Below are 57,671 nucleotides of genomic sequence, written 5' to 3'. Positions count from 1 at the left end.
AACTCCAATTAGAGCACCCATAGCAATAATAACTCCGTACCAGTGAATCTCTAGGCCACCTAGATTTAAAGCAATTGGGTTTAATGCTAGCAAATCAAAATTCATTACTTACCTTCTCCATCTTTTTCATTCTTTGTTTTTTCTTCATTCTCTTTGATCAACAATCCTAAATTATCTTCAAATTTCTTTGTAGCGTCATACCCCATCTTCTTAGCACGGTAGTTCATAGCAGCTACTTCGATAATGATGGAAATATTACGACCAACTTTAACAGGGACGGTAATTTGTGGTACGTCAACGTCAAAGAAAGTACGTCTATCTTCCAAAGTACCGATACGGTCATAATTCTTATCGGCAGACCAGTTTTCCAGATTAATAATCAATTGAATCTCACTTTGTGAACGAACGGCACCGGCTCCAAAGAGATTCATCACATCAATAATTCCAATACCACGAATTTCTAATAAGTGATTCAAGATCTTAGGTGCTTCACCAACAATAGTTTTTTCATCACGTTGATAAACATCAACACGATCATCAGCAATCAAACGATGACCGCGCTTAATTAATTCCAAAGCCGTTTCACTTTTACCAATCCCTGAATGACCTGTTAATAAGATTCCAATACCATAAACATCCACTAAAACACCATGAATTGATTCTCTAGGAGCTAACTTCTCATCCAAATATTCAGTAATCATACTTGATAGTCTGGTTGTTGGTAATTCTGATCCAATAACTGGAACATGATGTTCTTTAGCAGCTCTCAATAATTCCTTACTTGGTTGAATATTTCTTGAAATCAAAAGAACTGGTGTATCTTCGCGACACAATTCAAGCATCACTTTGTAACGATTATTGGAAGTCATTGAGCGAGAATATGAAGTTTCCGTTTGACCAAATAATTGAATTCGTTCACTTGGATAATAATCAAAATAACCCGTCAATTCGATTCCAGGACGAGAAATATCGGTTGTTATGACTTTTTTATCTTTTAATAACTCTTCTCCAGCATAAACCTTCAATTCATTATCCTTTACCATTTGAGATACTGTAACAAAATTTGTCATTGCTAACCCCCACAGATTCTTTATTTATAATAATTTTATCATTTTAGAAACAAAAAAACGCGTTCTAGACGCGTCTTTGAAAATTATTCATTGTATAACTATTAATGATCGAATTACAAATCGCCAGAATAACTGCAACGACTAATGCTGAACCAAATCCACTGAAATAAAAACTATTCGATCCAACTAGTGCCGAAGTCAATTCTAAAGTAATCGCATTTATTACAAATGAAAAAAGTCCAAATGTAATAAACGTAATTGGTAAAGAAATAATATGTAGAAGTGGTTTGATTGTCCAGTTCAAAATAGCTAGTACCAAGCTAGCGATAATTGCTGTGGCTAAAGTATCCACTCGAAACATACTGGGCAATAATCTAGCAATTGCTAGAAACAATAGAGTCTGTATTGCCACTTTTATAAGTAACTTCATTTCATACCCTCATTCTTTTTGAATCAGTAATATTTTTTGGCAGCTTTAGTGCCACGCTTTCTCTTATTAAAGTCCGTCTCCTGGATATTTCGTTTTTCTGGCAAAGAAAAGGCCAGAATTACATAAACCAAGGCTGGCAGAAAATAAGTAAGAGGCAACAGAAAGATAAAAACTAAACGTATCCAAGTCGAATCAATGCCAAAGTAAGCACCTAAACCACCGCATACACCTGCTAACATTCGATCTGTACTAGATCTTGTGATTCTTTCTTTCATATAAATTCACCTCAACTTGTCCAAAAAATATACTACATATCCATGAAAATATCAATTTTACTCATCAACATCAGGAATATGCTTCCGATTCAGTTCTACCACATGTCCAGTGTTTAAGTAAACAACCCATTCACAAATATTGGTTGCATAATCACCGACACGTTCCAAGTAACTGGCTACAAGCATATAAGACGAACCACTTAAAACATTTTCTACAGTTTTTTGCATATCTTTGATACATAATTCATTGATCAAAGTACTTTTAGCATCGATTTCCACATCACGATGAGCTACTTCTTCAGCCATCTTGCTATCCTTTTTCAAGTAAGCTTCTAGTGAATCTTCAACGATACTTGTACTCATCTCACCCATTTCCGCAATTAGTTTTTCAATTTCAGGAATTCTTGTTTCGCCCTTAACTCTAATTGTTTCCTGAGCAATACTTACCGCATGATCGCCCATTCTTTCTAAATCAGAACTAGCCTTTAAAACCGTTACAATCATTCTCAAATCAGATGTAACTGGTTGTTGTAAAGCAATCATTTCAAAGGATTCCTTTTCCAAGTCCATCTCTCGTTTATTGATCACATGATCATTACGAATAACTTCTTTGGCTAAAGATTTATCATGATCAATGTATGCTTTAACGGATTTCATAATGGCCTCACTAGCCATCATACCCATTTCTGAGAATCGTAAATGTAAGTTATTTAATTGTTCTTCGAAAGTAGTGCGCATCGTTTTTTCTCCTAACCGAATTTTCCTGAAATATAATCTTCAGTCTGTTTCTCTTTTGGATTTAAGAAAATATTCTTTGTTTTATCTGCTTCAATTAATTCTCCATTTAGGAAGAAGGCGGTTTGATCGGATATTCTCGAAGCCTGTTGCATATTGTGTGTAACAGTAATGATCGTATAGTCCTCACGTAGTGCCAACATTGTATCTTCAACCTTAGCCGATGAAATAGGGTCCAAAGCTGAAGTTGGTTCGTCTAATAAAATAATATCAGGTTTCACCGCTAAAACTCTAGCAATACATACTCTCTGTTGTTGACCACCTGAAAGTGACAATGCACTCTGATGCAATTTATCCTTCACATCGTCCCAAACAGCAGCATTCTTCAAACTAGTTTCAACAGCTTCATCCAAAATCGACTTATCTTTAACGCCAGCTAATCTCAGTCCATACACTACATTATCATAAATTGAGAACGGAAATGGATTAGGTTGTTGAAACACCATTCCAACTTGTTTTCTCAAAGCCACAGTATCGACATTAGGAGAATAGATATTCTTACCATCCAATGAGATGGTTCCTGTGATCGTTACATCGGGAATCAAATCATTCATTCGATTCAAACATCTTAAATACGTTGATTTACCACAACCAGAAGGACCAATTAAAGCTGTGATCTCATTCTTATTAAAATCTAAATTAATACCTTTTAATGCTTCTTTTTTTCCATAAAATAAATGTACATCGGAAGATGTCAAAATTTTCTCTGCCAAATCTAACGCTCCTATCCAAAGTGTCCCGAAACATAATCTTCTGTTATTTTGATCTTTGGACGAGTAAATATCTTTCTCGTCTCATTAAATTCCACAGCATGACCTAAATGGAAAAATGCCGTATAATCGCTTATTCTAGCGGCTTGTTGCATATTATGTGTAACGATGATAATCGTATAATTATCTTTTAAATTCATCATAGTCTCTTCAACATTTGAAGTTGAAATTGGATCTAGAGCACTAGCCGGTTCGTCCATTAAAAGAATATCAGGTTTCATTGCAATTGCTCTAGCAATACAGAGACGCTGCTGTTGACCACCTGAAAGGGCCAAAGCACTCTTGTTAAGATCATCTTTTACCTGATCCCACAATGAAGCTTGCTTCAACGTTGTCTCAACTATTTCATCCAATTTTTTCTTGTCATGTAATCCATGACGTTTTAATGCAAAGGTGATATTATCATAAATCGATTTAGAAAAAGGATTAGGACGTTGAAACACCATTCCAATATGTTTTCTTACTTCATAAATATCAACATTATTCTTATTGATATCCAATCCACGATACATAATCTTGCCTTTAACGCTTGCACCTTCAACGTTATCATTCATTCGATTCAATGATCTCAAGAAGGTTGACTTACCAGAACCAGAGGCTCCAATTAAAGACGTTATCTTATATCTTTCAAATTGCAAAGAAGCTTTATGCATCGCCTCTTTTTCACCATAAAACACTTGTAGATCTTCAGTCTTCATGGCGATTTCATGTTTATCCTCATCCAAATGAAGGATGTATTGTTGATCATTTTGTTCAATCATATCTTATTTACCCGTCATCTTTTTGTAAACTAAATTGCCAATATATCTAGATAGAAGATTAAAAATTAATACGGCAATAATCAAAACAGCCGAAGCACCTGCAGAAACTTGAACAGCATCTGGAATCAAACCTTCAGAGTTGACCTTCCAAATATGAACAGCTAAAGTTTCAGCTGGTCTCATTAAGTTTAGAGGACTAGTTATACTGAAAATATTGAAATTAGTAAAATCTAGTGGTGGCGCACTCTGTCCAGCAGTATAAATCAAGGCAGCAGCTTCACCAAAAACTCTACCAGCACCAATAATCATTCCGGTAATAATACCAGGTAGTCCATCAGGAATAATAACATGGATAACAGTCTCCCACTTTGATAAACCTAAAGCTAATCCTGCTTCACGTTGTGACTGTGAAACTGATTTTAATGAATCTTCAACATTTCTAGTCAAAATTGGTAGATTAAAAACTGTTAATGTCAAAGCACCAGACAAAATTGAAAATCCAAATTTGAAACTGATAACAAAAATCAAGAATCCAAACAAGCCAACAACAATCGATGGCAGAGAACTTAAAACTTCAATTGAAACTCTGATTAATTCAACAAATTTATTTTTTCCCGCATATTCTGATAAATAAATACCAGCCGAAATAGAAATGGGAATAGAAATTAACATTGATAAAATCAGTAAGAAGAAGGAATTAAATAGTTGAACTCCTACACCACTACCGGCTTGAAATGCTTTAGAGCCAGAAGTTAAGAAATGCCAATTAACATAACGTAATCCACTGCCCAAAATATAAACTAATAAACCTATCAGAATCAAAACAATAATACCGGACATAAAATAAATTACGCCAGTAGCAATCTTATCTTTAGTTTTTTCGTTAAACATTAGAATTCACCTCGCTTGGCGATTGTTCTAATAACAAAATTAAAGAGTAAGGACATCAAGAGAAGCAACAAGGCCAATGACCATAGAGCATTATTGGATGTTGATCCCATAATAGTATTTCCCATATTCATGGTTAGAACACTAGTTAAAGTTGATGATGGCGAAACCAAATTCTGTGGTAATAACATTGCATTACCAATAACCATTTGAACAGCCAATGCTTCACCGAAAGCACGAGCCATTCCGAAAACAACAGCTGTCAAAAGTCCTGGTGTTGCCGCTCTTAAAACCACTTTATGGATGGTTTGCCATCTAGTAGCACCTAAAGCAAGCGATGCTTCACGATAATAGCGTGGAACCGCCTTTAAAGCATCAACTGACATTGACGTGATAGTTGGTAATATCATAACAAATAAAACAAATGATCCCGCTAAAATACCAAAACCACTACCACCAGCAATTGTTCTTACAGCAGGTACCACAATTGTTAAACCGATGAATCCATAAACAACTGAAGGAATACCAACAAGTAATTCAATTACAGGTTGTAAAACTTTGCGGCCCCAACTTGGTGAAATCTCAGTCATAAAAATTGCTGCAGCAATAGCAAAAGGTGTCCCTATCAAAGCTGCAATCAAAGTAACTGAAAATGAACCAATAATCATCGGTGCAGCACCAACGATTGGATGTCCAGCACTGTCTAATTTATTTGGAGCCCAAACAGAATGAGTCAAGAAATCAATCGGATTGACACCATCTTTAATAAAAATAATGACACCTCTTGAAGCAATAAATCCGATAATCGTGACAACTAATAAAACAATGATGGCAGTAAAACTGAAAGAAATAATCTTACCCCGAGTTTCCCTTTTGGCAGATACCGATTTTCTAGTTAAACTTTCTCTAATTGGATCTTTCAATTATTTTACCCCCTTTGAAACGGGCGTAACATTGCCCTTATAATCCTTTTCATACTTCATTTCGTTCATGGGAACATAATTCATTTTCTTAACTACGTTCTGTTGAACATGTTTGGTCATAATAAAATCCAAAAAGTCTTTAGTCATACCGGTAGGTTTACCATTGGTATACAAGTGCTCATAAGACCAAATCTTCCATGTATTATTCTCAATATTTTCAATAGTTGGTTCTACGTTATTAACCGCAATTGTTTTTACGGTGTCATTTAAGTATGGCATAGCCAAATAACTAATTGCACCATCCGTATTGTAGACAATTTGTCTGACCATTCCACTGGAATCTTGTTCTTGCGAACGAACAAATGGTGTTCCATTCATAACATCACTCTCAAATGATGCACGTGTACCACTTCCATCGGCACGATTAATGATTGTGATTGGTAAATCTTGTCCGCCAACTTGCTTCCAATTCTTTACCTGACCAGAAAAAATTTGTCTTAATTGCTTAATTGTCAGGGATTTAACTTTTACATCTTTGTTAACTACTGGAACCATACCTACTGCAGCTATTCGATGATCAACAAGTTTACTAGCATCAATATCTTTTTTCTGTTCTGCATATAAATCAGAATTACCGATATTGACCGCACCTTGCTGAATCTGGCTCAGTCCTGTACCAGTTCCACCACCTTGTACATTTACGTACTGATTAGGGTTACTCTTTGTAAACTCTTCCCCGGCAAGTTCAACTAATGGTTGGGCAGCTGAAGATCCAACCGCCGTAATAGTTTCTTGGCTTCCGCTGCCTTTGCAACCACTCAAAACGAGTATGCTGGAAAACATAATTGCAAATAATGCGACAAGTCTTTTTTTCAATGTTCTCACCTCTATCCAACTAGGATAGTACAACATTGTATATTTTTTGTATAAAAAAAAGTCATGATAAAATAAATTATTTTATCATGACAATTTTTTCTATTTTATAAAGGAATATTTACCGTAAAGGTTGTTCCCAATCCCTTGTGAGATTCCATACGAATATCTCCATCTAGAGTATCAAGAGTTTCTTTAACAATTGCCAAACCTAGACCAGTACCACCTGTTTCCAAGCTTCTAGAACGATCGACACGATAGAATCTTTCAAAGATTCGCCCCTGATCCGCCTCAGAAATTCCAATACCAGTATCTTTAATAATAAATTTGAGACGATTTTCAATCTCATCGTGATGTACTTCTATGTCAATTTCACCATTCTCTTTATTATATGAAATAGCATTTTTTATCAAGTTTCGAATAACTAAGTTAAGTTTCTCCTTGTTGATAGTCACATCTTCATTACCAAAGAATTGCTTCTTGATTGTTAAATTATGCTTCTTAATTGCTGGATCTTGACGTTCCAAAATACTATCAAGATCTTCGCGTAAGTTGACCATTTCGGCCTTATAATTTCCCTTTTTAACCCGCGAAAGTGACAAGATATCCTGAATCAATTCTGTCAAACGTATACTTTCACTATGAATTATCTTTAAGAAATGATCCAGTTTTTCAGGATCATCTTTAGCACCGTTCAACAAGGTCTCTGAGAACCCTTCAATTGAAGTTACAGGTGTCTTCAACTCATGACTGACATTATTAACGAAGTCTACTTGCATTCTTTCAATTTGACGACTTTCTGTTAAATCATACAAAATAACTAAGACTTGCTGGTCAAAATCTTCACGCGTATGTACCAAACGAATAACATTCGCATCGACAAACTTTTGTGAGTTACCAACTAATTGAATTTCACGATGATGATTCTTATTTTTGCGCAAAGTATGCTCAATCATCCTACTCAAGCTATAAGTCTTAATATCTTCAATGAATGGATGAATATCATTAGAGATGTTCACGTCTAAAAGACCAGCCATTGCTTGATTATGCATCAAAACATCCCCTTGAGAATTCAGTAACATTACACCAATTGGTAAATGTCCAACTAAACCTCTGAATCGTCTCTCACGTAAACGAACATCATCTCGTAAGTCATTAATATCCATACTAATTTTGTTAGTTTGTTCAACTAAGCCATATAATTCATCATCCGGTGACAAAATAAGCGAAGCCATTTCCTTATTTTTACGTACACGTCTCAAATTTTCAGTCACACTCTTAATATCATTGCTGAGAATTTGACGCTTACGATAGTAGAACAAAATAACAGAATCAGTGATAACAAAATACATCAAAGCAACTAATATAAATGTTAATGGGGCCTGACTCCAAAGACGATTATATCTTTTAGCAACTACGTACCGACTAGATCCTGGTAAATAATACATAATTCTTTCGCCAAAGTTAACATCGGTAACATAATTTTTACCTGGAGCTATCCGACCACGATGGAACATGTCATAAGCCTTTTTCTGTAAATAAGTATTCTCTTTACTGGAATCAACATAATCCAAACCAGCAATCCTTGCTGCTTCTGATGGATCATGATTTTTCTTTAATTCTTGATACGAAACGGTCTCTTCAGTAAACATATCCTTTTGTGAATCGCCCAAAATAGTATCGGAAAAAATCACCAACACAACAAAGATAACTACTGAAATCAAAATAGCAATTATAGGTCCTATTCTTCTTTTCATCGTTATACCTCTAAAATATAACCGAATCCATGCACGGTTTTTATTATTTGTGGATCTTTGGTGTCCTTTTCAATTTTATCACGGAGGTGGCTAATTTGGATATCAACCATCCTCATTTGTGAATTGGAATTAATTCCCCAAACATTATCAAAAATTTGTTCACGTGAGACGACAATCCCTTTGTTTCTAATCAAAAACTCCAGTAATTCATATTCTTTTTTTGTCAAACTAATTTCTTGGCCATCAATAATCAAACTTTTAACATCGGTATTAAGTTGAAAACTGTTTTTTTTCTGTTCATGAGATGTTCTTCTCAAAACAACTTCAATTCTCGCTAAGAGTTCCTTAATACTAAATGGTTTTGTTACGTAATCATCAGCACCACTAATCAAGCCTTTAATTTTAGTATCTTCTGAATCCACTGCAGTTAAAAAAATAACGGGAGTAAGATTACCAGATTCACGCATCTTTTTCAGAACTTCCATACCGTTCATTTTAGGCAACATTTGATCAAGCAACATCAAATCGAAATCCCCATTACTTATTTTTTCAAATGCCATTGCACCATCAGTTGCCGTTGAAACCTGATAGTCATTACTTTCCAAATTGTATTCAATTAACTCTAAAATTGCAGGTTCATCGTCAACAACTAAGATTTTACTTTTCATTTATCTTGGCCCCTTGTAGTTTCCACTGAAGATAAGCATATATAAACGGATCCAGATCCCCATCCATTACCGCTTGTCCATTTCCTGATTCATAGTTGGAACGATGATCCTTAACCATAGTATATGGATGGAATACATATGAACGAATTTGTGAGCCCCAGCCGATATCCTTTTGTTCACCTTGAATTTCGGCATGTTTCTTGGCACGTTCTTCTTCCTCTCTTTGGAAAAGCTTAGCCTTCAACATATTCATTGCTGTTTGTCTATTTTGTAATTGTGAACGTTGAGCTTGTGAACTAACAACGATTCCTGTAGGTAGATGAGTAATTCGTACTGCTGAAGAAGTCTTGTTAATATGTTGACCACCGGCACCAGAGGATCTAAAAACATCGACTCTCAAATCATCATCATTAATTTCAACATGAATACTGTCATCTAATTCAGGCATCACATCAACCGAAGCAAAAGAAGTATGGCGTCGACCAGCCGAATCGAATGGTGAGATTCTAACTAATCGATGGACTCCTCTTTCGGAACGTAACAAACCATATGCATTTTTTCCACGAATCATCATCGAAACACTCTTGATTCCAGCTTCATCACCAGGCTGGTAATCTTCAATCTCAATGGAAAAATTATGTTGATCAGCCCATCTTTGATACATTCTCAACAACATAGAACCCCAGTCTTGAGATTCAGTACCACCGGCACCAGGATGGATTTCCATAATAGCATTGTGAGAATCATATGGTTCTGATAACAACATCATTAACTCATACGAACGTAATTTTTGGGACAAATCAGACGAATCGTCTACCATCTGTTCCATCAATTCATCTTCTGGATCTTCTTGATATAACTCTGCTGAAACTTTAATGTCATCTAACCCTTGGCTTAATTCTTTGAAGTTATCATATTTATCCTTCATGGCTTTTGTATCATCAATCACCTTTTGAGCTTTATCGTGATCATCCCAAAAACCAGTCTCAGCCATCCGACCTTCATTCTCAGCAATGCTTTCTTCTAGGGCATCTAAGTCAAAGAGACCCCCTGAATTGACTTATTTTGTTTTCCATCTCTGAAATTTTATTTTTAATTTCACCAAATTCCATATAATCACCCTTATAAAAAAAGCAGGCCCAAGGCCCGCTTTTTATCTTTCCATATTTTGTCTGATTTCGGCCTTCATGAATAATCTAGTTACATCATATTCAATATCAGAAACCATTTCTTCAAACATACGGTATCCTTCTTCTTGGTACTCAACTAAAGGATTTAATTGACCGTATCCACGTAATCCAATTGATTGACGTAATTGATCCATAGCATCGATATGATCTGTCCAGTGTTCATCAACAACTCTCAAAATAACAACCTTTTCAAATTCTAGCATTTGAGCAGGATCTCCAAGTTGTTCTTTCTTTTCTTCATAGTTCTTATTAACAATGTCCATCAAATATTTAACAATATCATCGGCACTCTTTAATTGTAAGTCAACGGCTGAAATTTGATTTTCATTAACTAAGGCAGACTTAGCAAAGTCAACGATTGCTTCCAATTCCCAATCTTCTTGTTTACCTTGAGTATGGACGTTAACTTGAGCTTGAATTGTTCGTTTAAGCATTGGAAGTAATACACGATCAAGATCTTTATCTTCAGTAATAACTTCCATTCTTTCTTTATAAATGACTTCACGTTGTTCACGCATAACATCATCATATTGAAGAGTATTCTTACGTGTATCATAGTTATTACCTTCAACACGTTTTTGAGCAGATTCAACTTGACGTGTCATCATCTTACTCTGAATAACAGCATCATCATCTTCGATCTTCAAAGTCTTAAGCACACGCTTAATACGTTCAGAACCGAAACGCTTCATCAAGTCATCTTCTAGAGACATGTAGAATTGTGTAACACCAGGATCACCTTGACGACCAGAACGTCCACGAAGCTGATTATCAATACGACGTGATTCATGACGTTCAGTACCGAGAACAGCCAAACCACCTATTTCTCTCACACCAGGTCCAAGCTTGATATCAGTACCACGACCAGCCATATTAGTAGCAATGGTTACAGCGCCACGTTGACCAGCGTTCATGATAATTTCAGCTTCCTTAGCATGGTTCTTAGCATTCAAGACAGCATGAGGAATACCTTCACTGTCAAGTAATTTAGATAGATATTCAGAAGATTCAACCGCAACAGTACCAACCAAGATAGGTTGTCCCTTTGCATGACGTCTCTTGATATCCTCAACAACAGCAGCAAACTTACTCTTCAATGTTGGATAAAGAAGATCATCTTTATCATCACGAATAACTGGTTTGTTAGTTGGAATAGAAATTACTTCCATGTTGTAGATTTCTCTAAATTCTTCAGCTTCAGTCTTTGCAGTACCAGTCATACCAGACAACTTATCATACATACGGAAGAAGTTTTGGTAAGTGATGTTAGCCATAGTCTTAGTTTCATCTTGAATTTCTACACCTTCCTTAGCTTCAATAGCTTGGTGTAGTCCATCAGAATAACGACGACCATCCATAACACGACCAGTAAACTGATCAACAATCTTTACTTCGCCCTCTTGAACCACATAATCGATATCAAGACTCATGATGAAGTTAGCACGTAAAGCCTGATCCAAATGGTGATTCAAAACTGTGTTGTCAATATCATAAAGGTTATCAAGGCCAAAGTAATCTTCGGCTTTTCTAATTCCTGTTTCTGTTAAACTAATTGATTTTGTAGGCCAATCGATCTTGTAATCATCTTTTTCAAGAGTCTTAGCAAAACGATCTGCACGAACATACATAGCAGTTGATTTTTCGGCTGCACCAGAAATGATCAAAGGTGTTCTGGCCTCATCGATTAAGATAGAGTCAACCTCATCGACAATTGCAAAGTGAAGTGGACGTTGTACCATTTGTTCCTTGTAAACGACCATGTTATCACGCAAATAATCAAAACCTAGTTCACTATTTGTTGAATATGTAACGTCACAATTATAAGCAGCACGTTTTTCCTCAGAATCCATACTATTCAAATTCAAACCAACGGTTAAGCCAAGCCATTTATATAGCTCACCCATTTCCTTGGCATCACGACCGGATAGATACTCATTAACGGTAACAACATGGACACCTTTACCAGCTAAAGCATTCAAATAAACTGGTAATGTAGCTGTCAAAGTCTTACCTTCACCAGTTTTCATTTCAGCAATATTACCTTCATGCAAAGTAATACCACCAATTAATTGAACCTTAAATGGATAAAGTCCAAGGACTCTTTTAGCTCCTTCACGAGCAGTAGCAAAGGCTTCTGGCAAAATATCATCTAGTGTTTCACCCTTTGCTAGTCTTTCTTTAAATTCAGGAGTCTTAGCTTGAAGTTCTTCATCAGAAAGCTTGCTATAAGCATCAGCATAACTTTCAATCTTATCGGCAATTTTGCCCATACGTTTGACTTCTCTTTTGTCGCTTTCGACCCATCTTCTTAGCGGATTTGCCATATTTATATATCTCTCCTAAGTGTAAATGAACATACTCTTAATAGTAGCATTTTTTTTTAAACTTTTAAACTTAATATCGTCAAATAGACTTTTCAGGTCTACAATGATACACCATTTTACGCCTCAGTAGTGTTAAGAATACTTTACAAAGCTCTACAGACAACAAAAAAGCCTGAAGCATAAGCTCCAGACCAATTGTTATTCATTTTAAATTATTAATTATTCATTAGTTTCAATTAAGCCATATCTGCCATCGTTACGTTTATAAACGATACTTGCACCATTTGTTTCTGAATCTTCAAAGATGAAGAATTCATGTCCAAGCATTTCCATTTGTAGAACAGCTTCTTCTGCATTCATTGGTTTCAATGAAAGACGCTTTGTTCTTACGATATCTGACTTATCTTCTTCAGTTTCTTCAGGTGTTACATCATCCAAAGGAATATCCTTTAGACTGCCGCCCTCACGGCTCTTACGATTTACACGTGTCTTGAACTTCTTGATTTGTCTTTCAAGCTTATCAATTACTAGATCGATTCCAGCGTACAAATCATCATTGACTTCTTCAGCTCTCAATGTGATATATGACAGAGGAATTGTAACCTCGACTTTTGTACCCTTTGATGGATATGTTTTCAAATTTACATGTGCAATAGGATTACTGTCATCGCTAAAGTATTTTTCCATTTTGGAAATTCTTTTTTCAACGTATTCACGAATTGATGAAGTTACCTCAATATTTTCACCACGTACATTAATAGTTAACATAATAATCTCTCCTTCCGACGAGTAGGAAATTAAAGAGCATCTTTACATCTCTTTAATGCAATTATAATATTCTTAAGCCCATATGACAACGTTTTCACTACCTTGATAATGAAAACGTGCAAATATTTTTAAATCCGTAGCTTAAAAATATATCATGAGCGTACATCAAAGTCCGTCCTGTCGTATAAATGTCATCTAATATCAAAATTCTTTGATTCTTTTGAAAATTATTAATTTCGGGCAAAGCGGAGAATGTTTGTGGAGTCTGCATTCTCTCCAAACGATTTTTTTGAGCTTGGGGTTTGTCGGCATCAATTTTAAACAAAAGTTTCTTTAGATCAAAGATATCAGCATACAATTCATAAACGGGATCAAAGCCACGTTTTTCAAAATGGCTTTGACTTGCGGGAACATAAGTAACTACATCAAAGTGATTTTTTAAAGACCAACTCTTTATATCTTGATAAAATAATTTTGCTAACAAGACATCTCCATATCGTTTATACAGCTTGAAATAGCTGTGTATGAACTGATTATACTCAAACAAAGCCTGATGGCAATTGGTTTTACCATATTTTTGCTCCCAAATGAGACAATCTGAGCAGATTCCCTCACTATCTGGCTTAAAACATCGCGGACAATTATGCCGATTCTTCAAGGGTGCCAATTGTTGACGACATAAATTGCAGATATAATTCGGTATAATTTCTTTTAAAGAAAATATTTCTGATATTTTTAAATTATTATTTATTTCAGCCCCACAATTTAAACATTTCATTTCTTCACCTGTTGATTCAAATACCGGATTTCCCTACAAGCTTGGTGGATTTGAAGATTGTAATAGCGATAGTAATAATGTACTTCATCATCGAAATACTTTTTATCCCGACCTGCGCGGCCAGCAATCTGTATCAACGAAGTCCTTGAAAACTCTTTAGCATCAGCATTCAGTACTAAGACTATTACTCGTTTAAAAGTAACACCTCGTTCTAAGATTGTTGTTGTTAAAATGGCCTGAACTTGATGTTCACGAAATTGTTGCACCTTTTCTAAACGCTTTTTATCAAGAGAACTAACACTCACAAATGATAACGTTGGATAATATTTTCCTAATTTTTGGGCAAACTTCTCCATAACAGAAATTGATGGAAAAAATATCATCAAACGCTGATGATTATTTACAATCTGATTGAGTTTTAAACGTAGTCTAGGATTGATACCTAGAAAGTTTATTTCTTTGAATAATAAATGACAGTGTGGTTCTGGCAATGGGTGACCGTGAAATCTTTGATATAATTTAGTAAGTGTTATTTGTCCTTTCTCTACCTTTTGTAGAAGTTTTTTAGGTGGCGTAGCTGACAAGTAAATCGTCATCCCCATATCCTTTTTGGATTTCTTAATCGCTTGATGTAACATTTGGTTACCCGCTAAAGGATAAGAATCCACTTCATCAATAATCAATACATCAAAAGCTTTCTCAAATCGGATCAATTGATGAATGGTCATGACGGCTATTTTTGTAAGATGATACCTTTCCAAACTTTTACCATGGAAAAGACCTATCGTCGTTTTTGGAAAAACCTTTTGTAATCTAGGAAAGAGTTCAATACAAACGTCTACACGTGGGGAACAAATAGCGACTCGTTGTTGCTTGATTAATGCCTGCTCAATTAATGGAAAAATCATCTCCGTTTTTCCCGCACCAGTGACGGCCCAGACCAAGTGATCTTTATGACTGTTAAAGGCATTTAAAAGCTCATGGACGCCTCTTTGCTGATTACTGGTCAATACACCATTCCAGCTCAAATACTCCTCTTGCACTGGAAATACAACATCTGAGCTAGTTATTAATAGAGCGTCCCTTGAACTAATCTTTCCTAAATTGATACAATGACGACAATAACTATATTTACCTGATTTTTGAGGTAACCTCATCAAACAGCGTCGACAGTATCTTTCACCTTTAATTTGATAAGTCGCATCTGTTTGCATTGCTCCCTGATCAAGTAAGATCTTTTTCAAATCAGGGGTTAATTCTTTGGCATTAAAAATTTTGCCACCGAGATACTCATTTAAATTAGTCATAATTAAAATTACGTAAAGGAGCGATTTTTTTGCAAAATTATAAAACCATTGCCAAAACTGGCAGTCATGAAAAGGTTATTAAAAAATCACGTTTTATTGCCCATATCGCTCAAACTTTCTCTGAAGATGAGGCTAAGGCTTTCATTCAAAAAATTCGAGAACAAGAATCTGGAGCAACTCATAACTGCACCGCTTTTATCGTTATGGAAAATGTTAAGATTGAGCGCATGTCCGATGATGGTGAACCTAGTGGAACAGCCGGATCACCAATTCTCAATGTACTTCAACAACAAGATCTCTTGAATGTAACTGTCGTTGTGACCCGTTACTTTGGTGGTATCAAATTAGGTGCTGGTGGTTTGATTAGAGCTTACTCATCAACCACCGCCGAGGCTGTTAAAGAAATTGGCTTAGTCGAAAACCGAATTCAACAAGGATATGAATTAGCAATTCCCTATCATATGTTTGATAAATTTGATAACTATGCCCAAAAGGAAAAAATAAATTTAGAAGATAAACAATTCTCAACTGATGTTAAATGCCAAATTTTCTTAGATTTAGATAGTGCCAAACAAACCGTTCAAAATATTAAAGATTTCTTCCAAAACCAAATTACATTAAAAGAAACTGAAAAAACTTATAAACAGGTTCCTATTGAAACAAATTAAAAACTCTCAACCAATTCCAAAACGAATTGGTTGAGAGTTTTTTTATTCATAGTTCCCGCTTCTCAAACCAAAGTGCTTGTCAGACCCTGGAGCCCCTCCATCATCATACTTTTTCATAAATTTGACACTTTTGGCCATTTCATCATAATCCTTGTACATATAATTTCTGTAGATCTTAGGAATTACATTCCGGGATATAAAGCTGATTCTAGAGACATATAACCCTTTATGCTGCACCATCGCATAATCTTTGTCTTTTGGATGTAAGCCACCATAAAAATCTAATAGAGTTGAATTACCCCACTCGTCGTCAACTACAACGATATCTTTATATGGAGCGCCTGCCTTTAAAGTTTTATTTTCCGGTAATGGAGCATAACCGACTTCCGTTTTGATCAAAGGATTGAATCGATCTATCCATTGATTCTCATATTGATAATTTGAAAGAAAGTTTCCTAATCCAATCACAGCTAAAAATGTTATCAGGACTCCTATCAACCAATATTTATAAACATTTTTCATTTTTAAATCTTTATCAATTTTTTCCACCGTTGTTACATCTCCCTTTAAAAATTCGTCCAAGGATATCTGTAAAATGGAACTTAAATTAATCAATAAAGAAATATCAGGATAAGTTCTTCCTGTTTCCCAGCTTGAAATTGTTTTATCAGAAACATTCAATTTCCGTGCTAATTCTTTTTGCGTTAAATTCTCTGCTTTTCGATACTTCTTCAATTGCTCGCTTAACTTCATTTTTCATCTCTCCTTGAAATCTATTAAAAGAGGTGTCATCTATTTATACTACCTACATACTGTTGAATTCAGTCTACTGGTGTCTAGCAATTATAGAATTATTGTCAGACACAAAAAAACAGGCGCTATAACGGCGTCTGTTAATCCTTCTTTTCTAATCGTTTTATAAATTTTTGAATTGCATGTAGTAATGGCTGACGATTGTCTCCCAGTAAACCAATTGATTCAATAAATAATTCCAAACCAATCAGAACTCCAATCGTTAATAGTACGCTACCCCACAAAGTTGATAGTGGATAAAGCATTGAAATAAAGGCAAAAACCAGAGACAAACCATATATTACTAAAACAGTTTGACGATGGGACAAGCCTAATTGCATCAATCTATGATGTAAGTGATGCTTATCAGCTTGCATAATTGGTTTCTTATTCAAAAGCCTTCTAAGAATTGCATAAACAGTATCAGTGATAGGAACGCCCATGATTACCACTGGCATTAACAAAGTAATGAATGTAACATTTTTCAATCCCTTAAGTGAGAACACTGCCATCATGAATCCAATAAATAGTGAACCCGTATCACCTAAGAAAATACTTGCTGGATGGAAATTATGCGGTAAGAAACCTACCAAAGCAAATACTAAGGCAAAAATCCAAATAGCCACATAGACATTAGTTAGATTTAAGAAGAAGTAAGCCATGACTCCCATTGTGAACAACGCGATAATTGAAACACCAGTGGCTAATCCATCAAGTCCATCAATTAAATTCACCGCATTAGTAATGGCGATAATCCAGATGATCGTTATTGGCAAACTCCACCAACCAAGTTCGAATGAACCGATAATTGGCAATGTAACCTCGTTCATTCTGATACCAGCCAAGAAGTAAATAACTAAAGAGGCTGCAAAAATACCTGCTAACTTAGCTTTAGGCGATAATTCACGAATATCATCAATAATACCCGTTAAAACAATAATACATTCTGCTAGAAAAACACTGAATAACTCATGTGTTGGGAATTGTTCTCGCAACAGAGCAAACGTAGCAAAATTAAAGGCGATAAAGATGGCCAGTCCACCCATCGTAGGCATTGGCTTTATATTTACACGCCGTGCATTTGGTTTATCGACAGCACCCAAAATATAGGCTAATTTCACTACGAAAGGAGTTATTATAGCCGACAGAATCATCGTTAAAAATAATTTTACTATTACACTAAACATACCCGACATTTTTGAAAAACTCACTTTCCATTAATAGAACAATTATACAATACCTATGGCATAAACAAAAAGTAAATTAAAAAAGAGCGTATCCAACGATACACCCCCATTTATTTAGCCAATTCTACTTTTCTAACTTCACGTACCACAGTAACTTTAATGTGGCCTGGATATTCAAGGTTTTGCTCAATCTCGCCTTTAACATCACGAGCTAGAATTGCTGCTTGATCATCAGAAATTTCTTCTGGTTTAACCATAACTCTAATTTCATGACCAGCTTGAATTGCATAACAATGATCAACACCATCATGCTTATTAGCAATTTCTTCCAACTTCTCAAGACGATGAATATAGTTCTCCATCGATTCTGATCTAGCACCAGGACGTGCTGCAGAAATTGCATCAGCTGTTGCAACAATTGTTGCAATAAATGATGTTGGTTCAACATCCCCATGATGTGAAGCAATTGTATTAATAACTACTTCTGGTTCTTTGTACTTAGTTGCGATATCAACACCTATTTCTACGTGTGATCCATCAACTTCGCGGTCGATGGCCTTACCGATATCGTGTAATAAACCTGCTCGTTTTGCTAACATAACATCTTCACCCATTTCAGCAGCCATCACAGCGGATAACTTGGCTACCTCAATTGAGTGACTCAAAACATTTTGACCGTAACTTGTACGATATTGCATACGTCCAATGATCTTAATCAAGTCTGGATTAATAGAACTGATACCCAAACTATAAATCGTTTGTTCACCAAGTTCACGAATGTGATCATCCATTTCTTTTCTAGCCTTATCGACCATTTCTTCGATACGAGCTGGATGAATTCGACCATCTTCAATTAATTTTTCCAAAGCCATTCGAGCAATTTCTCTTCTGACCGGATCATAAGCACTTAAAGCAACCGCTTCAGGTGTATCGTCGATAATTAAATCGACACCAGTTAGAGATTCAATTGTACGAATATTTCTACCTTCACGTCCAATGATTCTTCCCTTCATGTCCTCATTAGGCAAAGTAACGGTAGTAACAGTTGATTCAGAAACTGTATCAGCTGCACTTCTTTGGATAGCGGCAATGATCAAAGCTTTAGCATCTTTATCAATATGCTGTTTAGCTTGTTCATCACTTTCCTTAATCATCTTGGCACGTTCATGTACCAACTCTTTGTTCAACTTACCAAGGATAATTTTTCTACCTTGTTCACGTGTTAAGTTACTTACTCTTACCAGCTCCGCTTGCTGTTCATTAAGAGTTTCAGTCAATTGTTTATCTTTTTCACTAAGTTTCTGTTGTCGTGCCGAAATATCGTTCTCGTTATTTTCGATGTTTTCCTCACGTTTTTCAAGCGATTGGTCTTTTTTATCCAAAATGTCTTGTCGTTCGAGAATACGATTTTCTTGTCTCTGAACATCTTTACGACGTTCCTTCAATTCATCTTCTTGTTTCTCACGATATTGATGAATCTCATCTTTAGCTTCGAGGAGCTTTTCCTTTTGCAAGGACTTAGCAGCTTTCTTTGCATCTGAAACAATATCTTCAGCAGTTTGTTTAGCTTGTGAAAGTTTCTTTTCGTAGGCATCCTTACAGAGAGCATATCCGAAGAGTATACCCACGATCAATGTTACTAGAGCGAAAGAGAAGGTTATGATAGCTGGATACATGCTATCACCTCCATATTTGCTTTTTTAAAAGATTTGTTTGTAAAATTTATTGTTACAAATTATTTACATACAACTTAATATTATAGAATAAATATAGCCTGTCAACCAAATAAAAAGAAAAAAAGAGACTTATTCAGTCTCTTTTTTATTAGAATCAGGAATTAAATCAATATTCTCATTCTTTTTTTCGGAATCTTTAGCATCTTTTTTAACTTTAGAATCAGTTTTTCCCTCTTCAGGTTCAGCTTCTTCTTTAGTTCCATCCATGCCATAAGCTGTACGAACTTTTTGTTTAATTTCGTCCATCTTTTCAGGATTTTCGGATAGATAAGTCTTAGCGTTCTCGCGACCTTGACCAATTCTTTCATCACCATATGAGTACCATGAACCACTTTTATCGATAATATCCTTATCAACAGCCATGTCGACTAACTCACCAGTTTGAGAAATTCCCTTACCATACATGATATCAACTAGAGCAACCTTAAATGGTGGAGCAACCTTATTCTTAACAACTTTGATTTTTGTTCGATTACCAATTACATCTGAACCATCTTTGATTTGTTCCGCACGACGAACTTCCAATCTAATAGTTGAATAGAATTTCAAAGCACGACCACCAGGTGTAGTTTCTGGATTACCGAACATAATTCCAACTTTTTCACGAATTTGATTAATGAAAAGTGCAATCGTCTTAGTTTTATTGATAGAACCAGATAGTTTACGTAATGCTTGTGACATCAGTCTTGCTTGTAAACCAACGTGAGCATCACCCATCTCACCTTCAATTTCGGCACGTGGTACCAATGCAGCAACAGAATCGACAACAACAATGTCGACCGCACCACTACTTACCAAAGCATCAGCAATTTCTAGTCCTTGTTCACCAGTATCAGGTTGGGATAGCAATAAATCATCAATATTAACACCTAATGCTTTGGCATATTCTGGATCCATAGCATTTTCAGCATCAATATAAGCGGCTGTTCCGCCTTGCTTTTGTACTTCAGCAACGGCATGTAAAGCTACGGTTGTTTTACCAGAACTTTCAGGTCCATAAATTTCAACGATTCTACCTCTTGGAAATCCACCAACACCTAAAGCATTGTCTAGAGCCAAAGAGCCCGTAGAAACTGTGGAGATTTGAGTATTAAGGTCGTCACCCATTCTCATAATGGCACCTTTACCAAAATCCTTTTCAATCTTTTTCAAGGCTACGTCTAAAGCCTTTTGTCGTTCATCTTTAGCCAAATTGCTTTCCTCCTAATGCATTCATCACTAAGTATATTATTAGTAATCCATCAAAAAAGCAAGAAAAAAGCGAACAAATGTTTGTTCGTTATATTATTTCTTGAATGAGAGCAAATCCACACAAAACTGATTTTAATCGAATAGCTTGTCTTGTACCTTCAAAGTGAAATTCTTTAATAATTTCTTGATGGTTCTGACGGTTACAAGCACCAATAAAGACCGTACCCACAGGGTTACCTTCCAATGGATCTGGACCAGCCACTCCAGTAAAACCAAGTCCAATATCAGCATCTACTTTTTCAGCTGACAATTCAGCCATAGCCTTAGCTACCGGATTACTGACTACTGTGTACTGTTCAATCAATCTAGGGTCCATTCCTAATAATTTAACCTTGACTTCATCAGCATAAGTAACAAATCCACCATCAAAAATATTCGATGCTCCAGGTACTGAAGCTACGGTTGCTTGAAAAAGACCTGCCGTTAAACTTTCAGCTGCTGTAACCCTTAAATTTTTTTGTTTAAGTTTTTCAACTGTTTCTGTAGTAAAGTCAGACCATTTTTGAGGCAATCCATTTTCAAAATTGGCCTGTTCAGCTTCTTTTAAAATTTCAATTGATTTATTCATTGCTCTCTCTTTCAAATTACGTATTATTTCTTGAAGATATCTCTTGCTTGATAGAAATAATCAGCACCAGAGTAAATAGTGAAAATTAAACAGATATATAAGAAAATTTGTCCAATTGGAATATTGATTGCGGAGAAGAAAATATTATTCATCAACAAGAAAATAATTGCAATCATTTGTGTAGTAGTTTTGATCTTACCAGGCATTTGAGCAGCCATGACCTTGCCACCCTCTTCAAGAACAATCGTTCTAAGACCAGTAACAGCTAATTCACGGCAAACAATAATTGCAACAACCCAAGCCGGTGCCATTTTGAAACTCACTAAGAAAATTAATGCTGTCATAACCAACATCTTATCTGCCAAAGTATCGGCAAACTTACCAAAGTTAGTTACTAAATGGTTCTTACGAGCAATCTTACCATCGGCTAAATCCGTTAATGAGGCTATGATAAAGACAACTGTTGCTAAAACATGATTCATTGGAATCAAATTGTTTAGAACGTAAATCTCCCCCAAATCTGACCAACCAAAAGCCAATAGAATAATAAATACTGGAATCAAAATAATTCGAAGCATTGTTAATTTGTTAGGTAAATTCCATACCATTTAAAACGTCCTCCAATAATAACTCTTTTTTACAAAATAATGGTGTCCACTCTTATTAGATTAGACACCATTACTTTATTTTTCAACATTAAATGTAAGTGTTTTGACAATTGAACTGCTACTGTCAGTAGTTCCTAAGTCAAGCTTCTTACCATCAATTGTAATTTCTGTATTGTTAACATTACCAGTTTGAATCTTAAAACTAGTAGTATCAGCAGGAACAGTTGTTTCCTTCTTTTCTCCTGAACTCAAAGCTTGTTGCCAAGTTGTATTTGAACCTTCAGTAAATTGAATCCAAGCCTGACCGTTATTACCGGCTACAACAACTTTTAAACCATCTGTAGGCATGTTAGTAACAGTATATGTGTTATCTCCTGAAGATTTAACACTAACAGTCTTAGTTGCCGTTTTCTTTTTAGCAGTAGCCTTTTTAGTCGTCTTAGTTGACTTTTTGGCTGTCTTTTTCTTAGTTGTTTGAGTTGTATTATCCTTTGGGATAGTTACGCTAGATGCATTTTGATTACGATGAACCATTCCAAAAGCAATTACAGCAATAATAACAATAACAACGATTCCCACAACGATTTGAGGAATGTAATTTCCTAAATTAGAGAAGAAAGAATTTGATTCTTCCTTGATAGAACGTGTCTTTGTCTCTTGTTGAGCTGCTTCTTGTGATGGTTGGGAGTTAGGAATATCAGCTTTATATTCCTCTAACAAATCATCACTAGAGATACCAACGGCATCAGAATATTGTTTGATAAATGCTCTCACGTAAAAATCACCGGGAAGATGATCAAATTGACCTTCTTCAATAGCAATTAAATAACGTTTTTGAATTTTGGTGATTTGTTGCAAATCATCAATTGTGTAGCCTTTTTTGATACGTGCATTTCTTAATTTTTGGCCAATTTCGTCCATTTTTTACCACCGATTAACTAATTTTTCTAAGTATAACATAAATTATTATCTAACTACTAACGACCTTATAACAACCAGCCGCCGGCAAAATAAATTGTTTGTCCAGTTAAATAATTTGATTTGATATTGACAAGATAACTGACTAAATCAGCTATCTCATCAGGATTTGCCAACCTATCAGCTGGAATCTCTTCTTTAACATTTTCCAGATCTTCACTTGAAAATTCTTGCGTATTCATTTTGGTATTAACTGCCCCAGGAGCTACCACATTCACTGAGATACCTAATGAAGCTACCTCCTTGGCGTAAGCATCAGCAAACGAGGACATTGCACCTTTAACGGTACTATAGACAACTTCCATTGCTGAACCAACTTTTCCGTAAATGGAACCAATGAAGACGATTCTACCATGATGAGTTTTAGCCAACTTATCTTGAAGTTGCTTCAAGATTAAGATTGGCAATTTGACGTGAATATTCCACAATGAATCAATCTCTGATTCGGAAATATCAACTAATAACTTATAGTACGTATTTCCTTGTGCAAAAACGACTGCATCTAATCCGAAAATTTGTTTCGTCAAATCTTCAACGTTGTCATGCTCCATATCAAACTTGATTGGTATGAAATCTTGTTTTGGATACTTTTCAACGAGCTGTGCTCGTAATTTTTCGATACGTTCAGAATTTTTATTGTAATGCAGATAAAGAGACCATCCCTTAGCGGCCAAGTTCTTAGCACTGCTTGTTCCAATATCTCCCGAACTACCCATGATCAATGCATACATAGCTTACTTCCTATTTGGTAATAGATTATAGTAGGTGCAATTTTCATCTTTCAAAAATTGTTCAGAAACTTCTAGTAAGTCATCACGATGAATTGAATTGATCATATGAATTAATTCTAAGTAATCCACATTGTAGAAATACAATTCTGCCATCTGATTAGCGATCGCTTCTGGTGAATTTTGTGCGAATAAGTAAGCACCAATTGCATCACGTTTGATACGTTCGAATTTTGTATCCGTTAAAACGGCTTTTAAACTCTCATATGACAAATGCTTTTGAAGATATTCCTGAAATTCTTCAGAATTATTAGTTGACCCACTAATAATGATAAAACAATAGTTGTTTTCTGCAACCACATTATAAGAAAAACTATCATCAATTATTCCTAATCGGTTCATTTCCTGGTAATTACTGGAAGATTCACCAATCAAAGTCTCCATTACCATATTCATTTCATATTGTTTCTTAACTAAATCATAGCCAGACATATCAATATCTATCCTTATACCGTAGGCGGATCTTGCCTGACTAATATCCATTTGTTCTTGTCCACCAGGACCAATTGGAGTTAATTTGTTAAAAGTCTTTTCCAAAGGTTGTCCCAAAGTTTGAAAATTAGAATTTTCGACAATATTTTCAATTCTTTCAGAATCAACATCCCCAACAATAACCAAATCCATATTACTTGGACGATAGTTATCCTGATAAGCTTGCAATAAATTCTTCTGATTGATCAATTGTAATGTGTCACTAGTACCAGCGATGTCTTCAGCGATTGGATCATTAGGATAAAGTTGTTCCAAAATTCTTTGTTCTAATACAAATTCCGGCATATCCAAGTACATTTGAATTTCTTGATTAATAATTCCACGTTCGGAAGCAACATTTTCTTCAGTAAAATAAGGATTTTGTACCAAGTCCAAAAGAATCTTCAAATTATCATAAGGATTTTCTAGTGTCTGAAATAAATAGGCCGTCTTCGTATAGCTAGTATAAGCATTAGAGTTTGCACCATACTTAGCGAACTTCTCTGAAACATCATAGCCTGGTTTAGCAAACAATTTATGCTCAATAAAGTGAGCAATTCCAGCTGGTAAAGTCTTAACACCTTGTTTGGTGTCAACTGACCCAAAATTAGCCATAACGACGCTATAGACCTGATTAAACCCTGGCAAAGGCACAATTTCAATTTCAAACCCATTTGCCAATTTCTTAGTATATTTCTGTAATCTCTCAGTCATTATTAATCTCCAATCAATTGATACTGTGCGATTGCATGCATATGTGCGGCTACACTTGCTACATGTTTTTTATCTAGATTGTTTAATTCATCTTCAAATTGTTGATTACTCAACAGTGTTTGAGGATAAATTGTTTCCCAAATACTACGCATAATATAATACTGAATTGAGTCGGTAGATATCTTACGACGTGTGAGCATCACCTTTTGAGCATGTTTGATTTGATCATCTGTAACTTTTCCATTTTTAATATAAGCAATCTGATCATCAATCAGTGTTAACGCCTCTTCAATTGAATCAGCATCTAAACCAGCCTGAATAGTCACTAAATGACTGATTGGTTGATAAGTACTAGAAACAGAATAAGCTAAACTATTTTTTTCTCGTACTTGTAAAAATAGTTGTGACTGATCATCACCACCTAAAATCAAATTCATTACTTGCGGTGCCATACGATTGAAATCCTTAGAAACCCCTTTGGTTGCATATGCCAAACCAATACGGCTTTGATTCAAATGTTTGTGTTCTATTTGATTAGCCGGATTCTTAATTAAATCATCAAAGTTGCTAAAGGAAATAGTTAAATCACTACGGTCATTCTTTAATTTTTCAGCAAAAATACTTTCATTCAAATATTTTGAAAATTCCGTTTCATCAATATTACCGACTACGTTAATAATTACCAAATCGTTAGCAATAATGTCTTGATAAGCCTTGAAAAGCTCATCATTGTTCAACTTCTCTAATTGTTCCACGCTACCAAAAATTGGAACCTGACGATTAGGATCATCACGATAAATCAATTTAATCAATCCAAGTGAACTGACTAAATCCTGATTGTCTTGAATCGACAATAGATTAGACATCAAATTACGCTTTTCAGTTGAAAAAGCTTCATTATCAAAAACTGAGCCATTCAAATTAGGCTTGAAAATAACCTCTCCAAGCAAATCTAAATTATCCTTGATTTGAGTTTTTCCATCGATCAAGAATGCGGGATCGGCGAATTCTACACTAAAAGCTAAATCATTAAAGTTCAACAAGTTACGTGTATAAACACTTATCTCTGATCCATAGAGATCCATCTCACGATCATTTATCGCTTGAAAACTAGGATAATCCTTTGTCGAATTGGACAAAACATTTGCCAATAAACGACGACTAGTCATTTCATCCTTATTTAGTGGACGTAAGAAATCTATTTGAATCTTAATGGTACGGAATTTTTTTATTGGATTAATATTCAAAAAAATATTTTTTGCTAATCTTTTTTTCAATTTTTCACCTGATTTTTCCTAATTGTTTCTAACTGTTCTTCAGTAATTAAAACCTTCCTTGGTTTACTACCCTCTGAAGGTCCAACAATACCTTTATCTTCCATCTCATCAACCATTCGAGCAGCACGATTATAACCAATTTGGAATCTTCTTTGTAACATTGAAACACTAGCAGATTGCTGTTTAACAATCATTTCAACTGCATCATCCCAATATTCGTCATTTGGTTTATCATCGCTTGTTGAACCACCCTCGTCAACATCAGTTGGAATCATATCTTCATCATAATCAGCGGCCTGTTGACTACTTACAAAGTTAACTACGTTTTCAACCTCTGATTCGGATATATAAGCTCCCTGCAGACGAACTGGCTTACTCTTCCCAATTGGTTGGAATAACATATCACCACGTCCTAAAAGCTTCTCAGCCCCAACAGAATCCAAAATAGTTCTTGAATCAACACCACTGGAAACGGCAAAAGCAATACGTGATGGAATATTAGCTTTGATCAATCCGGTAATAACATCAACAGATGGACGTTGTGTAGCGATAATAATGTGTAATCCAGCTGCACGAGCCATTTGAGCTAAACGAACAATCGCAGCTTCAACTTCATGACCAGCAACCATCATTAAGTCAGATAACTCATCAACTATAACGACGATATAGGGCAAATGTTCCATCTTATCTTCATCAGCAGCTGTTTTATTGAATTTATCAACATCTGCGTTGTATTCACCAATATTACGATGACTGGTTTCCGCAAATAATTTATAACGGCGTTCCATTTCTTTAACAGCCTTCTGTAACGCACCAGCAGCTCGTCTAGCATCAGTTACAACCGGGATCAAAAGATGCGGTATCCCATTATAAACATTCAATTCAACCATCTTAGGATCAATTAAAATTAATTTAACTTCACTTGGCTTTGCTTTCATTAAGATACCAGTAATAATCGTATTGATAGCTACAGACTTACCACTACCAGTTGAACCAGCAATCAACAAATGGGGCATCTTGGTGATGTTAGCTTCGATAATGTTACCTGAAACTTCTTTACCTAGCGGAACAACTAATGGATGCGTCTTATCCTTCTGATTCTCGGTTATATCCCGAAATGAGACTGTTGAAATGGTTTGATTAGGTACTTCAATACCGACAAAAGATTTACCCGGAATTGGAGCCTCAATACGAATATCTTTAGCAGCAAGTGCCAAAGCCAAGTCATCAGCTAAATTGACAATTTTACTTACCTTTACACCGACTGCGGGTTGAACTTCATACTTAGTAATAGTTGGTCCTAAACTAGCTTTTTTAACCTCAACATCGACACCAAAACTCTTAAAGGTTTTCTTTAATTTGTCTTTATTATCATCAATCAATTTCACTTCTGCACTTTGATCAGTCTGCGGAATTTGTTTAAGTAAGTCTGGACCTGGTAGTTTATAGTCACTATCGTCTGTTTCAACTGTTTTAGAACTAATTGGATCAGGTAAATCCTTGTCTTTAGTTCCATCAATACCATAAGGCTTTGAAACAACTTCAGCTGTGCTATTAGAAGTTGAATCTGCCAGATCTGGTTTCAAATCCGGCGCCTTAGGCATATCGATATGAAAATCAGAATCATCAGCCGAAGTTTCCGGTTCTTTCTTAGCAAAACTATTAACATCTTTAAACTTACTGTCATCACGTTCAACTACAGGTTCTGGTTTAACTCGTGATGCTTTTTCTTTTTCAACTGCCCTTTGATCAACATAATCACCGTACTTACCAGTAACAGCATCCTTAGTTTTGATGGCCAAATGCTTAAAGTAAACTAACACATTAGTCGTTACAACTGAAACTTGCTTCATCGTTACATTAAATAACATCAATATTCCAATGAAAATAATTAAGGCTGTTACAAAGTAAGTTCCAATAGTTGAAAACATTGGCATGAAAAAACTATATAAATATGAGCCAATCATACCGCCACCAACTGAATTATCGACCGACACTTGAGTCATATCGGCCGCTAACGTATTCCAAGTCACTAAATTATAATTATGGTATAACGACATACTGGAGAAAAATATGCCATGTAAAATAATTAGTGAACCTAAATATACAAACAATAAACCAAAATTTCTCTTTGGCGTCATGATGGGAATTCTTCCCGTAGCTATAACGAACGCCGCAACAAAAATGCTGATAATTAATAAAACTGGATAACTATCTCCCACCAACATTCGATAAAGATTATCAAATGTTTTACCGACAATTCCAAATTTAAATAAACCTAAAATTGACAATATTATCCATACCAAACTAACTAACGATCTAATTAGCCGTGAATTGTTTGTAGTTGTTTTTCTCTTTCTAGGCTTTGAAGTTGCCTTTTTTCTTGCCATAAATACCTCACACGATTCTATAAATAATCAATTAAAATTATACCTGTTTTGATACTCAAAAAAAACAGCCCGCATGGACTGTTTTTTATTTATTAGACTCTTTATTCTTTAAATCCTTTAATGCTTGATTAGGTTCAATTTCGATATCCTTGTTAAAGTTCAGGGAGAATCCACGATTCAATGAAACGCTTGTTACTTGATAAGTCAACGTTTCAATGTATTCAACTACTGGACGTGATAATTGTTGAACATCTTTAGCTTCTAGATCTTGAATTTCACCATGGAAACCAATTGGCTGAACAACTTGACCAATCAAGCCAGATACTTTAAACGGTGCATTTTCTGGATGAATTTCAAATGGCACAACTACTTGTAAAATTTTACCTTCATCTTCATTTAATGGTTCGCCATTTTCATCTTTAAATTCTGGATGTTCAATATTGATGTTCAATTCTGTCTTCACATCAGCACTGGGTGACTCCACATCATAATGGAACGATTGAACGTTAACTTCGCCTTTATTTATCTTCATATTAATTTACCCCTTGTATTCAAAATAATAATGAGTTCCTTAATAGCTTATTTCTAATCCAGTTTATCATTTTCATAGTGATGACTTAACTCTAATCCCGCAAAATGTTGTTGACGAACAGCTTCATAAATTACTAAAGCAGCACTATTTGATAAATTAAGTGCTCTAATATTGTCACTCATTGGTATTCTCAAACATTTTTCAGGATTACGACGCATGAAGTCTTCAGGAAGACCGGTTGTTTCCTTACCGAATAAGAAATAATGATCCTTTGAAGTGTCAGAGAAATCTTGATCACTATAGACTTTATCTGAAAACTTCGTAATCAAGTATAAATACTTATCGTCAGGAATGGAATCTAAAAAGTCATTCAAATTGTCATGATAAGTAATATCGACTTTATCCCAATAATCTAATCCGGCACGTTTCATATGTGCATCATCTGTGCTAAATCCTAGTGGACGAATTAAATGTAGCTTAGTGTCAGTACCGGCACAAGTTCTAGCAATATTACCAGTATTAGCTGGCATTAGTGGTTCATATAAAGCAATGTGATTAGTCATTTATTTTTTCCCCTTCTTTAAACAAAAAAGCGCATACCCTCGGTGAACACCACAGCAAGGACATGCGCTAGTAAAGCCTTATGTTTACTTGCTTTTGTCAAAATCTCTTCTGAGAAAAACAAATAACCGCAAACTCATAGTGTATTATATACGACATGTACGGTCTAGACAACAGAAAAGTGAATTATTTGTGATTTTCTTGAGATTTTTTTTCATTATCTGTACTTGTTTCCGGTTCTGTATCCAAATTTTCAATATCTTCATCGTCATACCAACTGGAATTACGTTTAAACCAATTAAAGAATCTTGTGAAGATGATTTTCAAGATAGCAAAAATTGGAATACCAGCAACCATACCTACTAAACCATACATCCCTGCTGAAACTAACAAGACCAAAATAGTTGTAACTGGATGCATCTGCATTTTATTACCAACAATTATTGGAGAGATAACTCGTGTCTCAATTGTTTGTTCAACAACAAAGACAATTAAAACTTTTAATACCATTGATGGCGCAATAAAAGCTGCAATAACTAGTGAAGGCACTAGAGCCAAAGTTGAACCGATATAAGGAATTAAATTCAATATTCCAGCTACAATACCTAAAACTAAAGCGTATCTTTGTCCAATAATCAGATAGCCCACAAAGAACATCACAGCAACCCAAAATGCCACCGTCAATTGACCAGTTATATAAGAACTTAATGATTGACTGATCTCAGAAAGCATATCGCCCACTGACTTCTTAATACGATTAGGCATCACCTTAACAATTGATTCCTTAAATTTACGATCATCTTTTAACATAAAGAACAGAATAAATGGTGCTGTCATAATAATAACAACGACATTAGTTAAGACACTAACAGCGGAACTAATATTATTAACCGTCTGTGGTAGAATCTGATCCATTGATTTTTCAAAACTCTTTGTGATACTAGTGTTCGTTTGTACCAAGCGCTCACGCACCATATGTAACTTAGGATCAGAAAACATATTTTGCAAACTCTTATTCAAAGAGTTCCAATATTGTGGCCAATTTTTAACCAATGAATCAATCTGATCTTGAACAAACGGGATCAAAGACATAACACCCCAAATTAATAGTGCCAAAATAATAATAAAGACAAATATAATTGAGATAATTCGATTAACATGAAATTTGTTTTCCAACACATTGATCAACGGATTAATCAGATAATATAGTATCAAAGCCAAAATAACCGGTGGCATGGTTATTCCTAAAATCTGATTAAGCGGATCAAAAACAAATTTTATCTTTGAAAAAAGATAAATTATCAAAAATACTAAGAAAACATTAATCAAAATCACCGTCAATTGATTATTCAAGAACCATTGATAAAACCAACTTTTTCTTTTTTCCGGCGTTTCTTTCATAAAGTACTCCCCAAAAATTTTCTATTAAGAATATACTATATACTATACAATGTTTGGAGGTTTTTGTAATGTTTGAAAAGGTTCTCTTTAGTGGTTACACAAAAAAAGCTGGTAAAGGTGTTTATTCAGCTGAATTCAATTCCGATAATGGTGAATTATCCACACCTAAAGTCCTAGTTGAATTAAATGGTCCTACATATATTGACGTAACAAATAATCTAAAATTGATTGCCCTAGCTAAAAAAGGCGATCGTGGTGGTATCGTTGTTTACGATATTAAGAATGATGAACCAAAATTATTGGATGAAGATTTCTCAGAAGAAACTTCACCATCATACGTTAAATTCGATGCTAGTCGTAATCTAATCTTTAGTGCCTATTTCCATTTGAGCAAAGTTAAAATTGATCATTTAACTGACGACGGCAAGATCGAACACTATTCTGAGGTTAAATTTGAAGGTCACGGTCCTCGTGTTGAACAAGACCAATCTAAGCCTCACTTCAGTAGCCTTACGCCAGATGGCAAATTAATCATTTGTGATTACGGTGCTGATCGTATTTATATTTACGATATATCTGATGCTAAGAATCCTAAATTGATGAATAACTATATTGCACCCGCTGGTTATGCACCAAGACACTTGGTATTTAATCCAACAAAACCATACGTCTATGTTGCCTGCGAATTATCATCTAAGGTTCTAGTTATGGAATACAATGCTGAAACAGCTGGATTAACATTAGTTGATGAAGTTGAAGCTGCTAAAGATGAACAGAAGAACACTACTGCAGCTATCCGTATCACAAAAGATGGTAAGTTCCTTTATGCCTCAACTCGTGGAGCTGATACAATTGCCCTCTTTGGTGTTAACGAAAAAGGTGACCGTCTCAAGAAAATCAATACTACTTCATCAGATGGTAAAGGCCCTCGTGACTTTGACTTAGACCCTTCTGAAAAGTACTTGATTGCAGCTAACCAAGATTCAGATAACATCACTATCTTTAAGAGAAATATGAAAAAAGGAATTTTGACTAGTTTGGAAAATAATATTTCCATTCCTGAGTGTGTATGTGTACACTTTATTTAGTTCCAAATTTAGTCAGGAGAATAATTAATTATTATGTTCATTGAAATCATTAAAACCATTATCCTTGGTATTATCGAAGGTTTCACTGAATTCCTACCTATCAGTTCAACTGGACATTTGTATTTAGCTGATGAATTCGTTAAATTAAACGAACCTACCGCTTTTATCAACATGTTCATGGTAGTTATTCAGTTTGGGGCGATCTTAGCCGTTATCCTCATCTACTTCCACAAATTGAATCCTTTCTCACCCAAGAAAAACAACGTAGAAAAGAAACAAACTTGGAGTATTTGGTTTAAAGTTATTGTTGCTATCTTACCTTCCGTAATTATCGGACTTCCACTAAACGATTGGATGGATAAACATCTTACTAGTTGGCAAGTAATTTCGGCCACACTATTAATTTATGGTATTTTATTCATCGTCGTTGAAAATTGGCTCAAGAATAAGGATCCTCAAACAGCTGATCTGGACAGTCTTTCATACAAAACTGCCTTTCAAATTGGACTTTTCCAAGTCCTCTCACTAGTTCCTGGTACATCACGTTCCGGTGCAACTATTTTAGGTGGTATGACCGTTGGTACATCTAGATTCGTAGCTACTGAATTTTCTTTCTTCTTAGCTATTCCAACAATGTTTGGTGCTAGTCTTTTGAAAATATTTAAATATTTCAAACATGGTAATACTTTTACTGGTGATCAAACGATAATTCTTCTTGTTGGTACTTTGGTATCATTTATCGTTGCTTATGCTTCAATCAAATTCTTGCTTGATTACATTAAACGTAATGACTTCAAGGCTTTTGGTTGGTACAGAATCATTTTAGCTATTATCGTAATTGCTTACTTTGGTTCTAAAGCATTGATGGCTTAATCTCATATGCTAGTTAAATCTCGATCGATTGTATTATAATTGGTCGGGATTTTATTTTTAATAATATAAATATAAGAGGGGTTGATTATTATTTTTAAAGAAGTTGCTGTTGAAAACTTTACTAATATTCCTACTGCTGTACTGAAAGGTGCTAATAGAATTGAGCTAAACGACAATCTTGCCGTTGGTGGTACTACTCCTAGCCTAGGAGTACTTCAAGAAAGCACAAAATATCTACAAGAAAAGTCGATTCCTGTTGTTGAAATGATTCGTCCCCGTGGTGGAAATTTTGTTTATAACGATTTAGAGATCAAAATGATGGAAGCCGACCTCTTCCAAGCTCAAAAATTAGGTGTTGACGGGGTTGCTTTCGGTGCTTTAACTGCCGATGGTGATCTAGATGAAGATGCAATGGAACAACTAATTGCCGCTTCAGCCGGTATGCAAATTGTTTTCCACATGGCATTTGATGCTTTAGCCGAAGACAATAAAAAATCAGCAATTGATTGGTTAGTCGACCATGATGTTGATCGTATCCTTACTCATGGTGGTCCATTGACTACTTCCATTGATCAAACCGTCGATAAAATTAAAGGATACGTTGATTATGCTGCTGGTAGAATTACAATTCTGCCTGGTGGTGGTGTTAACTATCAAAACTGTGACACTATTGCTGAAAAGTTAGGTGTCAAAGAAGTCCACGGTACTAAAGTTATCGATGGCGTTAATAACTAGATAATAAAAAAAGCTCAGTGTAACAATCATCCTTGATGGTCGTTATACTGAGCTTTTTTATTAACTATTTTTATAGTGGAAAGCATCCCATATTCCACTTTTTCAAGCTTTAACGAAATATTGCATAAATACGCCAGCGATACTAAAGTAAATCAAAACACTGGTTAAATCACTTAACGTCGAAATAAATGGTCCACTGGCCACAGCAGGATCAAATCCAAAACTAGACATTAACATTGGAATTAAACTACCGGCTAAGTTGGCGACCGTTATAGCGGCACACATAGCTAAACCAATAACCATACCCAAAACAAAGTTATGTTTCCAAATACCAACTAATAGAAAGACCGAAACGCCAGTAACTAACCCAGTTACAAAACCAGTAATCAATTCCTTACCTATTAGTTTTAAAAACTCATGGCGATTGATTTCTTCAACTGCTAGACGCCTAACAGCAACAGCCAAACTCTGTGTACCCGCGTTACCAGCCGTACCTGTAATTGTAGAAATAAAAACCGCCAAAATACTAGCCTCAGCTAATAAACTTTCATAATGATTGATTAAAGTTGCCGTAATCATACTCAGTAATAACAAAGTTATCAACCAAGGTAATCGCTTTGAGGCAGCTTTGAATGGTCCATCATTATTAGCTTCATCCATACTAACACCGGCCAAACCAGAATAGTCTTGTTGAGCCTCATCATCAATAACTTCAATAACATCATCAACCGTAACGATACCAACCATCTTATTTGAATGATCGACTACTGGAACAGCTAAGAACTCATAATCTCTGAAGACTTGGGCTACCTCAGCTTGTTCAGCATCAACATTAACCGTTATAACGTCGCTATTCATATGATCACCTAAAATGTCATTATCATCCAACATGATCAAATCACGTAATGACATCACTCCGACTAAATCATCATGACTATCTAAAATGTATAGGTAATAAATTGTTTCAGCCGTTTCGGCAAACTTTTTCAAAGCCCTAATGGCTACTGACGATGTCTCTTCTTCATGAAACTGAACATAGTCAGTAGTCATAATACCACCGGCTGTTTCAGTATCATAATGTAACAAGCCTCTTAAATTATTAGCATCATTTTTAGGCATTTGCTCCAAAAAACGGTCAACATCCACTTTATCCAGATGTTCCAAAACATCAGCAGCATTATCGTCATACATATCATTCAACATCTTTGAAGCATAATCCAAATCCATTTCCTTCAACAAATCAGGAATTGCTGGATTGTCATCTTCAATAGTATCGAACATATCGCCCATTTCATCCGGTTCCAAGATGGAATAAAGCGTAACTCGTTCTTCTTTATTTAAAGTGAGATAGAACGTACTTTGATCGTAAAAATGCATATCAAGATAGGTTTTTCGAAACCTTTTCTTGTCATCACTATCGAGGTACCGTTTTAACTGTTCAAATTTTTCTTGCAGTCTCTTTTCATTTTCATCCATTTCTCTCACCCCTTAACACACTCTTTAAGATTACCATATCCTGAGGTAAAGGCGCCTTTAAATTTAACAACTCTTTTGTTACCGGATGAACGATTTGTAGATTATAACAGTGTAACGCTTGTCGATGAATTCGAGGATCAATTTTTTGGCTGTACATATCATCCCCGATAATAGGATGACCAACAGCCGATAAATGTACCCTTATTTGATGGGTTCGTCCTGTTAATAATTTAAGTTCCAACAGACTACCATTATCATAATTTTCCACCGTTTTATAAACCGTTTGTGATTTCTTACCCACTTGATGGTCAATTGCTCGTTTATAAAAAGCATCCGGATCAATACCAATTGGTAAATCAATTAATCCACTGGCTGGTTCCATATGTCCATAGATCATTGCTAAATAAAACTTTTGAAAGTCTTCTGTGTGAAGGATTTGATCTAACAATGAATGTGCATACGACGTCTTTGCAAATACCATTAAACCTGAAGTATCTCGATCCAAACGGGTAACCAAATGGATCGTACTGTTCTCTTTTTTAGAGATTAAGTATGCCTTAACTAAGTTAGCCATCGTTTTACTATCACGAGCTTTAGCGGGTAAACTGGCTATCCCTGGTGGCTTGTTAACAACTAATAGATAATCATCTTCAAAGATTACATCTACTGATCCTGTCATTGGTTTAATCAAATCCGATGGTTCCTCAGCGTTAAGGACAATCAACATCTCATCTCCATCATGTAACTGAAAATTGAAATGTCGTTGTTTATGATTGACAAAAATACGTCCACCTTTATTTTTCATGTTGTGCAATTGACTAGAGGAAAATTTATGCTGCACGAGAAATTTACGGATAGTTTTCTTGTCATTAGGACTGATCACAAATTTTAAGAAACGATTATTTTTTTTCATTTTGTGCTAAGAAAGCTGTTTCTACTCTAGTCCAGAAATGTCTATGACGATATTGGGCAAATTGGGCTCGTTGATAATTAAGCTTAATCGTAATCTTCTTAACATTCTTGAGCTTTGTAGTAATTCCATCACAACTAATAACATAATCATCAGCTGTCTGTGGATAAAGATCGACTTGTTGATTGTGAGGGATAATGATTGGTGAAGAAATTGTTCGGTAAACACGATTGTTAATCGAAGCAATTTCAATCATTTGAAAGACACTAATTTTTGGATGAATCAAGGCTCCACCAACTGACTTAGAGTAAGCCGTTGAACCGGTTGGTGTTGAAAAACAGAGTCCATCCCCACGAAAACTTTCAAAGAATTCTTTATCTAAATCAACACGTGTCTTCATGGTTAAAGAAGATAATCGTCTAACAACCGTTTCATTAATTGCTATTCCGTGGAAAAGTGAACCCTCTTTATTCTCAACAACAATATCTAGAACAGGGTAACTAGTCGAAGGAATATTATCTTGACATTCAATGATTCGCTTAGCCAATTCATCAATTTCCGTATCTGTCCAATCTGAATAGAAGCCTAAATGACCAGTATGCAGAGCTAAAAATCTTACACGGTCCAGATGTGCTGCATAGGCATGAAAAGTACTCAAAAGTGTTCCGTCGCCACCTACACTAATAACTAATTGGGGATTACGACGATCCAATATTAACCCAGCATTTAACAATTTACTGCGTAATTTATTTGCCGCTTCAACCGACTGTTCTTTGTTGTTATTATTAATCCATAATTTCATTTTTTATCCTGCTCCGTTGGGCCATTTAAATCCCGTTTTCGATCTGTGAAGTATTGCTGAGCATCCTGAATCTCTTCCCGTATTTTGGACATCTCTTCGTCCAACATGAATGAGGCTTCAGCAGCTCGTTTTAATCGTTCATTGATCTCTTCAGGAAAATCACCTTTATATTTGTAATTTAACGAATGCTCTATTGTTGACCAGAAATTCATTGCTAAAGTTCTGATTTGGATCTCAGCAAGAATATTTATCTGTCCATTAGATGTTTGAATTGGATACTCGATTACGACGTGATATGAACGATAACCACTTGGCTTACTGTTAGCAATGTAGTCACGTTCCTCAATAACACGCATATCTTCACGGATATGCAATAATTTGGCCACTTCGTAAATATCCTCCACAAACTGACACTGGATTCTTATTCCTGCGATATCTTGCATATCTTGTTCCAATAATTCCTTAGAAATAAATCGGCGACGCATCTTTTCCTTAATACTATCGACCGTTTTAACACGTCCTGTCACAAATTCAATAGGTGAATGTTCATTTTTTTCGAGGAATTCTTTTCGTAAATTTCTAAATTTAATTTTTAGCTCATCAACTGCCTGTGAATAAGGTATCAAAAATTCATTCCATTTGATTTCTGACATAATAACCTCGCTTTAATATAAATATATCGTAGTTTTGTAAAAGATTCATCTAAATATAAATATTACCAATCTTTGAGTTTAAAATTTTACCTTTTTTAAAAATGTTGGTAGAATGACATTGCAATAGAGATGGAGGGAAACATAATGTGGGAAGTATTTTTATATATTAATCCATTATGTTCGTATTGTTTAAAAGTGGAACAAGCAATTATTGATTTCACTAGAAAACACGATATTGATACACAATATCATTTTGTGACGAACTATAATATGGCAACAATTAACGATTATGTTCAATTAAAAGGTTTCAAGATTACCGACATTAAGGAACGTACCTGTGCATCTCAAGATGTAATTGAAGCTGCAAAACTTTATAAAGCAGCATCCTGTCAGGGTAACAAAAAAGCACGTAACTTTTTAATGAATCTTCAAGAACAAGTAAATATTTTGAATAATCCCTTTGATGATAACACTATCAGGCGCGTAATTAACAATAGTGGGCTTGATTACAAGTCCATCATGACTGATAAAGAAAGCCAATGTGTCAGCCAAGGTTTAAAGCGTGACCAACAATTATCAATGGAAATGCATATTCAAAAGGCACCAACGGCTGTAATTTTTGATTGTGAAGACGATGAAAAACCAGGCATGATGATCAATAATTTTGGAGAATCTACTTCTCAAGAAGATATTACCAATAACATTAACATCCTGTTAGAACGAGAACTTCCACAAGATGTTGCCAGTAATGTTTCTACTTCTGGAACAGTTATCAGTTTAGATAGATTTAGAAAATAGTTTTACAAACAAATATAGCTACTAGATCCCAACAATAGGGTTTCTAGTAGCTATTTTTTTAACAATGGCTGCTTCAACCGCTTAGGCATTTGACCACAACGTCTTTGCCAAGCTGGATTAGCAAATATAGGAAATTCCGCATCAAATTTATCTTCTTTGAGATACTCTTCCACCGTCATTTTGTGTACTGTATAAAAGTTTAATTTGAACCTTTGCGATACTAAGTCGTTCTTTTTTCTGATTTTCTTTAACCAGCGTTTATCAGTATATATTCTCAATTTTTGAATTAATTTTGGTCGAAATATAAACAATTTATAAAATTTTGTTCTTGAAAAAATTCTTTTTTGATAAATCATTTTATTAAATGGACCGATGAATTCAATGTTATAAAAAAGTGTCATTATCCCTTGCTGTGAATCTAAGGTTAATAGGTAAAACTGCCAAGTTTTATTATAGGAAATAAATTTTAAATGCTCGCGTCCCAATTTGTTTTTTAAATAATGACCACCCAAGATCCAAATATTTTTTATTCCCACACTACGATACCCATTAACTCTCTTAGTTAAAATATCAGCATTAATTTGCGCACACTGATACTCAACCGCAAAATTCCCATTAACTAAAATATCCGGTCGCTGTTTAATTTTTGATAAATAAACCTCACTTGCTAAAGACCGCGGATTCAATTTACTCAGTTCATTCATCAACATCTTCTTACCTTTTTGATGAATCAAACGCTCGTTTATTTCGTTATTACATTTATTTCTGTGTCGAAAATAAATTCGTGATTCTGTAACGATCAATTTCACTCTTTGTTTACAGTGACAACAATAATAATTATTTTCTTTTTTCGCTTGCAGTGCATCAACTAATAATCCCATTTCATTTAAAGCGGCATACACTTCCATCACCTCTAGATAAAATTACGCAAAAAAAAACCAACCCTAATTGAGTTGGTTTTATTTTTTATCAAAATAATATCTAGTAAGTTCCAAAGCTGTCTTAGACATGATTTCCTTACCATACTCTGATAGGACAGCTGCTGTGACCTTTGTTTTAAAGCTATACTCACTAAGTAAAGCCAAAACATCACTATAAGTCATTTCATGCATCTCATCTGTAAACAGAATCAACTGCAAGTAATATTTATTGTCATATTCCCAAAGATTTGAAATTCCACTTTCTAAGTGTAATAAATCAGCCAATTGGACATAGTCCTCAAAGTCTTTAAATTCAACAATAACCGTCTTCGTAGGTGTATCTGGGTCATTCAAATATGGTGCTGTATCACTATCATATTCCTCAGTACCCATTTTTGCCTCGTTAGTATCATCATTATTATTAACGACTGAACCTTGTAGCCCATTTAATGGCAATGAATCTGTATCTTCAGAATCATCACTCTTACTGATTAACAGCTCCAAACCTGCTTTGTTTGGCATTATTTGGAAAGTAACTGGTTCATTATTCGTAAAGACATGATCCTTATCAACTTCATCCAAAATACTGTAAAAGAACGATTCGATTTGCTTCTTGTTACCTAACAAATCTAAAACAGTTACGCCACGTTCTTGTAAATCTTCCGTACTAAGAATGACTCTGATTGTATTCTCATTAAGTCGATCCATCTCCATCATAGTCACCTCAATTCTGTATCTACATTCTAACAGTCTTATAAACTATTTCAACTATCATATACCGATAACTCGAGTCATTCAAATAATATACTAAAACTCGAAAAGCTAGTCAAAAATAACGATTTCTATAGACTGTTGACCATAGTCCAATTTAAGGTGGTTGAATAGTTATCGCTCTTGGCATAAGACTCATTGTTCATATCCAAAAGGATTCCATCATCGTCATCCCAATTAATAGAACTAACTCCATCAGGAATTTCATCTTCGTAAATTGTCGTTGGAGTACCTGACAGAATTTGACTACTCTTTTTCTTTTCACGATAGACCAAAGCATTTTCTAGAGTATTTTGTCCATCTGCTGTAGTTAAGGGTTCAGATAAGGACACTGTGATCTTTGATACAACTTTATCAGCCGGATAATTATTATTATTAATCGTTATAGCAAAATCTTTATTTTTCCGATGAAAAATCTGTGGTGCATTATTGATCTTACCAAAATCAATATCTGGTACTTGCATTTTTATATTAATAATTGGATGTTGCTGCCAAACATACGTAGTAATTGGATTACCTGCGTTGGAAAATTGATCAACAATTTCTTGTGCTGAAAAGAGATTTCCCACTGGTTGATGGTCAGAACCTCCATTTGCATAATCAACCTCTTGCCATTTATCGCTAATTGCACTATAAGATTCAGAAGTTGATGAATCATTAATTTTTTTACCTACGACAGGAGTTGGAAATTGAACTCCAGTCGTATTTGGCTGTCCTTGAAGATTTTTCATAACTGATTTAGGACCAAGAGTAATTTTCCACAAATTATGTTCTAAGCCAAAGAAGTAACTCATATCGGTTGCATTAGTAGTATCCAATCCTGAGAGATCGACTGTTTCTAAACCAGAGGTACTATTCAGCATTGCATAAAAACTTTTCACATTAGGAGTATTCCATTTAGAAAAATCTAATTTTTTCAAAGAAGATGCACTCCAAAACATTCCATACATTGTTGTGGCGCTAGTAACATTCCAGTTTTCAATGGGCAGACTCTCCAATGCACTAGAGCCATTAAAGGTCAAATAAAAGCTTCCAACTTTAGACACATCCCAATTGACCAACGGTATCGTCTTAGCCTTAGTATTTTTTGAAAATGTCGAATTTAAATCAGTCAGAGATGAAGTATCCCAATCTTTCAAAAAATCAAAATTCGATATCGATGTTGCTAGAAACATACGGGACATCTTTTCAACTTTTGAAGTATCCCAATCAGCAATATTTAACCCATCAAAGTCAGTAATAGCTGAGCCATTGAATAATGCTGTCATATCAACTACCGAACTAGTGTCAAACGTACCAATTATCTTTTGTAATTTAGTAGTTCCCATAAATACGCTGCTTAAGTCCTCTACATTGGAAGTATCATACTGTGATAGATCAATCGTTTTAAATCCCGTTCCTGAAAACATAGAACCCATACGCAAAGTTTTATCAGTAACTAAAGTTTCATATCCTTTCAACGTATCTTCACTGAGTAATTTGTCATTGCTAAACATACTCCCCGTATGGTTTAACTTTGGAGTATTCCAATTAGATAAATCTAATTCTGCTAAATTAGAACAATCGCCGAACATCGAATACATTGACGTGACATTTGAGACATTCCAATCATTCACCATCGAAAGATCACTATCAGTCACTCCTGCAAACATTGAAGACATATTTTCTACATTTGATGTATCCCACTCTCTGATTCCCTTAACTTGTGAAACGTTACTATCACCGTTAAACATTGAGGACATATCTGTAACCTTGCCTATATCCCATTTGCTTAAATCCAACTCATTAAATTTGCTTTTATTAAACAAACTTGACATATCCGTGACCCTAGAAACATCCCAATCTTTGATGTCATCAGGATCATTTTTAATAAAATTCACATTCTGAAATGTTGACCTCATACTAGTTACATTTGATGTATCAAAACCTTTTAACCCAACTATTTCACCAGGAACCCCCAGAAAAAGAAGATTTAAACTGTCAGCTTCAGAAGTATCGAATCCCGATATATTAAGATACTCTAACGAATAACAGTTCATAAACATACCAAAAAAATTATTTACATGACTAGTATCAAAGTTCGATAAATCCAAACTCTTTAAAGAATTGTTATCGTAAAACATACTACCGAGCCACGTAACCTTGGATGTCTTCCAGGCTTCAAGACCAATTATTTCTGTTAATTTTTTATCCCCACTAAACATGTATCCCAATGTTGAAGCTGCCGATACATCTAAATTGGTTACATCAATTGTCGTAACATTTTCTAAATTTGAAAAAACTCCATTATTACCATTTGATGTAACAAAGTCATTATTTACTTTTACCCCATCTTCTACATAAACACTTTTAATTGAACTAGCGTAATTCTTCCAATTGCCCATGCCATAGGCTAATTGACCTGCGTGAACCGTCAACTTTCCAGTGCTGTCAATGTCCCAATTAGCCGTACCATTGACACCACTATATGTGATTGTCGCTGCTGTAGGTAACATGTCGTCAGTCTGTGCAAGGGATTCATTATTCATCAAATTAGCGGCATTCTGATTTAACAATTGTTGCACATCATTTGTCGTAGCCGCCTGTATCTCATTTGTCTCAAAAACGGTCATACACAAGATTCCCAAAAGTAGTATCACCGACAATATGACAAAGTTGTTTCTATTCGAAATAGGCCTTCTGAATACATGCATAGCGTCCACCTTGAAATCGTTTTCTTAAGGTGAATTATATCAAACATCATGAATATACTTTTTCATTTAATATAAATATATTTGTTCTATTGTGAATAAATTCTTTAATTGATTGTTCAAAATGTTCTTACCAATTTTGGCAACAAAAAAAGAGCACTTCCGTTAGGAAATGCTCTGTTTATATTCTTATAATCCAGCCATTAATTGAGCCTTTTGAAGTTCCATAGTTCTAACACTTCTAGGCAAGAATCTTCTGATTTCATCTTCGTTAAAACCAACTTGAAGACGTTTATCATCCATAATAATAGGACGTTTTAACAAACCAGGGTTTGTTTGAACTAAATCCAACAATTGATCAATTGTTAAATCGTCCAAATTAACTTTAAGGTTTTGGAATGCCTTTGAACGTGTAGAAATAATTTCTTCTGTACCGTTCTCAGTCATTTGTAAAACTTGTTTAATTTCTTGCTTATTTAAAGGTTCAGAGTAAATGTTTCTTTCTTTGTAAGGAATGTCATGATCCTCGAGCCAAGCCTTGGCTTTACGACATGATGTGCAACTTGGAGATGTATAAATGGTTACCATATATAATCTCTCCTTTCCTGTGTAGTATCAAACTCTTTAAACACAATAATATTGTAACCCATTGCATTAATAAAATCTATAGTTTTTCAATAAAAAGTTACGAATATTTGTTCGAAAATTGTTTAATTGTGAAAACATGTACCCACTAAATAGCCCTTTATGTATTTTTTTCACAAAAAACATAAATTTGGATTAATTTATTGTATTAGTTATTATTTATAGTACTTTCATTGAAAATATAATCCTATCACTCTGCGATTAAACTTCGATTTCTAAACCTTGGAAAGCATTCACGACTGGAATTTCTCTCGCATATTTTTGTGATTGGCTTAACATTGTCTCAACATCAACTGTTTGAGGTAAATGACTTATCATAAGACGTTTGACGTTGGCATCCTTAGCTAAGGTACCAGCTTCTTTTGTATTTAAGTGCCATTTACGACCAGTTACGTCTTCTGGAAAATTAGTATCAGCAATTAATAAATCTGCATCTTTACTAAAGTCGACTAAACCGTCAAAATATGTGGTGTCAGCTGTATAAACGATTACCTTACCTTTACTATCGGTAATTCTCATCGCATAAGCTGGAACTGGGTGAACTGTTCTGAGAAATTCGAACTTTAATGTTCCAATCTCAGTTGGTTCATAGTCGTTATAGGCGATTCCTTTAGTTGCATTTGGTTCTGTCAATTGAGCAAAGTTGACAAAATCTTGTGTATGACCATAAATAGGTAGTGGATTTTCTTTTTTAGCAGCGAGCCAATTGTACTGCAAAACACCCACATCTGCTGTATGATCATGGTGATAATGGGATAAAACAACAGCATCTAAATCAGTTGGTTGCATGTAGTTAGATAGTGAATTTAAAACACCACTACCACAATCGATCAACAAATTCTTACCGTCGTTTTGTAATAAGTATCCAGAAGTACCGATTCCTTTATAAGGATACCCTCCGTAAAAACCTAATACTGTAACTAACATAGAAACCTCCAAAAAATTTAAATTGAAAGGATTTCAATAATTATGAACATAACATTAAAGCTAGGCACATATAATTTTTTAAAGAGTCAGCAAACTTCTGCTGATACTTTATTAAAACCCTTATTTAGTATTAACGCAGACCATCTTTTAATAAAAAAGTTATCCACTTTTGCGCAATACCGTAGTATCAATGGAGAGTATGAAGAATTCAATAGGTTATATTCCTTGACATATCTGAAGTTTAATCCTGATCAGGCCAAGTTATTTGAAAATAAATTATTCAGTCTCCACAAATACTCCTTTAATTCTACCGCAACAGCTGTCTTTCAAAAAAGAGATAGTCCAAGAGAATATTTAATTCTTAAAACTTTTACACAAACTCATCAAATAAAACAATGGAACAAAAATTTACAACTAGAGGTTCAATCACAAATTCAGGGTACTAACGAAGAAGATTTTGGATTCTTTACCAAAAGTTACTCAATCGTCACAGACTAAATTTATGTTTGATCCCATGCCAAGAGACCTTATAACTCACCAAACCAAAAATACCATATAAAACAACATAACCAGCGTATATCAAAATAATATTTTTTGAGATATGCCGTCCAGTATTCGACATCGCAATCGCAACAATCGATTGTGCCAAGGCAAAAATCAACGGTATCAAGAAAGTTAACGTATTTTCACGACGAACAATACGCTTGACCTCGCTTTCTTCGACACCGATTTTTTGTAAGGTTCGCAATTGCCGCGATTGATAATCATCCCTCAAAAGGATTCTCAATGTCAGTACACTTCCTAAGGCAATCAACAAAGCAACACTGAACAAAGACACGATAAAGAGATAGAATCCTCCACCTTGAGTAAAATTCTTTTTAATGCTCCCTTGTCTTAAGAATCCGGCCTGTGTATAGATGGAGCCTCCTCTATCGGGGGCTTTTTTCAATACTTCAATGTTTGATTGATCCAAGGTCTTTTTGAAATTAACTTTCATATAGTAAGCATCGCGGAAATTATCTAGCTTTTCCAACTGCTTTGTACTCAACCGATCCCCTCGCTTGAAATCCCAACCATAAAAGGTATCCTCAACTTCAGCCGGCATCTTCTGATAATACTTATCAGGCACAACCATCATTGGCCCAAAATGCATCGAACTACCATATGGAAACGAACTACCTGTTTTAACCGTAGCAATGACCGGCGAATCTTTGACCCGAATATCATGTTCTTTAAAGTGGCGATTTTCAAAAATCGATCCATTATAATCAATTTTCAAGAATTCACGCGAGTTGATTTTACCGTTCCACTTCCGCATTCTTTTGGGTAAAGACATATAATCGCTATATGACATGAAAGTCATTGGCTGACGAATATAGTCTTGATTATCTTTTTTATAATAAGACACCAAATTAATTTTTACGTTTGTCTGGTACTCACCTTTAATGTGAGCCTTACTCTTTTTCAATTCCTGCTTAATCACACCGGCAGTATTTTTATCAGCAGCCAGTTCAAAGGGATAGGCACTATTATAATTACGATGCACCGCTTGATACCCAAAATAACAAAAAGTTAGTAGCATCAAGGCTAGAGCTGATAATTCAGTTACAAACCATAAGATAGAGATATTTTGAAATAATCTCTCCTTTAAATATTTAAAAGAGAACATATTGATTCCAGAATAGGAGACAGAATGAATTCGCTGTAAAGTATTCAAAATAGTTGGCAAGAATCCAAAGTAAACTAAATATGTTCCAAAAATGTCAGCTAGCATAACAAAGAATATTTCAGTGATCGGTTTGGATGAATAACTGACCGTATGCATATCGTAGAATAACGACACCGTACAAATCTGAGCACTAAATAATAGTAATAATCCAAAGATGCCTGCCGGGATTCTTAGCCACCATCGCGTCTTTATCTCACGTTTAATAGTCTTTCGTTGCAAAATCCTAAACGTTTTAATGGCGTTGATAATACTCAAAACCAATGTCGAGAAAAAGAACATTTTAGCTAGAAGAAAAACATCATTCCAACTGATATGCATTATGAAATTAAATCGTAATCGCATCAGATAGAATAACGCCATTCCCATAAATTTTTGAAAAATCAAAGTTGTAGACAAACCGATAATCCAAGCAAAAGCTTGTACAATCGTTGTTTGAATAAAACTAATCGCTACTATGACCCAACGTTGCATCCCTAATTTTTCAAAGGTTCGAAACTCATTTCTCTGTTGCTTGATGAAAAAGCCACCAACATAAGCCATATAAATAAAGGCACAGAATGCAAAAAGTCCACTCATCATAATAGTTATATCTGAAATAAATGAATTCCACGATCGTAACGAAACTCGCACGGAAGGATTGTCTCCCAAAGAAATCAGAATCCCAAATATTCCAATGGCAAAAGCACAAGCTAGGATGTATATTAAGTAGCTATCACGCATATTATATAAACTACGTTTAATTATTTTGCGATACATTGAAATAGCTTCCCCCTCCAATCGTCCGTTGCATATTGATGATCTGTTCAAAAAATTTATCTCGATTGCCAGGGTTAACAACTTCAGAAAAAACTACACCATCTTTAACAAAGATTACCCGACTACAATAACTAGCCGTAAAGGCATCATGCGTCGCCATTAAAATAGTCGTTTTCTCTCGTTGGTTAACTAATTGCATATAGTTCAACAAAATCGTCGCTGATTTAGAATCAAGACTTCCCGTTGGCTCATCAGCAAATAGAATCTCTGGACTATTGATCAAAGCTCTCGCAGCTGCCACAATTTGACGCTGACCCAAAGACAACTCATCAATATTACGTTTACTTAATTTTTCAATATTAAGTAAATTCATCATATAATTGAAGCGTTCCTCAATTAATTTTTTATTTGACCGATTCAAAGCTAGTGGTAAAATAACATTTTCCTTCACATTCAATGAATCCAACAATTCAAAACTTTGATAAATGAACCCCATTTTATTACGACGATACTTAGTTTGATCACGATCATGTAGCTGCGTCAGGTCTTGACCATCAACTATTATTTGACCATGATCTGGACGTTCATTAGTTGATATCATGTTTAACAGTGTCGTTTTACCTGCACCCGACGGACCCATGATTCCTAAAAATTCGCCATGTTCAACTTTTAGGCTGATATCCTTAATGGCGTGAACGGCATTTCGCTTCTTTCCAAAATCTTTTGAAATATTCTTTACAATTATTTGCAACGTAATTTCTCCATAATTAAATAATTATTGTTATCATATTATATACATAGTGTCTTCATTCTAGCACGGAGGGAATTTTAACATGGCTAAAATTATGATTATTGAAGATGATCAATCTATCTCCAAATTAATCAGTGAAAATCTTGCCAAATGGCAAATCAATTCTTATATTACGAAAGATTTCAACAGTATCATTGATCAATTCAATGAATACAAACCTGACCTAGTTCTTTTAGATATCAACTTACCTGTCTACGACGGTTACTATTGGAATCAAGAAATCAGAAAAATTTCTAAGACTCCCATTATAATCATCTCATCCCGTAATTCCAATATGGATCAAATCATGGCTATGAATATGGGGGCTGATGATTTTGTAGAAAAACCTTTCTCGGTCGATATTTTAGTGGCTAAAATCAATGCCTTGCTACGTCGTACTTATGACTTTACTAAAAATACTAGCGACGTCATCGAGCACAATGGTCTCAAATTGAATCTTTCAAGTGGTTCCGTTGAAATTGATGACAATAAGATTGATCTCTCTAAAAATGAATATAAACTACTTCAACGTCTCTTAAAAGACCAAGGCAAAATTGTTACTCGTGAGCAATTACTCAATTTTATGTGGGATGACGAACGTTTCGTTGATGATAATACTTTAACAGTTAACATCAATCGTCTCCGCAGTAAAATCGAAAAATATGGTCTCAAAAATTATATTGTAACTAAAGTTGGTCAAGGATACATTATTCCTTAATGAGGTAAATCATGACATTTCTTAAATATCTAAAAGATCATATTTATTCAATTCTAATTGTGCTGATTGGTGTTACTTTTGTAGAAATAGTTCTCTTTCTTGATCCTAACGTAGACTTTTATCCGGGAACATTAATTTATACTTGGATTCTAGCAATGATATTTTTAGTAGTGAATCTATCAATTTCCTACAATCATAAGAAATTTTGGTATAAGCAATTAGAAAGTTATCAAAATGACTTATCTAAAGAACTCGTTGGTGCCAGCAACAACGAGCAGAAATACATTCAGGAGAAAATCAATAATATTTCTTTGGAATATCGTAATGAGTTGACGAAGCTCTATCAAAATCAAAAAGATCAGCGTGAATATACTGAATCTTGGGTTCATGATATTAAAGTTCCTTTAGCAGCTTTGAAACTTTCACAAGATGATGAATTAGACAAAAACCTAGTTGACGAAGAAATCGATCAGATTGATTACTTAGTTGATCAGGCACTCTACTTTGCTCGTCTGAACAATTTTTCCAATGACTATTTAATTCAAGAACAGGACCTCAACAACATTGTTAAAGCTTCTATTCGAACTAACAAACGCCTCTTTATTAATAAACGTATTGGAATCAGTTTAGACATCACTGATAAGAAAATTTTAACTGATGAAAAATGGCTGAGTTTTATTATTAATCAAATTGTTTCTAATAGTTTGAAATACACTAATCGTGGTGGCAAAATTTCTATCTTCACAACAGATAAAAACAATAACGTTGAATTGCATATCAAAGATAATGGTATTGGTATCGCTAATCAGGATGTTAGTCGAATTTATAACAAAGGCTTTACCGGTAGCAATGGCCGTCAATCAGGTAGTAAATCTACTGGTATGGGCTTGTATTTAGTTAAAAAGATGATCGACAAGCTTGGTCATACAATTGAAGTTAAATCCCAAACAGGTCAAGGAACTGAATTCATTATTACTTTCCTCGATTTGCCTTATTACAAGTAAATTTCTTAGAATGATCCTAGCATGTCACAAATAGATGCTACTGTTCGAGTCAGATATTTAATATCTGGCTCTTTTTTGTATTCAACGCTTAGTTTGCTTTAGACAACATCAAGAATACGATAAAAAAATAAGTAGTAAATCCACAAGTGTGGACTTACTACTTACCCCAATACAGAATTAATTACCCTGCATTTTTTATTTAACAGTACCGACTCATCACTTTTTTCACATCGTCTAGCGTAATATCTTGAGATCCATTCTTGGACTCTTGTAACGCTTGTTCATAAAGTTCATCATCGATATCATCTTCTATTTTTTCAATCACTACTGTACGAAGAAAAGATGAAATACTCATATCTTTCGATTTAGCATAATTACGAATCACCTTTTCATCAAAATCATCTAATTGGAAAGAGATAGTTGCCATCTTTCATCACCACCTGTCCCATATCAAACCTAGTGTATCCTCATGAAGAGTTTTTTTCAATAGTTAGCCTCTTCACAATTCAATATTATACAATTTTTGTTTCATAAATTGAATGTTCAATATGGTTAGTTAATGACATAATGTCTAGTATTTTTCCCAAATCACATCTTTAAAGTCAACGCATTTATAGCGACAACAACTGTGGAAAGTGACATTACAATTGCTCCAACAGCAGGACTTAAAACAAATCCAACACCCGCTAAGATTCCGGCAGCTAAAGGAATTGCTACAATATTATATCCAGCTCCCCACCAAAGATTCTCGACCGTCTTTTGATAAGTATGATGGGACAATTTCAAGAATTTAATAATATCGAATGGATCACTGTTGTATAAAATTACATCAGCTGAATCAATCGCTACATCTGTACCAGCACCGATAGCAACTCCGATTGTTGCTGCGGCAAGGCTAGGAGCATCATTAATACCATCCCCGACCATCATGACGTGATGACCAGATAGTTCAAGTTGTTTAATTACTTTATTCTTGTCCTCTGGTAATAATTCAGCTCTAAATTCATCAATTCCCATCTGTTTAGCCATGGTTGCTGCAGCATCTTTATTATCACCAGTTAACATAATAGTTGTAATATTTCTGGCCTTTAACTCTTTAATGAACTCAATCGTATTCTTCTTAATTCGATCACCTAAGGCCACAAAACCAAGAACTTTTTTATCTGCCACTAGGTAACTAATAGTATTTCCTTTATCTAAATATGTTTGAACTAATTTACTATCAATTGGAATATTTTCATTTTTTAGATACTTCATATTGACTAAATAATATTCGTGACCCTCTAACTTTCCACTCATACCATAGCCTTTAATTGCTTGAACATCGTCAAAATTAGCTATTTCAATCTTCTTATCCTTAGCATATTGCACGATACTATTGGCGATGGGATGACTAGAACCACTTTCAATACCAGCGATAACTGAAAGTAATTTATTATCATTAATTGTAGAATCAATACTCTTCAAACCATTAACAGTGAATTTACCTTCAGTCAAAGTTCCAGTCTTATCCATTGCGATGTAATCAATTTTACGACTATTTTCCATAGCTTGATTATCACGAATAATTAGACCATTAGTTGCGGCAATTGAAGTACTGCGGGACATAACCAAAGGAATTGCTAATCCCAAGGCATGTGGACAAGCGATAACCAAAACAGCTACTAGTCTGTTCAGTGCTGTATTCATATCACCAAAAATCAGCCAATAAACAAAGGCAATAATTCCCACTGACAACGCAGCGTAGAATAACCAACTTGATACCTTATCAGCCAACATTTGTGTCTTAGAACGATTATTCTGTGCATCAGATACAAGTTTACTGATCTGTGACAAGTAACCCTCATTGGCAGCTTTATCAACTTTTACACGTATTGTACCTTCACCATTGATCGAACCACCAACAACTTTACTGCCAATTTCTTTTTTGACGGCTTTAGATTCACCAGTAATCAAAGATTCATTGATGTAACTAGTACCGCTAACAATATGTCCATCTAGCGGTACTGATTCTCCGGCACGAATCTCAACAACGTCGCCATCTTTAACCATGGAAATATCATGATCCATAGTTTTTCCCTCATGTACCATATGAACTTGATCAGGAACTAGTGAGGCAATCTTTTGTAAAGCATTGCCAGCACTCATGGTAGATTTCATTTCGATCCAGTGACCCAAAAGCATGATCACAATCAAGGATGATAGTTCCCAAAAGAAATCCATAATGTGTTGTGGTGAATGAACCAGATCATTCATGACAAAGGCATATAAACTATAAATATAAGCAACGCTGATACCCATAGTAATCAAAGTCATCATAGCTGGTTGCTTAGATTGTAGTTCTCCTTTGGCACCAGTGATAAAAGGTTTTCCACCATAGAAATACAAGATTGTAGCTAAAACTAGTACGATCCAATCAGATCCAGGAAATTGAACTTGGAAAGGCAAATTTAAACCCATAAATGGTGATAGTACAAATACTGGTATTGCTAAAACAAGCGAAATCCAAAATTTCTTCCTCAAGTCCCCCATATCCATCATGTGACCACCGTGCATCATCATGTGGCTACCAGACATGTCCATTCCCGACATATCCATATCTGAATGATCGTTATCATTCATTTTCATTCCATTCATATCTTTCATGATAAGTTTGCCTCCAAACAATTACATTCGACTTCCTCTGGAGCTGTTTGGGCCTTAGCATTTAAAGCCCCAACAATATCAGAAATATCGCTTTGAGAAATCTCAGAGTTTTGTACTAAATCTTTAATCGCTTGACCCTTACGCATGCAACAAAGATTATCAAACAAATTGTTAACACTCTGATGAATAGCCAAATCCTCATCTATCAGTGGCTTGTAAACATAAGGACGTTTAGTTTCTTCAGCCTTCAAAAAGTTTTTCTTTTGTAAACGAACGATCAGAGTTTTAATCGTGGCAGATTTCCAATCAGTCTTTCGTTCAAGAATATCAATAACTTCTTTACTAGTTGCTTGACCCAAAGTCCAAATGATCCTCATTACTTGCCATTCAGCTTTACTCATTGTTTCAATTTCTTTCATATTGTCACTTTCCTTCTAGGTTTACATCTGTAGTCTTCTCAACAATTCTTAGTTTACAACCGTAAACAAAATGTGTAAAGTATTACGCTTATAAAAATGACAGAGAGCGAAGTAGGCTTGAGAATTTCCGAGGATTTGCCTAAGTACTGGAATCGCACGCGTATTTTGCGGGCAATTCCAGTACTGTAGCAAACCGGAAGAAATTAGCCTACGTAGCTCGTTTCCACTATTAAAAATAGAACAATGGTTATCTACAAACAAAAAGGCCAGTACACCAACCATTAAAGATAGTTGCCATACTAGCCTTTCAAACAAAAGGTATATCTTACTTTCATAATCTAAAATTGAACTCCCAAATCAGTTGGTCCAACAGATGACCACTTGTACCCTTCAGATCGAGATAATATTAATAACTGATTTAAACGCTCTGAATTAGTTTGATCCAATTTCGACTTATTGGACATGTTAGCCAAAATAATACCATTGACCGTTTTCGCAGCAATCACCTGAGGTGGCATCTTTTTTTCGTTAAGATATTTTCCAGCCGTCATTAGAACTTTGATAACTTCTGGATCAAAATCAGTTTCATCAACTAAAGAATTGTACATTGAATCAACCAATTCAAATACTTGTTCATAAACTGTTTTTTTCGTATCTGTCACATCTTCTCTCTGATATTCTAAAATATCACCTGGTTGACAATCTAAAACTTCACAAATTTTCTCCAACGTGGCAAAACGGATACCTTTAGCTTTACCAGTTTTAAGAATTGATAGATTAGCTGGTGTAATACCGATTTTTTGCGCTAACTCTTTTGAAGAGATTTTTTTCTTTAACATCATTAAATCGAGATTTATTTTAATCATTCACAATCACCTAAATAACAGTATCTGAATCATGCTGTAATTCAAAACCATACTTGAATACTAGATATAGCATATATATAATCGCCAAAAGTATCAAATAACTACCGATTTGTCCCCAGGAATTACTAAATATTGAACTCAAATTTCGACCATTTCCGAATGAGAAAAACATCATACTAAGAACATTACCCAAAATAAAAATCACAACAGAACCCATCATTAATTTCATGTTATTCACATTTGATTCTACAAAGAAGTCACTCTGTGCAATATTATTAATAATCTTACGTAATGCATGTAGAGCAAAAATGATACTTACTAAAATTAATAAAGCATTCAATCCGCTTAATTCCAACATCCCTTTGCTCAAGTTAGATGGTTGTAGAACATACTTCTTAAGCTCCGTTGCGGCTTCCCCCGAAACAAACAAGACCGCAACGTTGGCGAAGATTACAGATGCACCTGCAATTCCACAAAATATTTGAGCTACGACAGTCAGAATCGATAATACTTTTAAAATAAAGTTTGATAATTTTTCCATTTCAAGCACCCCCTACTTCGTATTTTAATACAGATAACTATTTTTGTTAATCAATATTTTAATATTGTTTTGCGATAATTATATAAGTAAAAAAGATGCAAACTTGTTAAAATAAGTTTGCATCTTTTTACTAATTTAATTTATTTATCTTTTTTAATAACCATAGTTCTATGCAATCTAGTAGAAACGAGCTACACAAGGGCAACCCATTCCGGTTTGCTACAGAAGTGGAACCATCCGCAAAGTTCAGCGGATAATTCCACTTCTTAGGCAAATCCTCGGAGGCTAACCGTCCCTGCTCCACGCTCTGTCTTCTATCTGATTGGGCAAGCGCCACCGGCACAGTCTGATTGATCAACTAACTCGATGTCTTTCTTGTCATGATTATCATTTTGTTCAGCAAATACTGCAGCTACGTTTTCATTAACCTCTGATTCACGTTCTTGATAAATTTTCTTATCAATTGGTTCCTTAGGAGCTTGTTTGAAATCGGCACCACTATAAGGTAATAGTGAAGTTGATTTCGTTACGTGTCTGTATTGATACATCAATGGTGCAATTTCATCTGCTTCGTTAGGTTGGAATGTGATTGTACAACTAACAGCATTATCAGACCAATATGTTTGTAGAAAGGCCTGTGTTGCAAATTGTTCAGCGATTGAAACTGAACCGGCTGAAGCAAAGTTAGGGTCGTCGGCATTGGCGGCTTTAACTGGGAATTCAACACACATTGTATGCTTTGTATAGACATCAGGTTCAATCTTGTATCCACAAGCCTTTAGGGCTGGTAGTAATGGATCACTATCTTGGAATCTGATTCTTTGAATTAAGTAACCTGCATAGTGGAAATGCATACCTTCGGATACACCAGCTAATTTGGCAACAGTACCTGATGGCTTAACTGTTGTGTGTTTAACTGAAGCTTTACATCCTAATTCCTTTGAGTACTCCTTATCAGCTGCAACAACTGAATGATATAAATCATCAAATTTCTTAGAAACGCGTTGATCGTAAATTGGCTTTTGAATAGTATCTCCTGTTTCAGGATCCGTGGCAGATTCAAAACCAGTCACAACACGATTACCGAAAGTTGTCAAAATCCAGTCTTGAATACCAGACATTGAAACTCCGATACGACGATTCTTTTGAATAACAGCTCTTGAAACTTCCCAGTCGTAATTACTAAATGTAACACGCTTAGTATATCTAGCTGCTAATTCAAAGGCCTCTTCCAATGACCAACCTTGTTCCTGAGCAATCAATGGAAAGACTTCAAATAAATTACATGGTTCACCGTTACTTAAGGAAATTTCACCACAAGGATTAGTCCCTTCAACACCATCATCGATACCTGGTTGATATCCATCAATGGCACGGCCATAATTTCGTGATAATTCTAAGTTAACGATTCCTGGTTCACCATTATGTGTGATGGAATCGGCAATTGGAGCATACTTATTGAACTTCGAATCAACAGCAACACTGTTATTTGAAGCCCAACGGTGATGATAAAGTTTCTTTTGATCTTGCTTCATAGTAATGAAATCATCATCAGTAGCACCACCTAAAGCTAATTCAGCTGAACGACGAACATTACCGGCAACAACCGTTTTACCAATCAAGTTCCCCATATCGGTACAGTCAACGGATGTTAACTTTCTACCAGCAGCATTGTTCAAAACTTCGTTGATATCAAAGAACATTTCAATTAAAGGAACGGGACCTGAAGCTGTTCCACCAAATCCTTTGATCTTTTCACCTTTAGCACGAATCTTAGTAATATCTAAAACAACATCTTTCAAACCATCGTTAGTATCGTTAAAGTGAGCATCAATCATATTTGCATTTCCAACTACCCAACCTTCACGAGTATCAGGAAGTTCATAATGACGTGTATTTTCAAGTTCATGGCTCTTTAACCATTCATCACGGTCAACAGCACCGGCTGCGATTGAATCATCGTATGAGGCGCTCTCTTTGCCAATAAGAACAGTTAAATCAACTTTGTTATCAACAACCGGCATTAATTTCATATTACTTGGTACAACAGAGAAACCAACACCGCCACCCTTCATTAATTGATCAAACATGAATGAGAATGGCATTGAAACAGCCAATTGATCTTGCTTCAAGTAAGAAGGCACGATATGACTATCACCATACTTTTGTGGTCTGATGGCAACAAACCAACAATTGTTTAAAGCATCACCATTACGATGTTGATACTCAGTTCCAGAAATCCAAAGATTTCTACCTGATGGTGTTGCGGCTAAACCGTAAACCAATTTATAAAGATTTTGAGCTTCATTAACCAAGCTGGCATATTGTTCATCAGTTAATGAATCATCCTTCAAACGTGGATCAAGGTTGATGTTACCTTCAATAACACGTTTAACTGTTTCTGACCAATTTTCAGTACGTCCAAGTTCTGGAATCCAACGAGCATAAGTACGTTTATACGTAACCCAGCCTAACTCGCCCCAGTGGGGTTTAATTGTTTTTTTGACTTCGTCAATAAAGTCGTCTGATAAAATAATTTTATTAATTGTATTCATTAATATTCACTCCACACATTTGAAATAACACAATATATAGTACCTTTAATTCTTTTCAATAACAATATATAGTGTTCAACTATTTCTATTGACATTTTAGAAATGGTTTTGCGTATTGATATTTAGGCAATTTAAAAATTAAAAATATCCAATTTGGATTTTAATTTATAATTAAAAATTCAAAGTCGCAATTACTATTCTAATATCTCTCAAGTTTGCTTAGCAATGATTTTTTTAATTTAAAGTCAGTCCTAAATTTCAAGTGGCTCGACTCAAATTTTTTCCTTGACTTGACCAATCAACCGTCAGATTAGCGATTGAGACCATAAATTTTTTTACAAAAAAACTATCTAGCTATTTGACCAGATAGTTTCTTAAAATTTAAACATCTTTTTTGATAAAAAATTGATACAATCCCAAGCCAGCTAAAATTGCGACAACCGGTAAAAATTCGATTCGATATCTTCCCTGAACTTCAATCAACAATTGTGCGGCCGCAAATGCCAACATTGGTAACAACAATAAATATAAATTATTGCCGAACTTTGTTTTAAACAGGCTAAACGAACCTATCCATGAAAAGATTATTAAAATAATCGAACCGATGTATGCCAAATAGTCGACTCGCTCAACCGTCTTAGCTGAATGATTCTGACTATAGCCAGTAAAATTAGTAGCCATAGTACGTTGTGACCACAATCCACCGACCTTGTTGATAAACAAACTCAACCATTTATTATTTTTGTTTAAATAATTTATTTCTTGATGCAATGCCGCTTTTTCTTTCTTGCTCATAACCTTACGTGGCTTGCTTGCATCAATTAAACGATCCATATCAGGCGAATAAGTGCCATTAGATT

The 57,671-nt window shown here is 35.0% G+C and carries 56 protein-coding genes and 1 pseudogene (2 of these 57 running past the window's edge); 8 read left to right on the top strand and 49 right to left on the bottom strand.

Annotated features, from left to right (window positions below; genetic code table 11):
• From lgt to LKACC16343_RS06365, 17 genes are all read right to left on the bottom strand, one after another.
• A protein-coding gene (gene lgt, locus LKACC16343_RS06445) for a prolipoprotein diacylglyceryl transferase (protein ID WP_056953953.1) crosses the window boundary here: on the bottom strand, positions 1–105 show its 5' portion. It extends 711 nt beyond the left edge of the window; only the first 105 of its 816 coding nucleotides appear in the window; its start codon is at positions 103–105; the stop codon falls past the left edge of the window.
• Positions 105–1,070, bottom strand: a complete 966-nt coding sequence (hprK, locus tag LKACC16343_RS06440; RefSeq protein ID WP_054643101.1) for an HPr(Ser) kinase/phosphatase — start codon at positions 1,068–1,070, stop codon at positions 105–107. The genes lgt and hprK overlap by 1 nt, the downstream gene beginning before the upstream one ends.
• A 64-nt stretch (positions 1,071–1,134) precedes the next feature.
• Positions 1,135–1,500: a phage holin family protein gene (locus LKACC16343_RS06435; RefSeq protein ID WP_056953952.1), complete on the bottom strand. Its 366-nt coding sequence runs from the start codon at positions 1,498–1,500 to the stop codon at positions 1,135–1,137.
• A gap of 23 nt (positions 1,501–1,523) precedes the next feature.
• Positions 1,524–1,775 carry a PspC domain-containing protein gene (locus LKACC16343_RS06430; protein ID WP_056953950.1) on the bottom strand — a complete coding sequence of 84 codons (252 nt, stop codon included), beginning with the start codon at positions 1,773–1,775 and terminating at the stop codon, positions 1,524–1,526.
• Between the two features lie 57 nt (positions 1,776–1,832).
• Positions 1,833–2,513, bottom strand: coding sequence for a phosphate signaling complex protein PhoU (gene phoU / locus LKACC16343_RS06425; protein WP_054643098.1), 681 nt, complete (start codon positions 2,511–2,513; stop codon positions 1,833–1,835).
• Between the two features lie 11 nt (positions 2,514–2,524).
• Positions 2,525–3,283, bottom strand: coding sequence for a phosphate ABC transporter ATP-binding protein PstB (gene pstB, locus LKACC16343_RS06420; RefSeq protein WP_056953948.1), 759 nt, complete (start codon positions 3,281–3,283; stop codon positions 2,525–2,527).
• Positions 3,284–3,294: 11 nt separating this feature from the next.
• Entirely contained in the window at positions 3,295–4,101 is an 807-nt protein-coding gene (gene pstB, locus LKACC16343_RS06415; protein WP_025084590.1) for a phosphate ABC transporter ATP-binding protein PstB, read from the bottom strand.
• Positions 4,102–4,104: 3 nt separating this feature from the next.
• Positions 4,105–4,992 carry a phosphate ABC transporter permease PstA gene (gene pstA / locus LKACC16343_RS06410; protein WP_056953946.1) on the bottom strand — a complete coding sequence of 296 codons (888 nt, stop codon included), beginning with the start codon at positions 4,990–4,992 and terminating at the stop codon, positions 4,105–4,107.
• Positions 4,992–5,912, bottom strand: coding sequence for a phosphate ABC transporter permease subunit PstC (gene pstC, locus LKACC16343_RS06405; RefSeq protein WP_025084591.1), 921 nt, complete (start codon positions 5,910–5,912; stop codon positions 4,992–4,994). The genes pstA and pstC overlap by 1 nt, the downstream gene beginning before the upstream one ends.
• Positions 5,913–6,788: a phosphate ABC transporter substrate-binding protein PstS family protein gene (locus LKACC16343_RS06400; RefSeq protein WP_056953944.1), complete on the bottom strand. Its 876-nt coding sequence runs from the start codon at positions 6,786–6,788 to the stop codon at positions 5,913–5,915.
• Positions 6,789–6,892: 104 nt separating this feature from the next.
• A complete protein-coding gene (locus LKACC16343_RS06395; protein WP_056953942.1) occupies positions 6,893–8,542 on the bottom strand; it encodes a sensor histidine kinase in 1,650 nt (549 codons plus the stop codon).
• 2 nt (positions 8,543–8,544) lie between these two features.
• Positions 8,545–9,210, bottom strand: a complete 666-nt coding sequence (locus LKACC16343_RS06390; protein WP_056953939.1) for a response regulator transcription factor — start codon at positions 9,208–9,210, stop codon at positions 8,545–8,547.
• Positions 9,200–10,322 (bottom strand): peptide chain release factor 2 gene (prfB, locus tag LKACC16343_RS06385; protein ID WP_179207684.1). Its coding sequence is split into 2 segments (ribosomal slippage): positions 9,200–10,249 and positions 10,251–10,322, totalling 1,122 coding nucleotides; the frame shifts between segments, so codons are not numbered across the junction. Before prfB ends, LKACC16343_RS06390 begins: the two co-directional genes overlap by 11 nt.
• A gap of 41 nt (positions 10,323–10,363) precedes the next feature.
• Positions 10,364–12,724: a preprotein translocase subunit SecA gene (gene secA, locus LKACC16343_RS06380; RefSeq protein ID WP_056953937.1), complete on the bottom strand. Its 2,361-nt coding sequence runs from the start codon at positions 12,722–12,724 to the stop codon at positions 10,364–10,366.
• A gap of 219 nt (positions 12,725–12,943) precedes the next feature.
• Positions 12,944–13,492, bottom strand: a complete 549-nt coding sequence (gene hpf, locus LKACC16343_RS06375) for a ribosome hibernation-promoting factor, HPF/YfiA family (RefSeq protein WP_056953935.1) — start codon at positions 13,490–13,492, stop codon at positions 12,944–12,946.
• Between the two features lie 97 nt (positions 13,493–13,589).
• Positions 13,590–14,270, bottom strand: coding sequence for a ComF family protein (locus tag LKACC16343_RS06370; RefSeq protein WP_056953934.1), 681 nt, complete (start codon positions 14,268–14,270; stop codon positions 13,590–13,592).
• Positions 14,267–15,577, bottom strand: a complete 1,311-nt coding sequence (locus LKACC16343_RS06365) for a DEAD/DEAH box helicase family protein (RefSeq protein WP_056953933.1) — start codon at positions 15,575–15,577, stop codon at positions 14,267–14,269. The genes LKACC16343_RS06370 and LKACC16343_RS06365 overlap by 4 nt, the downstream gene beginning before the upstream one ends.
• A gap of 29 nt (positions 15,578–15,606) precedes the next feature.
• Between LKACC16343_RS06365 and LKACC16343_RS06360 the strand changes: the two genes are divergently transcribed.
• Positions 15,607–16,245, top strand: a complete 639-nt coding sequence (locus tag LKACC16343_RS06360; protein ID WP_056953931.1) for a YigZ family protein — start codon at positions 15,607–15,609, stop codon at positions 16,243–16,245.
• A gap of 42 nt (positions 16,246–16,287) precedes the next feature.
• Here the strand turns inward: LKACC16343_RS06360 and LKACC16343_RS06355 are convergent, their stop codons facing one another.
• The 14 genes from LKACC16343_RS06355 to LKACC16343_RS06290 form a co-directional block, all read right to left on the bottom strand.
• Positions 16,288–16,998, bottom strand: coding sequence for a helix-turn-helix domain-containing protein (locus tag LKACC16343_RS06355; RefSeq protein WP_082604572.1), 711 nt, complete (start codon positions 16,996–16,998; stop codon positions 16,288–16,290).
• Between the two features lie 140 nt (positions 16,999–17,138).
• Complete coding sequence (locus tag LKACC16343_RS06350) at positions 17,139–18,224, bottom strand: glycosyltransferase family 4 protein (RefSeq protein WP_054643132.1); 1,086 nt, start codon at positions 18,222–18,224, stop codon at positions 17,139–17,141.
• Positions 18,225–18,334: 110 nt separating this feature from the next.
• A complete protein-coding gene (gene rny, locus LKACC16343_RS06345) occupies positions 18,335–19,900 on the bottom strand; it encodes a ribonuclease Y (RefSeq protein ID WP_025084600.1) in 1,566 nt (521 codons plus the stop codon).
• Between the two features lie 129 nt (positions 19,901–20,029).
• Positions 20,030–21,151, bottom strand: a complete 1,122-nt coding sequence (recA, locus tag LKACC16343_RS06340; protein ID WP_056953930.1) for a recombinase RecA — start codon at positions 21,149–21,151, stop codon at positions 20,030–20,032.
• Between the two features lie 88 nt (positions 21,152–21,239).
• Complete coding sequence (locus LKACC16343_RS06335) at positions 21,240–21,779, bottom strand: CinA family protein (RefSeq protein WP_056953928.1); 540 nt, start codon at positions 21,777–21,779, stop codon at positions 21,240–21,242.
• Positions 21,780–21,802: 23 nt separating this feature from the next.
• On the bottom strand, positions 21,803–22,387 hold the full coding sequence (gene pgsA / locus LKACC16343_RS06330) for a CDP-diacylglycerol--glycerol-3-phosphate 3-phosphatidyltransferase (RefSeq protein WP_056953925.1): 585 nt from the start codon (positions 22,385–22,387) through the stop codon (positions 21,803–21,805).
• A gap of 75 nt (positions 22,388–22,462) precedes the next feature.
• Complete coding sequence (locus tag LKACC16343_RS06325; protein ID WP_056953923.1) at positions 22,463–23,308, bottom strand: helix-turn-helix domain-containing protein; 846 nt, start codon at positions 23,306–23,308, stop codon at positions 22,463–22,465.
• A gap of 65 nt (positions 23,309–23,373) precedes the next feature.
• On the bottom strand, positions 23,374–24,096 hold the full coding sequence (gene ymfI, locus LKACC16343_RS06320; RefSeq protein ID WP_056953922.1) for an elongation factor P 5-aminopentanone reductase: 723 nt from the start codon (positions 24,094–24,096) through the stop codon (positions 23,374–23,376).
• Positions 24,097–24,099: 3 nt separating this feature from the next.
• Positions 24,100–25,338, bottom strand: coding sequence for an EF-P 5-aminopentanol modification-associated protein YfmH (gene yfmH / locus LKACC16343_RS06315; RefSeq protein WP_056953920.1), 1,239 nt, complete (start codon positions 25,336–25,338; stop codon positions 24,100–24,102).
• Between the two features lie 2 nt (positions 25,339–25,340).
• Positions 25,341–26,615, bottom strand: a complete 1,275-nt coding sequence (yfmF, locus tag LKACC16343_RS06310; protein ID WP_056953918.1) for an EF-P 5-aminopentanol modification-associated protein YfmF — start codon at positions 26,613–26,615, stop codon at positions 25,341–25,343.
• Positions 26,612–29,005, bottom strand: a complete 2,394-nt coding sequence (locus LKACC16343_RS06305; protein WP_056953916.1) for a DNA translocase FtsK — start codon at positions 29,003–29,005, stop codon at positions 26,612–26,614. Before LKACC16343_RS06305 ends, yfmF begins: the two co-directional genes overlap by 4 nt.
• A gap of 85 nt (positions 29,006–29,090) precedes the next feature.
• Positions 29,091–29,537 (bottom strand): DUF1149 family protein, encoded by a 447-nt coding sequence (locus tag LKACC16343_RS06300; protein ID WP_025084608.1) that lies wholly within the window; start codon positions 29,535–29,537, stop codon positions 29,091–29,093.
• Positions 29,538–29,590: 53 nt separating this feature from the next.
• Complete coding sequence (gene trmL, locus LKACC16343_RS06295; RefSeq protein WP_056953914.1) at positions 29,591–30,100, bottom strand: tRNA (uridine(34)/cytosine(34)/5-carboxymethylaminomethyluridine(34)-2'-O)-methyltransferase TrmL; 510 nt, start codon at positions 30,098–30,100, stop codon at positions 29,591–29,593.
• Positions 30,101–30,284: 184 nt separating this feature from the next.
• Positions 30,285–31,499: an AI-2E family transporter gene (locus LKACC16343_RS06290; protein WP_056953912.1), complete on the bottom strand. Its 1,215-nt coding sequence runs from the start codon at positions 31,497–31,499 to the stop codon at positions 30,285–30,287.
• 68 nt (positions 31,500–31,567) lie between these two features.
• On the opposite strand from LKACC16343_RS06290, the gene LKACC16343_RS06285 reads away from it, so the two are divergent.
• The 3 genes from LKACC16343_RS06285 to LKACC16343_RS06275 all read left to right on the top strand — a co-directional run bounded on the left by LKACC16343_RS06285 (position 31,568) and on the right by LKACC16343_RS06275 (position 34,195).
• Positions 31,568–32,587 carry a lactonase family protein gene (locus tag LKACC16343_RS06285; RefSeq protein ID WP_056953910.1) on the top strand — a complete coding sequence of 340 codons (1,020 nt, stop codon included), beginning with the start codon at positions 31,568–31,570 and terminating at the stop codon, positions 32,585–32,587.
• A 33-nt stretch (positions 32,588–32,620) separates the two neighbouring features.
• Entirely contained in the window at positions 32,621–33,460 is an 840-nt protein-coding gene (locus LKACC16343_RS06280) for an undecaprenyl-diphosphate phosphatase (protein ID WP_056953907.1), read from the top strand.
• Positions 33,461–33,550: 90 nt separating this feature from the next.
• Positions 33,551–34,195 carry a copper homeostasis protein CutC gene (locus tag LKACC16343_RS06275; protein WP_056954057.1) on the top strand — a complete coding sequence of 215 codons (645 nt, stop codon included), beginning with the start codon at positions 33,551–33,553 and terminating at the stop codon, positions 34,193–34,195.
• Between the two features lie 102 nt (positions 34,196–34,297).
• Here the strand turns inward: LKACC16343_RS06275 and mgtE are convergent, their stop codons facing one another.
• The 4 genes from mgtE to yjbM are packed head-to-tail and all read right to left on the bottom strand — an operon-like array spanning position 34,298 to position 38,036.
• Complete coding sequence (gene mgtE / locus LKACC16343_RS06270; protein WP_056953905.1) at positions 34,298–35,671, bottom strand: magnesium transporter; 1,374 nt, start codon at positions 35,669–35,671, stop codon at positions 34,298–34,300.
• Positions 35,664–36,584, bottom strand: a complete 921-nt coding sequence (locus LKACC16343_RS06265) for an RluA family pseudouridine synthase (protein WP_056953903.1) — start codon at positions 36,582–36,584, stop codon at positions 35,664–35,666. Before LKACC16343_RS06265 ends, mgtE begins: the two co-directional genes overlap by 8 nt.
• Complete coding sequence (locus LKACC16343_RS06260; RefSeq protein ID WP_056953901.1) at positions 36,571–37,383, bottom strand: NAD kinase; 813 nt, start codon at positions 37,381–37,383, stop codon at positions 36,571–36,573. Before LKACC16343_RS06260 ends, LKACC16343_RS06265 begins: the two co-directional genes overlap by 14 nt.
• Positions 37,380–38,036 (bottom strand): GTP diphosphokinase, encoded by a 657-nt coding sequence (gene yjbM / locus LKACC16343_RS06255; protein WP_025084617.1) that lies wholly within the window; start codon positions 38,034–38,036, stop codon positions 37,380–37,382. The genes LKACC16343_RS06260 and yjbM overlap by 4 nt, the downstream gene beginning before the upstream one ends.
• A gap of 144 nt (positions 38,037–38,180) precedes the next feature.
• On the opposite strand from yjbM, the gene LKACC16343_RS06250 reads away from it, so the two are divergent.
• On the top strand, positions 38,181–38,834 hold the full coding sequence (locus LKACC16343_RS06250; protein ID WP_056953899.1) for a DsbA family protein: 654 nt from the start codon (positions 38,181–38,183) through the stop codon (positions 38,832–38,834).
• 50 nt (positions 38,835–38,884) lie between these two features.
• Here the strand turns inward: LKACC16343_RS06250 and LKACC16343_RS06245 are convergent, their stop codons facing one another.
• From LKACC16343_RS06245 to LKACC16343_RS06225, 5 genes are all read right to left on the bottom strand, one after another.
• Positions 38,885–39,736 (bottom strand): competence protein CoiA, encoded by an 852-nt coding sequence (locus tag LKACC16343_RS06245; protein WP_056953897.1) that lies wholly within the window; start codon positions 39,734–39,736, stop codon positions 38,885–38,887.
• Positions 39,737–39,793: 57 nt separating this feature from the next.
• Positions 39,794–40,468 (bottom strand): adaptor protein MecA, encoded by a 675-nt coding sequence (locus tag LKACC16343_RS06240; RefSeq protein ID WP_054643070.1) that lies wholly within the window; start codon positions 40,466–40,468, stop codon positions 39,794–39,796.
• Positions 40,469–40,596: 128 nt separating this feature from the next.
• Positions 40,597–43,137, bottom strand: coding sequence for a BspA family leucine-rich repeat surface protein (locus LKACC16343_RS06235; protein WP_056953895.1), 2,541 nt, complete (start codon positions 43,135–43,137; stop codon positions 40,597–40,599).
• Positions 43,138–43,404: 267 nt separating this feature from the next.
• Complete coding sequence (spxA, locus tag LKACC16343_RS06230) at positions 43,405–43,803, bottom strand: transcriptional regulator SpxA (RefSeq protein WP_054643068.1); 399 nt, start codon at positions 43,801–43,803, stop codon at positions 43,405–43,407.
• A 258-nt stretch (positions 43,804–44,061) separates the two neighbouring features.
• Positions 44,062–44,787, bottom strand: a complete 726-nt coding sequence (locus LKACC16343_RS06225) for an MBL fold metallo-hydrolase (protein ID WP_056953893.1) — start codon at positions 44,785–44,787, stop codon at positions 44,062–44,064.
• A 42-nt stretch (positions 44,788–44,829) separates the two neighbouring features.
• Between LKACC16343_RS06225 and LKACC16343_RS06220 the strand changes: the two genes are divergently transcribed.
• Positions 44,830–45,285 (top strand): hypothetical protein, encoded by a 456-nt coding sequence (locus LKACC16343_RS06220; protein WP_056953891.1) that lies wholly within the window; start codon positions 44,830–44,832, stop codon positions 45,283–45,285.
• On the opposite strand, the gene LKACC16343_RS06215 is transcribed toward LKACC16343_RS06220, so the two are convergent.
• Positions 45,275–47,272 (bottom strand): ABC transporter permease, encoded by a 1,998-nt coding sequence (locus tag LKACC16343_RS06215; RefSeq protein ID WP_056953889.1) that lies wholly within the window; start codon positions 47,270–47,272, stop codon positions 45,275–45,277. The two genes, LKACC16343_RS06220 and LKACC16343_RS06215, sit on opposite strands and share 11 nt — an antisense overlap.
• Positions 47,253–48,023: an ABC transporter ATP-binding protein gene (locus LKACC16343_RS06210; protein WP_082604569.1), complete on the bottom strand. Its 771-nt coding sequence runs from the start codon at positions 48,021–48,023 to the stop codon at positions 47,253–47,255. The genes LKACC16343_RS06215 and LKACC16343_RS06210 overlap by 20 nt, the downstream gene beginning before the upstream one ends.
• An 82-nt stretch (positions 48,024–48,105) precedes the next feature.
• On the opposite strand from LKACC16343_RS06210, the gene LKACC16343_RS06205 reads away from it, so the two are divergent.
• Both LKACC16343_RS06205 and LKACC16343_RS06200 read left to right on the top strand, forming a co-directional pair.
• Positions 48,106–48,780: a response regulator transcription factor gene (locus LKACC16343_RS06205; RefSeq protein ID WP_056953885.1), complete on the top strand. Its 675-nt coding sequence runs from the start codon at positions 48,106–48,108 to the stop codon at positions 48,778–48,780.
• An 11-nt stretch (positions 48,781–48,791) separates the two neighbouring features.
• Positions 48,792–49,784 carry a sensor histidine kinase gene (locus tag LKACC16343_RS06200; RefSeq protein ID WP_056953883.1) on the top strand — a complete coding sequence of 331 codons (993 nt, stop codon included), beginning with the start codon at positions 48,792–48,794 and terminating at the stop codon, positions 49,782–49,784.
• Between the two features lie 199 nt (positions 49,785–49,983).
• Here the strand turns inward: LKACC16343_RS06200 and relB are convergent, their stop codons facing one another.
• From relB to LKACC16343_RS06165, 7 genes and pseudogenes are all read right to left on the bottom strand, one after another.
• A complete protein-coding gene (relB, locus tag LKACC16343_RS06195; RefSeq protein ID WP_056953881.1) occupies positions 49,984–50,211 on the bottom strand; it encodes a type II toxin-antitoxin system RelB family antitoxin in 228 nt (75 codons plus the stop codon).
• Between the two features lie 161 nt (positions 50,212–50,372).
• Entirely contained in the window at positions 50,373–52,430 is a 2,058-nt protein-coding gene (locus tag LKACC16343_RS06190) for a heavy metal translocating P-type ATPase (RefSeq protein ID WP_321197784.1), read from the bottom strand.
• Positions 52,427–52,849, bottom strand: coding sequence for a CopY/TcrY family copper transport repressor (locus tag LKACC16343_RS06185; protein ID WP_056953879.1), 423 nt, complete (start codon positions 52,847–52,849; stop codon positions 52,427–52,429). The genes LKACC16343_RS06190 and LKACC16343_RS06185 overlap by 4 nt, the downstream gene beginning before the upstream one ends.
• Before the next feature lie 662 nt (positions 52,850–53,511).
• Positions 53,512–53,715: pseudogene (locus LKACC16343_RS14535) on the bottom strand (helix-turn-helix domain-containing protein); the annotation flags it as partial.
• A 10-nt stretch (positions 53,716–53,725) separates the two neighbouring features.
• A complete protein-coding gene (locus LKACC16343_RS06175; protein ID WP_056953877.1) occupies positions 53,726–54,256 on the bottom strand; it encodes a DUF2975 domain-containing protein in 531 nt (176 codons plus the stop codon).
• Between the two features lie 314 nt (positions 54,257–54,570).
• On the bottom strand, positions 54,571–56,811 hold the full coding sequence (nrdJ, locus tag LKACC16343_RS06170; RefSeq protein WP_056953875.1) for a ribonucleoside-triphosphate reductase, adenosylcobalamin-dependent: 2,241 nt from the start codon (positions 56,809–56,811) through the stop codon (positions 54,571–54,573).
• A gap of 381 nt (positions 56,812–57,192) precedes the next feature.
• A protein-coding gene (locus LKACC16343_RS06165; RefSeq protein WP_234032537.1) for an ArnT family glycosyltransferase crosses the window boundary here: on the bottom strand, positions 57,193–57,671 show its final stretch. Its footprint extends 1,015 nt past the window's final position; 479 of the gene's 1,494 nt are visible here — the last part of the coding sequence; its start codon lies beyond the right edge, outside the window — the gene reads right to left on this strand; it ends in the stop codon at positions 57,193–57,195.

Origin of the sequence: Companilactobacillus bobalius, from assembly GCF_002179915.1 — a bacterium.
GTDB lineage: Bacteria > Bacillota > Bacilli > Lactobacillales > Lactobacillaceae > Companilactobacillus > Companilactobacillus bobalius.
This window is presented reverse-complemented; position numbering and strand designations above follow the sequence as displayed.

Excerpts from the sequence above, each read along its gene's own strand:
- LKACC16343_RS06435 (WP_056953952.1), bottom strand. The coding sequence starts at position 1,500 with ATGAAGTTACTTATAAAAGTGGCAATACAGACTCTATTGTTTCTAGCA.
- LKACC16343_RS06370 (WP_056953934.1), bottom strand. The coding sequence starts at position 14,270 with ATGAAATGTTTAAATTGTGGGGCTGAAATAAATAATAATTTAAAAATA.
- pgsA (WP_056953925.1), bottom strand. The coding sequence starts at position 22,387 with ATGGTATGGAATTTACCTAACAAATTAACAATGCTTCGAATTATTTTG.
- LKACC16343_RS06225 (WP_056953893.1), bottom strand. The coding sequence starts at position 44,787 with ATGTTAGTTACAGTATTAGGTTTTTACGGAGGGTATCCTTATAAAGGA.
- hprK (WP_054643101.1), bottom strand. The coding sequence starts at position 1,070 with ATGACAAATTTTGTTACAGTATCTCAAATGGTAAAGGATAATGAATTG.
- yjbM (WP_025084617.1), bottom strand. The coding sequence starts at position 38,036 with ATGTCAGAAATCAAATGGAATGAATTTTTGATACCTTATTCACAGGCA.
- LKACC16343_RS06325 (WP_056953923.1), bottom strand. The coding sequence starts at position 23,308 with ATGGACGAAATTGGCCAAAAATTAAGAAATGCACGTATCAAAAAAGGC.
- mgtE (WP_056953905.1), bottom strand. The coding sequence starts at position 35,671 with ATGGATGAAAATGAAAAGAGACTGCAAGAAAAATTTGAACAGTTAAAA.
- LKACC16343_RS06250 (WP_056953899.1), top strand. The coding sequence starts at position 38,181 with ATGTGGGAAGTATTTTTATATATTAATCCATTATGTTCGTATTGTTTA.
- LKACC16343_RS06430 (WP_056953950.1), bottom strand. The coding sequence starts at position 1,775 with ATGAAAGAAAGAATCACAAGATCTAGTACAGATCGAATGTTAGCAGGT.
- LKACC16343_RS06260 (WP_056953901.1), bottom strand. The coding sequence starts at position 37,383 with ATGAAATTATGGATTAATAATAACAACAAAGAACAGTCGGTTGAAGCG.
- LKACC16343_RS06185 (WP_056953879.1), bottom strand. The coding sequence starts at position 52,849 with ATGAAAGAAATTGAAACAATGAGTAAAGCTGAATGGCAAGTAATGAGG.
- LKACC16343_RS06235 (WP_056953895.1), bottom strand. The coding sequence starts at position 43,137 with ATGACCGTTTTTGAGACAAATGAGATACAGGCGGCTACGACAAATGAT.
- LKACC16343_RS06290 (WP_056953912.1), bottom strand. The coding sequence starts at position 31,499 with ATGAAAGAAACGCCGGAAAAAAGAAAAAGTTGGTTTTATCAATGGTTC.
- LKACC16343_RS06390 (WP_056953939.1), bottom strand. The coding sequence starts at position 9,210 with ATGAAAAGTAAAATCTTAGTTGTTGACGATGAACCTGCAATTTTAGAG.
- LKACC16343_RS06285 (WP_056953910.1), top strand. The coding sequence starts at position 31,568 with ATGTTTGAAAAGGTTCTCTTTAGTGGTTACACAAAAAAAGCTGGTAAA.
- LKACC16343_RS06205 (WP_056953885.1), top strand. The coding sequence starts at position 48,106 with ATGGCTAAAATTATGATTATTGAAGATGATCAATCTATCTCCAAATTA.
- pstA (WP_056953946.1), bottom strand. The coding sequence starts at position 4,992 with ATGTTTAACGAAAAAACTAAAGATAAGATTGCTACTGGCGTAATTTAT.
- LKACC16343_RS06175 (WP_056953877.1), bottom strand. The coding sequence starts at position 54,256 with ATGGAAAAATTATCAAACTTTATTTTAAAAGTATTATCGATTCTGACT.
- phoU (WP_054643098.1), bottom strand. The coding sequence starts at position 2,513 with ATGCGCACTACTTTCGAAGAACAATTAAATAACTTACATTTACGATTC.
- LKACC16343_RS06215 (WP_056953889.1), bottom strand. The coding sequence starts at position 47,272 with ATGTATCGCAAAATAATTAAACGTAGTTTATATAATATGCGTGATAGC.
- spxA (WP_054643068.1), bottom strand. The coding sequence starts at position 43,803 with ATGGTAACCATTTATACATCTCCAAGTTGCACATCATGTCGTAAAGCC.
- LKACC16343_RS06280 (WP_056953907.1), top strand. The coding sequence starts at position 32,621 with ATGTTCATTGAAATCATTAAAACCATTATCCTTGGTATTATCGAAGGT.
- hpf (WP_056953935.1), bottom strand. The coding sequence starts at position 13,492 with ATGTTAACTATTAATGTACGTGGTGAAAATATTGAGGTAACTTCATCA.
- LKACC16343_RS06220 (WP_056953891.1), top strand. The coding sequence starts at position 44,830 with ATGAACATAACATTAAAGCTAGGCACATATAATTTTTTAAAGAGTCAG.
- LKACC16343_RS06300 (WP_025084608.1), bottom strand. The coding sequence starts at position 29,537 with ATGAAGATAAATAAAGGCGAAGTTAACGTTCAATCGTTCCATTATGAT.
- LKACC16343_RS06305 (WP_056953916.1), bottom strand. The coding sequence starts at position 29,005 with ATGGCAAGAAAAAAGGCAACTTCAAAGCCTAGAAAGAGAAAAACAACT.
- LKACC16343_RS06335 (WP_056953928.1), bottom strand. The coding sequence starts at position 21,779 with ATGAATAAATCAATTGAAATTTTAAAAGAAGCTGAACAGGCCAATTTT.
- rny (WP_025084600.1), bottom strand. The coding sequence starts at position 19,900 with ATGTATCCAGCTATCATAACCTTCTCTTTCGCTCTAGTAACATTGATC.
- LKACC16343_RS06240 (WP_054643070.1), bottom strand. The coding sequence starts at position 40,468 with ATGGAGATGGATCGACTTAATGAGAATACAATCAGAGTCATTCTTAGT.
- LKACC16343_RS06365 (WP_056953933.1), bottom strand. The coding sequence starts at position 15,577 with ATGACTAATTTAAATGAGTATCTCGGTGGCAAAATTTTTAATGCCAAA.
- LKACC16343_RS06200 (WP_056953883.1), top strand. The coding sequence starts at position 48,792 with ATGACATTTCTTAAATATCTAAAAGATCATATTTATTCAATTCTAATT.
- secA (WP_056953937.1), bottom strand. The coding sequence starts at position 12,724 with ATGGCAAATCCGCTAAGAAGATGGGTCGAAAGCGACAAAAGAGAAGTC.
- yfmH (WP_056953920.1), bottom strand. The coding sequence starts at position 25,338 with ATGACTGAGAGATTACAGAAATATACTAAGAAATTGGCAAATGGGTTT.
- ymfI (WP_056953922.1), bottom strand. The coding sequence starts at position 24,096 with ATGTATGCATTGATCATGGGTAGTTCGGGAGATATTGGAACAAGCAGT.
- pstB (WP_025084590.1), bottom strand. The coding sequence starts at position 4,101 with ATGATTGAACAAAATGATCAACAATACATCCTTCATTTGGATGAGGAT.
- LKACC16343_RS06395 (WP_056953942.1), bottom strand. The coding sequence starts at position 8,542 with ATGAAAAGAAGAATAGGACCTATAATTGCTATTTTGATTTCAGTAGTT.
- LKACC16343_RS06190 (WP_321197784.1), bottom strand. The coding sequence starts at position 52,430 with ATGAAAGATATGAATGGAATGAAAATGAATGATAACGATCATTCAGAT.
- relB (WP_056953881.1), bottom strand. The coding sequence starts at position 50,211 with ATGGCAACTATCTCTTTCCAATTAGATGATTTTGATGAAAAGGTGATT.
- nrdJ (WP_056953875.1), bottom strand. The coding sequence starts at position 56,811 with ATGAATACAATTAATAAAATTATTTTATCAGACGACTTTATTGACGAA.
- LKACC16343_RS06265 (WP_056953903.1), bottom strand. The coding sequence starts at position 36,584 with ATGAAAAAAAATAATCGTTTCTTAAAATTTGTGATCAGTCCTAATGAC.
- trmL (WP_056953914.1), bottom strand. The coding sequence starts at position 30,100 with ATGACTAATCACATTGCTTTATATGAACCACTAATGCCAGCTAATACT.
- LKACC16343_RS06355 (WP_082604572.1), bottom strand. The coding sequence starts at position 16,998 with ATGAAGTTAAGCGAGCAATTGAAGAAGTATCGAAAAGCAGAGAATTTA.
- LKACC16343_RS06350 (WP_054643132.1), bottom strand. The coding sequence starts at position 18,224 with ATGTTTAGTGTAATAGTAAAATTATTTTTAACGATGATTCTGTCGGCT.